Source organism: Rhodanobacter sp. FW101-FHT13A11 (assembly GCF_058790335.1).
The window spans coordinates 119,109-174,541 of record NZ_JBYTCN010000009.1; the positions used below are offsets into that span (position 1 = coordinate 119,109).

Consider the following 55,433-nt stretch of genomic DNA (forward strand, 5'->3'; position numbering starts at 1 on the left):
GCGCGGCGATTGCGAGGCGAGATGAAGCACCGGCGTCACAGCGTCAGGCTGTATTCGCAGAACTGGCGGTCACGCTGCCAACCCAGCGATTCGTACAGCGCCTGCGCCGGCGCGTTGTCCAGCGCGGTGGACAGCGACAGGCTGGCCGCGCCCAAGGCATGTGCATGCTCCGCCGCCGCCTTCAGCAGCGCAGACGCCACGCCCTGCCGTCGCGCCGTCGCGGCCACGAACAAATCGTTGAGCAGCCAGGTGCGCACGGTGCGCACCGAGGAGAACAGCGGGTACAGCTGGGTGAAGCCGAGCCCCGCGCCGTGCTCGTCCAGCGCCAGCAGGACCAGCGACTCGTGGTGGCGGAAGCGCTCCGCCAGGAAATCGCGCGCCCGCGCCGGGTCCGCCGGCTGGCCGTAGAACTGGCGGTAGCCGTCGAACAGCGGCGCCAGCGTGTCGAGGTCGAGGATCGTGGCTTGCCGGATATGGAAGGACATGGCGGGTGGGTTCCGTGGAATTCAGGCACGATGGTAAGGGTGGCCGGCCACGATCGTGGTGGCGCGATACAACTGCTCGGCCAGCACCAGCCGTACCAGCATGTGCGGCAGGGTCAGCGGGCCCAGCGACCAGCGCTGGTCGGCGCGCGCCAGCACCTCGGGCGCGTGGCCGTCCGGCCCGCCGATCAGGAAGGCCAGGTCGCGCCCGGCCATGCGCCACCTCGCCAGCTGTTCGGCCAGCTCTTCGCTGGACCAGGTTCTGCCGCGACCATCGAGCGCGACGACGTGGATGTCGTGCGGCAACGCCGCGAGGATCGCGGCGCCCTCGTCCTGGATCGCCCGCGCATCGTCGCGGCCCTTGCCGCGATTGCCGGGCTTCAGCTCGACCAGTTCCAGCGGCAATTCGTGCGACAGCCGCTTGCGGTATTCGGCAAAGCCTTCCGCCACCCAGCCGGGCATGCGTTCACCGACCGCGATCAGGCGCGCGCGCATGCCGGGGGTTCGGCTCAGCCGGCTTGCGCAGCGTCGATTTCGTGCCCGTGGTCACCCACCGTCCACAGCCGCTCCAGACCATAGAACTCGCGGATGCGCGGCAGCATCACGTGGACGATCACGTCGCCCAGGTCGACCAGCACCCATTCGCCTTCCGTCTCGCCTTCCACGCCCAGCGGCATCACGCCCGCCTTCTTGGCGAACTTGCCCACTTCGTCGGCGATGGATTTGACGTGGCGCGCCGAAGTGCCGGAGGCAATGACCAGCAGGTCGGCGATGGAGGTCTTGCCACGGACGTCGATCTCGCGCACGTCCTTGGCCTTCAGTTCTTCGAGCGCGTCGATGACCGACTTGCGCAGGGTGGCCGTGGTGACGGCCTTGTTGCTACGGGCTGTGCTCAAGAGGATGGGCCTCGATGCGGGATCGCAGCGCAATATGGCGCGGGCGCAGTATAACCGCCCCGCCGCAACGGCACGTCAAGGTGCCGGCCGGCCCGAGGCGCGGCCGCTCAGTGCGCCAGCGAGCGCCTGGCCACGCGGTATTCGTGCATCAGCCGCGCCACCAGTTCGGCGGCCGGCTGCGGGCGCACCAGGCCGGCGGCCTGGCCGCACCATTCGGACAGCAGGTCGCCCCGGCCGGCCTCGGCGGCAGCACGCCGCAGCGGCGCGGTGAGCGCGTTCAGCACCGGATACGGCAGGCCCGCGGCCGCCTGCGGCATCGCCTCGACGAAGCGGTTGCGCAGGCCGCGGGCGGCGCGCCCGGAGAAGCCGCGGATGGTGGTGACCTGGTGTTCCCCGGCCCGCGGCAAGTCCCGCTTCCACGCCTCGGCGGCCGAGCACTCCGGGCAGCCGAGGAAGGCGGTGCCGAGCTGGCTGGCCGCCGCGCCGAGCGCCTCCGCCGCCAGCATGCCGCGGCCGTCCATGATGCCGCCGGCGGCGATCACCGGCACCTCTCTTGCGTACCCGGCCATCGCCCGCACGGTCAGCGGGAGCAAGGCGAACAGGCCGATCATCGCGTCCTCGGCCTCGTGCAGGAAGGTGCCGCGATGGCCGCCGGCCTCGGCACCCTGCATGGACACCGCATCGGCGCCGGCGTCGGCCCAGGCGCGCGCCTCGGCCACCGTGGTGGCGGTGCCGATCACGTAGATGCCGCGCCGGTGCAGTTCGCGCAACTGCGCCGGCGCGATCACCCCGAACGCGAACATCGCCGCCGCCGGGCGCGCCTCGCACAGCGCGGCGAACTGCTCGGAGAAACGCGGCGCCCAGCGCGGCGGCAGGCTGGTGCGCACGTCGAGGCCTTCGCGCGCCATCAGCGCATCGAGCTGCTCGCGCGCCTTCGCCACTGCCGCCATGTCGGCCTCGAATTCGTCCGGCAGCACGAACAGGCCGATCGCGTACGGCCGGTCGCCGAGCGCACGGATCTGCGCCGCCTGCTCGAGGATCGCCGCCGGCTCCAGGTAGCCGGCGCCGAGCGAACCCAGGGCACCGGCGTTCGACACGGCGGCCACCAGCGCCGGCGACGTCGAACCGGACATCGGTGCCTGGATCAGCGGATGCTCGATGCCGAGCCGGCTGGCGAACGAGGTGTCCATGCGTGGCGACCTGCGGCGGAAATGGGCCAAGTATCCGCCACCGCCGAGCGCGGCAGAAGCCACCGGCAGCTCCGCCCGCCGGCGGCGGTCATTCAGCCGCCGGACTTCATCGCCTCGCCTTTCATGGCATCGCCCTTCACCGCGCCGTGTTTCATGGCGTCATGTTTCACGGCGTCCTTCTTCATCGCCTCATGCTTCATGGCATCGTGCTTCATGCCGTCGTGCTCCATGGGCGTTTGCCGCATGGCGTCGTGCGCCATCGCCGTGCTGGAGCTGGCAGCCATGGTGTCCTGCGCGAACGCGGATGCAGTGGCGAGGCCGCAAACCATGGCGGCGGCGAGCAGGGTGGCAAGTCGTGCGTTCATCGGAAGATCCTCGAGAGAAGGAAAGGGAAACGGCCACGCCGCCCCCTCGCTTCCTTCGCCGCCCGCCGGCCGGCGGTTACCCGGCGCGGCACGGAGCCTGTGAAAAATTCACGGTGCCTCAGCCGCCCTGCCCGGCCACGATGTTCACCGTGATCGCGATGATGAACACGTTGAAGAAGAACGAGATCACGCTGTGCAGCAGCACCACGCGGCGCAGGTACTTGCTGGTGATCTGCACGTCGGAGACCTGGAAGGTCATGCCGATCACGATCGAGAAGTAGGCGAAATCCCAGTAGTCGGGCCGGGGCGTATCGGGAAATTCCAGGCCGGCATGCTTGCCGCCGAGATCGCCGTAGTAGCCGTGCGCGTAGTGCAGCGCGAACATCATGTTGAGGAACAGCCAGCTCAAGACCACGCTGAGCACGCCGACCGCCAGCGCCAGCATGCCGCCGCCCTTGGCCGCGTGCAGCTCGTTGCCCAGTGAGGCCAACACCACTGCGGACAACAGCACGCCGCCCCACAGCACGCCCCAGCGCCCGATATCCAGCATCTGCGCCCGGCTGCGCATGTGGTCCGGCGTAGCCCGGTTGAACAGGCGTGCCAGGCTGCCCAGGTAGACCACCGTAGCCAGGTCGAAGCCGAGCAGCAACGCCGTGGTCGGGCGCATGCCGAAGCCCGACAACACCACGATGCTGGCGACAAGGATGGCCAGCGCCGCGATCATCCATGGCCGGCCCTTCACGAAACGCCACGGCCGCCAACCACGCGGCTTCGCGGTGCCCGGCGTCGCCCCAGCCGAGGATTTGTCCATGCGTATCTCCACGTCAGGGGCTCAGCCGAGCAGGTCGTGATATTCCGGGTGCCGCGGCATCCACGCCGCCACGTACGAACAGGCCGGCACCACCTTCCAGCCCTCGGCGCGGGCCGCCGTCAACGCCGCCTCCACCAGGGCCGAGGCGATGCCGCGGCCGCCCACTTCGGGCGGCACGCCGGTATGGACGATCGTCATCACGCCGGACGCCAGCGTGTAGTCGAGTACGCAGGGCACGCCATCCACCTCGGTGTGGAAACGGCGGGCGTTGCGGTCGTGCTGGATGGCAAAGGGCATGCGGGCTCCGGATCGAAAGGCAATGGACAAGCATACGGCCCGGACGGGCGATTGCGCGTGAAGCCGCGGTGCCGGTTCGTTCGCGCAGGCTGCATGGACCTCCCGGCATGCTGGGCGCCTGTCCACCACCGCGCAGGAGAATCCCATGAAGAAATCCGCATCCGCCCACTGGTCCGGCAGCATCACCGAAGGCCAGGGCACGATGTCGTCCCAGTCCGGCGTGCTGCGCGAGGCGCCTTACGGTTTCAAGTCGCGCTTCGCGGACGGCCCGGGCACCAATCCGGAAGAGCTGATCGGCGCGGCGCACGCCGGCTGCTACTCGATGGCGCTGTCGCTGGGGCTGGGCAGCGCCGGCTTCACTCCCGCCAGCATCGACACCGAGGCGGTGGTGACCCTGCTCAAGGACGGCGACGGCTTCAGCATCACCGCGGTGGAACTGACCTGCCGGGCCAGCGTGCCGCGCATCGATGCGGCCACGTTCGACCGCATCGCGCAGGCGACCAAGCTGGCCTGCCCGGTGTCCAAGGTGCTGAAGGCCACGATCACGCTGGACGCGCGGCTGGAAGGCTGACCCGCGCGGCAACTCAGGCGGCGACCTCCACGGTACGGGACAACGCCGCCGCGGCTTCGTCCCGGCGCCGCTGGCGCACCGCCTGCGCCAGATGCTGCAGCACCTGCACCGAGCTGTTCCAGTCGATGCAGCCGTCGGTAATGCTCTGGCCGTAGTGCAGCGGCTGGCCGGGCTGCAATTCCTGGCGGCCGCCGAGCAGGTGGCTTTCCACCATCACGCCGAGGATGCGCCGCTCGCCGGCGGCGATGCGCGCGGCGATGTCCTCGACCACCCGCGGCTGGTTCTCCGGGTTCTTGCCGCTGTTGGCGTGGCTGGCGTCGATCATCACCCGTGCGGCCAGGCCGGCCTTGCCGATCGCGGCGCAGGCCGCGTCGACACCGGCCGCGTCGTAGTTCGGCGCCTTGCCACCGCGCAGGATCACGTGGCAGTCGCCGTTGCCGCTGGTGGCGGCGATCGCGGCCTGGCCATCCTTGGTCACCGCCATGAAATGGTGCGGCTGCGACGCGGCCTGCACCGCATCCACCGCGATCTTCACATTGCCGTCGGTGCCGTTCTTGAAGCCTACCGGACAGGACAGTCCCGAAGCCAGCTCGCGATGCACCTGGCTCTCGGTGGTGCGCGCGCCGATCGCGCCCCACGCCACCAGGTCGGCGATGTACTGCGGCGTGATCATGTCGAGGAACTCGCAACCGGCCGGCACGCCCAGCGTGTTGATGTCGCGCAGCAGGCCGCGGGCGATGCGCAGGCCCTTGTCGATGCGGAAGCTGCCGTCCAGGTCGGGGTCGTTGATCAGCCCCTTCCAGCCCACCGTGGTGCGCGGCTTCTCGAAGTACACCCGCATCACGATCTCCAGCGCGTCGCCCAGCTCGCGGCGCAGCGGCAGCAGCCGGCCGGCGTATTCCAGCGCGGCGCGGGTGTCGTGGATCGAGCAGGGCCCGATCACCACCGCGAGACGGTCGTCGCTGCCGGCGAGGATGCCGTGCAGCGCCTGGCGCGAGGCGTCCACGGTGGCCATCGCGGCGTCGGTGGCGGCGCAATCGCGCATGACCTCGGCCGGCGTGCTGAGGCGGGTGATGGCGCGGATGCGCAGGTCGTCGGTGGTGTGCATGGCGGCTCTCCTGGAGATTTTTCAGGTGGCGGCCATAAAAAAACCGCCAGTGGTGGCGGTTCGGTGTGGTTGTGTCGATCAGATCAAAACGATCGCGCCCGCGCCGCCGCCGTTGGCTTCGGATAGCCGTAAAACCAGAAATACAGGCGGGCGGTGGCGGAGGACATGTCGCCATAGATAACACAATGGACGTCCAAATCAAACTCCCGGCCGAGCGGACGCTAGACTGGCGGCATGCTCTCGCCTTTCGACCTGCTGACCCGGCCCGCCCGCGAACCGATCCGCCGCTGGGTGCTCAAGGCCTTCCCGCGCCCCGACACCGGCAGCCTCGACTACGACCAGCCGCACGGCGATCCCGGCTTGTTCGGGCCGCACAGCGCGACCTGGCGCGTGCACGCGGATTTCCCCGGCATGCTGGCCGGCGGCCTCGCCGCGCTGACCCTGCAGACCCTGCACCCGCTGGCGCTGGCCGGGGTGTGGGACCACTCCGATTTTCGCGGCGACCTGCTCGGCCGGCTGCGCCGCACCACCGCGTTCGTGGGCGGCACCACCTATGCGCCGCGCGCGCAGGCCGAGGCGCTGATCGAGCGCGTGCGGCGGATCCACCTGCAGATCACCGGGCATGGCGAGGACGGGCGCCCCTACGCGGCGAATGATCCCGACCTGCTGACCTGGGTGCACGTCAGCGAGGCGTACTGCTTCCTGCAGGGCTACCGCCGCTACGGCCACGTGGCGCTGCCGGCCGGCGCCGCCGACCGCTACTACGACGAGGTGCGGCGGATCGCCGAGGCGCTGGGCGCGCGCGAGGTGCCTTCGTCCGAACGCGAGGTGGCCGGCTACTTTCGCCGCATCCGGCCCGAGCTGGCGTACACCGAGCGCTCGCGCGTGGTGCTCGGCCTGCTCGGACAGGTACGCCTGCCGGTGCCAGCGGCCGGACTGTCGCGCGACCTGTTCCTGTTCGCCGGCCACGCCCTGCTGCCGGACTGGGCGCTCGCGATGCTGCGCCACACGCCATGGCAGCGGCGCCAGGCGCAACTGGCGGCGCATGCGCTGTGGTCGATCGCACCGGTGTTCCATGCCGCCCTGAAGGACGGCATCGCCAGCCGCGCCTGCCGGCGCATGGACATGGCGCCGGAGCAGTTGCGGCGCTGGGCGCAGCTCCGCGCCGTCGATCGGCATTGACAGCATCACCCTATCGGCTAACGTCGTCTCGACACCTCAGCCAGGGGCGCCTGTGGCAACACTCATTCCGACCCGCAACAGCTGCCTGCCGCGGATGACCGGCGGCGAGAAACGCGTCTCCGAACGGCTGGAGCAGAAGCTCGAGGACGACTACCTGCTGTGGTACGACGTGCCGGTCGGGCTGAAGCAGCGCCATCCGGACTTCGTGGTGTTCCACCCGCGCCGCGGGCTGCTGGTGCTGGAGGTGAAGGACTGGAAGGCCGACACCATCCGCCATGCCGACAGCACCCAGTTCACCCTGGTCACCGAGCGCGGCCTGGTCAAGGAATACAACCCGCTGCTGCAGGCGCGCTCGTACGCGCTGGAAATCGGCGTGGTGCTGGAACGCGATCCGGCGCTGCGCCAGCCGCAAGGCTCCCGCCACGCCGGCAAGCTGATCATGCCGTGGGCCTGGGGCGTGGTGCTGGCCAACATCACCCGCCGGCAGTTCGTCGACGGCGGGCTCGACGCGGTGATCCCGGAACACCTGGTGATCTGCCGCGACGAGCTGTACGAGACGGTCGACGCCGAGGCGTTCCAAGAGCGGCTGTGGGCAATGTTCCCGCAGGTGTTCCCGGTGACGCTGACCCTGCCGCAGATCGACCGCGTGCGCTGGCACCTGTTTCCCGAGCTGCGCGTCGAGCCCGGCAGCGGCCAGTTCGGCCTGTTCGGCCCCACCGACGCGGCGGTGCGCCCGCTGGAGATTCCCGACCTGGTCAAGGTGATGGACTCGCAGCAGGAGCAGCTGGCGCGTTCGCTCGGCGACGAGCACCGGATCATCCACGGCGTCGCCGGCTCCGGCAAGACGATGATCCTCGGCTTCCGCGCGATGCAGCTCGCGCGTGAACTCGCCAAGCCCATCCTGGTGCTCTGCTACAACAAGACGCTGGCCGCGCGGCTCGAACAGCTGATCGGCGAGCGCGGCCTGAGCGAGAAGGTGCAGGTCTACAACTTCCACAAGTGGTGCCGCAAGATGCTGGTGGCCTACCACGTGCCGCTGCCGCCCGGCAGCGGCAAGGCGTTCGTCGATGCGTTGCCGCCGGCAGTGATCGCCGGCGTGGACCGGGGCCAGATCCCGCGCTTCCAGTACGGCGCCGTGCTGATCGACGAAGGCCACGACTTCGAGCCGGACTGGTACCGGCTGATCGTGCAGATGATCGACCCGGCCACCAACTCGCTGCTGGTGCTGTACGACGACGCGCAGAACATCTACGGCAACGCCGATCGCCGCAAGATCAGCTGGAAGAGCCTGGGCGTGCAGGCGCAGGGCCGCACCACCATCCTCAAGCTCAACTACCGCAACACGCTGGAGATCCTCTCGGTGGCGCGCGGCTTCGCCCACGAGCTGCTCGAATCGCGCGGCGACGATGACGACGGCGTGCCGCTGATCGCACCGCAAAGCGCCGGCCGCCGCGGCCCGGTGCCCGAACTCGTGCGCACCGATACCGCCGGCGCGCAGCTCGACGTGCTGATCGCGCGGCTGCGCGACGAACACGCCGGCGGCCGCGCGTATTCGGACATGGCCGTGCTGTTCCGCAACCAGTGGGAAGGCGAGAAGCTGCACGAGGCCTTGCAGCGCATCGGCATCCCCAGCCGGCTCGCCGACAACAGCGGCAAGCACACCCTGTTCGCGGTCGAGGACAGCGTGAAGCTGGTCACCATGCACTCGAGCAAGGGCCTGGAATTTCCGTTCGTGATCATCCCCGGCCTCGGTTCGCTGCCCAAGGAAGGCCAGCGCGAGGCCGACGAGGCACGCCTGCTCTATGTCGCGATGACCCGCGCCACCGAGCACCTGCTGCTGATCCACCATGACGACTCGGTGTTCAGCAAGCGCACCCGCGATTCGATCAACGAGGTGCAGGCGCAGCTGGCCGGCGCCTGACCCCGGTTTTATGCGGCCGGGGTACGGTACGGCGCCAGCTGCGCGGGATCGTCGAACAATCCCGCCGGCAGCAGGTAGCGCGGATCGCGCCCGGCGGCGAGCAGTTCGCGGATGCGCGTGGCGGAGATTTCCAGCGGCGTCACCGCCAGCTCGATGACCTTGCCCGCCGGCAGTGCACGCAACGCGGAAGCATCGGCGATGCGCCGGCCGGCCACTTCGCGCTCCAGCTCGTCCGGCAGCACCGCGGAAATCCCCGGCCGGCTCAGCACGCCGAGATGCGCCGCCCCGAACAGCTCGCGCCAGCGATGCCACGTGGCGAGGCCGGCAAACGCATCGGCGCCGAGCAGCAGCACCAGCGGGCGTTCGCCCTGCTCCGCGCGCAGCTCGTGCAAGGTATCGATGGTGAACGACGGGCCGTCGCGATCCAGCTCGCGCGTGTCGAGCGCGAGCCGCGACTGGCCGCGCAACGCGGCGCGCAGGATCGCCACCCGCTGCGCCGCCGTGGCGATCGGCGGCACGCGGTGCGGCGGCACGCTGGCCGGCAGCAGGCGCACTTCGGCGTCGAGCAGTTCGGCGGCTTCCCACGCCACGCTGAGGTGGCCCAGGTGCACCGGGTCGAAGGTGCCGCCGAAAAGGGCGAGCGGTCTGGTGGGTGTCTGCGGCAAGAGCCCTACCCCTTCCCGGCCCTCCCCCGCAGGCAGGGGAGGGAACATGTCACGAACCCTTCTCGCCAGACAGGGCGGTGGAATGTCATGCCAGCGCCCTGGCGGCGCGCGGTTCGGCGATCGCGGCGATCAGCCGTTCGGCCTCCTGCCACGGATCGCCCTGTTCGCGGCCCTTGACCATGCGGTCGATCCGCGAGGCGCGGGCCAGGCATTGCAGCCAATGCTCGCGCGGCGCGCGGCGCAGGGCCTGGCGGAACAGGGTTTCGCGGGCCTGCCACAGGTGTTCGGCGCGGAACTGCGCGGCGAGGTCCGCGGCATTGGCCAGGCGCAGCGCCAGTTGCAGCTGGTTGACCAGCCAGCCCATCAGCGCCAGCAGTTCGTCGCCTTCGGCGCGCAGCCCGGCCAGGATGCGCAAGGCGCGCGCACCGTCGCCGACGAAGGCGGCGTCGGTGAGCTTGAACACATCGTAGCGGGCGCTGTCGGCGACCAGGTCTTCCATCGCGGCGGCGTCGACGCGGCCCTGCCCGTGCAGCACGGCGAGCTTGTCGACTTCCTGCGCGGCGGCGAGCAGGTTGCCTTCGACGCGCTCGGCCAGCAGCGCCACCGCATCGGGCGTGGCGGACAGGCCGCGCGAGCCGAGCCGCGCGGTGAGCCACGCCCCCCACTGGTCCGGCCGCGGCGCGTTGAACACCACCATCGCGCCGCCGGCATCGAGCTTCCTGCTCCAGGCGCCGTCGTGCTTGTTGCTCCACTCCATCGCGGTGACCAGCAAGGTGACGTCCGGCGGCGGGTCGTCGCAGAACGCGCCGATCGCCTTGGCGCCGTCGATGCCGGGACGGCCGGTGGGCAGGCGCAGGTCGATCAGCCGGCGGCTGGCGAACAGCGACATGCCGGCGGCCGCGCGGGCCAGGTCGTTCCAGTCGAAATGCTGGCCCACTTCGAGCACCTCGCGCTCGCCGTAGCCCAGCTTGCGCGCCTGCGCGCGCAGGGCATCGGCCGCCTCCAGCACCAGCAGCTGCTCGCCGGCGAGCAGGTAGACCGGCTGCAGGCGGTCGGCCGCCAGCGCCTTCTGCCATTGGCCGGGGTTGAGCGGCATCAGTGCGCGCTGGCGGCGCTGGCCGGCGCCACCAACCCGTGCCTGGTGGCGGCCTGCAGGCGGAACAGGATCGCCTGCACCATGTCGTCGTTGAGGCTGCGCTGGATCTCCTGCACCTGCGCCGCGTTGCCGACGCTGTTGCTGGCGTCGTAGCTGTATTCGCGCGACATGTCGATGCGCTGGTGCGGCACCAGTACCTGCCCGTCGGGGCCGAGCACGTCGAACTGCACCTGGTAGCGCACCGCGTATTCGCTGATCCGCACGTAACCGCCGGCGCTCAGCGTCTCGGTGCTGAAGGCCGCCACCGGCACGCGCAGTTCGGCGATGCCGGTACCGCCGGCATCCTCGATGGTGCTGCCGGAGGTTTCCAGCGCGCGGGCCAGGTGGCGCTCGAACTCGCCGCCGCCGCTGACGCTGAGGTGCACGCGCTGCATCCCCGCGGGCAGCACCGCGTTCTCGCGCAGGTGGAAGCCGCACGCACCCAGCGCAAGCGCGGCGGCCAGCAGCAACGGGGCTTGGAACAGGCGGCGCGCTTTCATGAAGCTCATGGATTTCATCCTGCGACGATGTTGACGATCTTGCCCGGCACCACGATGACCTTGCGCACCGTCATGCCCTCCAGGAAATGCTTCACCTGCGGCTGCGCCAGGGCCAGCGCCTCGGCCTCCTCCTTCGAGGCGCCGGCGGCGGCCACGATGGTACCGCGCAACTTGCCGTTGACCTGAATGGCCAGGGTCAGCGTATCGCGCACCAGCGCGGCGGGGTCGGCCTGCGGCCACGGCTGGTCCTCCAGCACGGTCTCGGCGTGGCCGAGCGCCTGCCACAGGGCGTGGCTGATGTGCGGCACCACCGGGTTGAGCAGCAGCACCATCGCCTCCAGCGCCTCGTGGCGCACCGCGCGGCCCTGCTCGCTCTGGTCGCCGAACTTGCCCAGCGCGTTCAGCAGTTCCATCAGCGCGGCGATCGCGGTGTTGAACGCGTGGCGCCGGCCGAAGTCGTCGCCGACCTTCTGGATCGTCTCGTGCAGCTGGCGGCGCAGCGCCTTCTGGCCGGCGTCCAGCGCCGACGGATCGGTTACCGGATGGTCGGGCTTCGCCGCATGCGCGGCCACCTCGCGCCACAGCCGCTTGAGGAAGCGCGCCATGCCCTCGACGCCGGCCTCGTTCCACTCCAGCGACTGCTCCGGCGGTGCGGCGAACATCGAGAACAGGCGCACGGTGTCGGCGCCGTACTTGTCCACCATGGTCTGCGGGTCGACGCCGTTGTTCTTCGACTTCGACATCTTCTCGGTACCGCCGATCTGCACCGGCTGGCCGTCCGCCTTCAGCACCGCGCCGGTGATGTGGCCCCGGTCATTGCGCTGCACTTCCACGTCGGCGGGGTTGAACCAATCCCGGCTCCCGGTTCCCGATTCCCGGTAGAACGTCTCGGCGATCACCATGCCCTGGCACAGCAGGTTGGTGGCCGGCTCGTCCGAGTGCACCATGCCCGCGTCGCGCAGCAGCTTGTGGTAGAAGCGGAAGTACAGCAGGTGCATGATCGCGTGTTCGATGCCGCCGATGTACTGGTCGACCGGCAGCCAGTAGTTCGCGCGCCCGTCGATCTGCGTCGGCGCGCCGGGGCTGGTGTAGCGCGCGTAGTACCAGCTCGATTCCATGAAGGTGTCGAAGGTGTCGGTCTCGCGCTCGGCCGGGCCGCCGCACTGCGGGCAGGTGGTCTTGCGCCACTCGGGATCGGCCTTGATCGGCGACTGCACGCCGGAGAACGCCACGTCCTCGGGCAGTACCACCGGCAGCTGGTCTTCCGGCACCGGCACCGCGTCGCACTTGGCGCAGTAGATCACCGGGATCGGGCAGCCCCAGTAGCGCTGGCGGCTGACGCCCCAGTCGCGCAGGCGCCAGTTGACCTTGCGCCGGCCCTTGCCGGCGGCCTCGAGCACGCCGGCGATGTAGTCGAACGCGGCGCGGTAGTCCTTGCCGTCCATTGCGCCGGAGTTGACCACGCGCATGTCGGCGCGGGTCTTGTCCGAGTACCAGTCCTGCCAGGCGGCCGGGTCGTAGCGCTCGTCGCCGGCGGCGATCACCTGCCTGACCGGCAGGCCGTACTTGTGCGCGAACGCGAAGTCGCGCTCGTCGTGGCCCGGTACCGCCATCACCGCGCCGGTGCCGTAGCCCATCAGCACGAAGTTGGCCACCCACACCGGCACCTTGTCGCCGCTGACCGGGTGGATCGCGTACAGGCCAGTGGCCATGCCGCGCTTGTCCTGGGTCTCCAGTTCCGCCTCGGAGACGCCGCCATGCTTCAGCTCGTCGAGGAACGCGGCCAGTTGCGGGTTGCCCTTCGCCGCCTTCAGCGCCAGCGGATGTTCGCCGGCGATGGAGACGAAGGTCACCCCCATCAGCGTGTCGGGGCGCGTGGTGAACACGCTCAGCGGCGCGGCTTCGCCGTCCACAGCAAAGTGGATCTCCAGGCCCTCGCTGCGGCCCAGCCAGTTGCGCTGCATGGTCTTCACCGCGTCGGGCCAGCCCGGCAGCGTGTCCAGGCCGTCCAGCAGCTCCTGCGCGTAGTCGGTGATCTTCAGGAACCACTGCGGGATCTCGCGCTTCTCCACGATGGCGCCGGAGCGCCAGCCGCGGCCGTCGACGACCTGCTCGTTGGCCAGCACGGTGTGGTCGACCGGATCCCAGTTGACGACCGAGTTGCGCCGGTAGACCAGCCCCCGGCGCATCAGCCGCGTGAACATGCGCTGCTCGTGCACGTAGTAGTCGGGGCGGCAGGTGGCGAACTCGCGGCTCCAGTCGATCGCGTAGCCCAGCGACTTCAGCTGGCTGCGCATGTGCTCGATGTTGGCGTAGGTCCACTTGGCCGGCGCGGTGGCGTTCTTGATCGCGGCGTTCTCGGCCGGCAGGCCGAACGCGTCCCAGCCCATCGGCTGCAGCACGTTCCTGCCCTGCATGCGCTGGTAGCGGCTGATCACGTCGCCGATGGTGTAGTTGCGCACGTGGCCCATGTGCAACGCGCCGGACGGGTACGGCAGCATCGACAGGCAGTAGAACTTCGGCCGCGCCGGATCCTCCTTTACTTCGTACGCGCGCTGCGCGTTCCAGTACCGCTGCGCGGCGGCTTCCACGGCCTGCGGACGATAGGCGGCTTCATCCTGTTCGGGGGAGGTCGGGGCTTGAATGTCCTGCATGGTTTCGAGTGCCGTCTGTGCGATGGATGCGCGCCGGTGCATGCCGGCTGCAGTGAACTGGTCAGACTAGCCCAGCGCAGGCCGGGCGCCAAGCCTGGAGCTTTCAGCCGGGCGGGCAGGCGGCCGCCCGGCCGCCGCCCAGCGCCCGCGCCGCGTCGGCGATCTGCGCCGCCAGCTGGCCGATCGCGCGCTGGTGGCCCTGCACCAGGGCGGGGTAGCCCGGCCCCACCGCTTCGCTGACGCGGCTGGTGCAGGCCAGCATGGCGGGCTGGGCGCCGTGCAGCAGGCGCACGCTCCAGGCGGCCTCGACCAGCGCATAGCTGCCGGGCGCCGAGTCGAACCGGCGCAGGTCCAGCTTGATCCGCAGCAGCGGCCTGTCGTTGCCGGGCAGGCCGCTGACGTCCGCGCTGCGCAGCTCGCGCGCGAGATCGGCCGACAACGCGCTGCGTACCTCGTCGCCCAGCGGGGCGATCCAGCGTTCGCTGCCGAGCAGGGCCACGCTTTGCCCGCCTTCGCGCACCACCAGTTGCGGCTGGTCCACCTGCGCCGGCACGCCGACCGGCAGCAGCTCGAACGGCGGCGATGGCGACGATGGCGACGGCGACGCAGCCGCTGCGCCGGCCGGCGCGACCAGCGTGTAGTAGTGCGTGGGTGCCGAGGCACAGGCCGCCAGCAGCATGGCGGCTGCCGCCATGCCCAGATGCCTGGCGGCCGGCTTTCTTGCGGCATGGATCATGGCTTGTTTCCTTGCGGCGGCTGGGCGGCCGCCGGCGTGGTGGTGGTGGCGGGCTTCGCGTCCGCGCCGCGGCCGCGGATCAGCGCTTCCGGATGCGCGCCCAGGTAATCGGTCAGCACGCGCAGCGAGCGCGCCATGCGCTGCAGCTGCTCCAGCGTGGCGCCCAGGTTCTGCTGCAGCGGCGAACCGGCGGACAACGCGTCGTTCGCCGTGCCCATGGTCTGCTGCACGCCGTGCAGGGTGTCCTTGAGCGCCGGCAGGGTCTGCCCGTTGACCTGCCTGAGCGTGGCGTCGAGACCGGCCAGGCTGTGGTCCAGGTGCTGCCCGATGCTGTCGAACGGCACCTTGGCGAGCTTGTCCACGATCCCGGCCATCTGTTCCTGCAGCTTGTCGAAGCTGCCCGGCACGGTCGGGATGGTCAGCGGACGGGCCGTGGGGTCGAACGCCACCTTCGGCGTGCGCGGCACGAAATCCAGCGCCACGTACAACTGGCCGGTGAGCAGGTTGCCGGTGCGCGCCTGCGCGCGCAGGCCGTGTTCGACCAGGCGGCCGACCATCTGCGACAGGTCGGGGTTCTCGCCGTTCGCCTTGGCCAGGGCTTCCAGCTTGTCGTAGGCGGCGCCCAGGCGCTGCGGGTAGACCACCGCCCCCACCAGCACCGGGAAGCGCTGCTTCTGCTCGTCGTAATCCAGCCGTACCGACACCACCTTGCCGAGGTTGATGCCCAGGAACTCCACCGGTGCATCCACCGCCAGCCCGCGCACCGACTGCTCGAAGCGCATGCGGATGTAGTGCGGCTCGCCGTCCGGCGGCGCCATCGCGGTGGCCTGGTCGTCGAACAGCTTGTAGGCCGTGTCTTCCGCGGCCGGCGTGCTGTCGTGCGGCCCGGGCGGATCCTGGAACGCCACGCCGCCGGCCAGCACGGTGGCCAGCGACTGCGTGTTGAGCTTCAGCCCGTTCGCACCGATCGACACGTCCACGCCGCTGGCGTTCCAGAAGCGGGAGGAGCGGGTCACGAAGCGATCGTTCGGGCCGTCGATGAAGATGTGCAGCGACACGCCCTTGCCGTCCTTGTCCATCTCGTAGGACGCCACCCGGCCGACCTGGATGCGCCGGTAGTACACCGGCGAGCCGATGTCGAGCGAGCCGAGATCGTCGCTGTGCAGCATGAAGCTGCGCCCCGGCGCGCCGTGGTTCACCGCCGGCGGCAGCTCCAGCCCCTTGAACTCGTCCTCCGGTTCCTGCGAGTCGCCCACGTCGGCGCCGATGAACGCGCCCGACAGCAGGGTGTCGATGCCGGACACCCCGCCCAGCCCGATCCGCGGCCGCACCACCCAGAAGCGGGTGTCCTTGGTGGCGAAGCCCTCGGCGCTCTTCTCCAGCGCCACCCGCACCAGCACGTGGCTGCGGTCACCGCTGAGCTGGATCTTGTTGACCCGGCCGATCACCACGTTCTTGTACTTCACCGGCGTCTTGCCGGCATCCAGGCCCTCGGCGCTCTGGAAGCTGATGGAGATCTGCGGGCCGGCCTGCAGCCAGTTGTTGATTACCAGCGACAGGCCGACCACCGCCGCCAGCGCCGGAATCAGCCAGATCAGCGAGGCATTGAAGCGGCGCCGCTTCACCACCGGCCGCGGCAGATCGCCGCCGCCCGGAGGACCCTGTTCGATGGATGTGTCGTCAGTCATCGGTATCCTTGCCGTCCCAGATCAGGCGGGGGTCGAAACTCATCGAGGCCAGCATGGTCAGCACCACGGTGAGGCCGAAGAAGATCACGCCGGGCAGCGGTTCCACCAGGCTCAGTACGCTGAAGCGCACCAGTGCCGTCAGCAGCGCCACCACGAACACGTCCAGCATCGACCAGTAGCCGATCAACTCCACCAGCCGATAGAGTTTTGCACGTTGCACCCGCGCCCAGCCGCTGCCGAGCTGGCTGCTCACCAGCAAGGTGCCCAGCGCGAGGAACTTCAGCATCGGCACCACGATGCTGGCCGTGAACACGATGATCGCCAGGTTGGGCGCCCCCTTGACCCACAGCTCCACCACGCCGCTGATGATGGTGTTGTCGTCGATGTCGTTGAGGCTGGCGGTGCGCATGATCGGCAGCACGTTCGCCGGGATGTACATGATGAACGCCGCGATCAGCAGCGCCCAGGTGCGCATGTAGCTGTCGGCCTTGCGCCGGCGCAGCGTGCTGCCGCAGCGCGGGCACGCCATGGCGTCGTCCACGCCGTCGCCATCCAGCTGCGGGTCGCCGGGCACATTGCGGCAGACCAGTCCGCACACCGTGCAGGCGATCAGGCCGAGCTCGGTGGCGCGCGGCAGGGCACTCATGCGGAGTGCTCCGGCACGTCGTCCCACAGCTGGCGCAGGTCCACCCCGGCGAAGATGGTGATCAACAGGGTCAGTGCCGCGTACGCGTAGATGCCCGGATCCGGCATCACGTCGAAATAGGTGTGCGCCTTGACGATCGCCACCAGCGCACCCAGTACGAACACCTCGCTCATCGTCCATGGCCCGAGGCGGTGCAGGATCACCATCAGCGGCACGAAACCCGGCGCGCGACGGCCGGCGCGGGCGAACCACAGCAACCAGCCCAGCATCGTCATCTTCATCAGCGGGAAGAAGAACAGCGTGGCCGCCACCAGCACCGAGACCACCTTGGCCTGCTCCTGCCACATCGCGATGATCATGCCCCACAACGTGGTGCTGCTGAACTGGCCGCTCAGGCCCAGCGTCACGATCGGCCACATGTTCGCCTGCACGAACACGATCAGCGCGGTCAGGGCCAGCGCCAGCAGCGTGTTCGCGCCCAGCCTGTGGTGGCGCTCCAGCTCCGCCCCGCAGCGCGTGCAGCACGCCACGTCGCCGCGCGACAGCAACTGCCGGCGGTAGACCGTGTCGCAGTGCTCGCAGATCAGCAGCGCTTCGGGAGAGCCCATGCCCATGCACTCGGTGCCTTGCTCGGCGTGACAATGCCGGGATTCTCGCAAATCTGCCGCCGGCGCGCTGAACGGGGCGCGACCGCTTGATATGCTGGCCGGCGCCCCGATCTGAAACGGCACCCGCCGAACTGGAGCTCCCCGTGACCGATGCCGCCGCCGTTTCCCGCGTGTTCGACGTGGACCAGCAGACCTTCGAAGCCGACGTGCTGCGCGCCTCGCTGACCACGCCGGTACTGGTGGATTTCTGGGCCACCTGGTGCGAACCGTGCAAGACGCTCGGCCCGATGCTGGAAAAACTCGCCGCCGAGTACAACGGCGCGTTCCGGCTGGGCAAGGTCGACGTGGACGCGCAGCAGGAACTGGCCGGCATGTTCGGCATCCGCAGCGTGCCCACCGTGGTGCTGGTGAAGGACGGCCAGATCCTCGACGGTTTCACCGGCGCGCTGCCCGAGGGCCAGTTGCGCGAATTCCTGTCGCGCCACGTGCAACCGCTGGAAGCCCCGGAAGCGGCCCCCGCCGAGGCGCCGCTGGAAACCCCGCAACAGGCCATCAACCGCCTGCAGCAGGAGATCGCCGCCGCACCGGGCAAGGCCGAACTCAAACTCGACCTGGCGCTGGCGCTGCTGCACGCCGGCCAGACCGCGGCTGCCGAAGCCGAACTGGCCGCGCTGCCGGCCAACCTCGCCACCGATGCGCGCGCGGTGCGCCTGCGCAGCGAACTGGAGCTGGCCCGTGCCGTGCAGGATGCGCCCACCGTCGCCGAACTGCAGCAGCGGGTGCAGGCCGGTGCCGACGACTGGGCCGCACGCGACCAGCTCGGCGTGCGCCTGCTGCTGGAAGGCGACGCCGCGGCCGGGCTCGAACAATTCCTGGTGATCCTGCAGCAGGCCCGCGGCTGGAACGACGGCCAGGCGAAGAAGCGCCTGCTCGCCGCGTTCGCCACGCTGGACGACGCCGAACTGGTGGGCCGCTACCGGCGGCGGATGGCGTCCCTGCTGTTCTGAGCGCAACCCCACGCGCGCCCCGCAGGAGCGCGCCCTGTGCGCGAATGCTATCGGTCCGATCTGCCCTCAGAGCTATCGCGCACAAGGTGCGCTCCTACACTCAGGCCACCACTCCATACCGTTGCGCACGTTCGGGTAGGATTCCCCATTCCGACCGGACGAGCCTTCCCATGCGCGCCTCAACCTTCCGCCGGCTGCTCAACCTGTGGCCACCGTTCCTGGTCAACGCCATCCGCCTGCAGTCGCTCAGCGACGACTACAGCGAGGCGAAGGTGGTGCTGCGGCTGCGGCCGTGGAACCGCAACTACGTGCGCAGCCAGTTCGGCGGCAACCTGTTCGCGATGGTCGACCCGTTCTGGATGCTGCTGGCGATGCACCAGCTCGGCAACGACTACTACGTGTGGGACAAGGCCGGCACGATCGACTTCGTGGCACCCGGCCGCGAGGACGTCTACGCGCATTTCAAGCTGGAGCCAGCCGTGGTCGACGAACTGCGCACGGCCGCCGCCGGCGGCGGCAAGGTGCTGCGCTGGTTCGAGACCGAGGTGACCACCGCCTCCGGCAAAGTCATCGCGGTAGTGCGCAAGCAGATCTACGTGCGGCTGAAGCCGAAGGCGCGCTGAGCACGGGTTTTGCGCGCCCACCCCAAGCACAACCGGAGGCGGGAGTAGACGGGTGAACCGCCAAGGGGGAAACGAGTGATCCATCGCCACGTCTCCCTTGGCAAAACCAGGGGGAGACGGGCTATAGCGTTTCGCACGCGCCGGGGGAGCGCCCCTGTCGCCTACAATGCGGGATTCGCGACTTCCCGGACCACTCCATGCCCCGCCTGCGCGTCAAACGCTACCTGCTGACCGGCCTGCTTACCTTCATCCCGTTGTGGGTGACCTGGCTGGTGTTCAAGTTCGTGCTGGGATTGCTGGCCGGTATCGGCGCGCCGCTGGTGGCCGGGCTGCTGAACGGGCTGGCGCTGGTGGCGCCGCATGCGGCCGAATCGCTGAAGGCGGAGTGGCTGACCTTCATCGTGGCATTGCTGGTGACGCTGGCGGCGCTGTACCTGCTCGGCTTCGTGGCGAACCGGGTGATCGGCCAGCGCTTCCTCAACGCGTTCGATTCCCTCCTGGCGCGCATTCCGCTGGTGCAGACGATCTACGGCGGCACCAAGAAACTGATGGCGGTGCTGCAGAACAAGCCCAGCGGCATGCAGCGCGTGGTGCTGATCGACTTCCCGCGCCGCGGCCTGAAAGTGGTGGGTTTCGTCACCCGGGTGATGGTCGAGGAAGGCAGCGGCCGCGAAATGGCCGCGGTGTACATCCCGACCACGCCGAACCCCACCGGCGGCTACCTGGAACTGGTGCCGGTGGACGAACTCACGCCGACCGACTGGACGATGGACCAGGCGATGGCCTTCATCATCTCCGGCGGCGCGGTGGCGCCCGATACCTTGCCCGCTTCGCCTGCGCTGCCGCACCGCGACGAATCGTAGAGGCGTCTTGCGGGAAACGCGTAGGGGACATTGCCCGCCGTTGCGCAGAAATACTGGAAGCACCGGGGCCGGCGGGCCATGCCCGCCCTACGAGGCACAAGCCGAGAAGACTCGCTTGCGAGCGAGCGGCTGGAACAGCTGGCGCGCGCGATGCTGGCGAAAGATCCGGCACTCAAGGCCGCGTTCGCGAAGAAACTGCACGGCGACCCCGCCTTCGCCGCCGCCAGCCGCGCGCGGCTGGCCTTCTTCTTCGAACGTTCCCGTGGTAACGCCGTCCAGCACGTGGGCGCCTACCCCGTGCTGCGCCTGGGCGCGGCGCAACTGCAATCGCTACCGGCCCCCACCGCATCCACCCGCCGGCCGCCGCAACCCTGACCTTTGACACTGGGCCGCCCCATGACGTTTGGCCTAGCGTGAACGGCCATGCCCGCGTCAGGGGGACCCGACGGCGCGGCCAGACGACACCACCCATCACTCACAGAGGGATATCCATGACCAAGCAGTATCTGAAGCCCCTGGCGCTGGCACTGGCCGTAAGCGCGGCCCTGTCGCTGAGTGCCTGCGGCAAGCAGGAGCCGGCCGCCAAGGCGCCGGCACCGGCCAGCACCGCCCCAGCCGCCGCCGGCACCACGGCCGCCGCCAACCCCGGCAAGAGCATCTTCGACGTCAGCGAGCTGGATCCGTCCATCAACGCCTGCCAGGACTTCAACGGCTTCGTCAATGCCAAGTGGGTCGCCGCCAACCCGATCCCCGCCGACCGCACCCGCTGGGGCGCGTTCGACCAGTTGGCCGAGTCCAGCCTGAACACCCAGCACGCCATCGTCGAGAAAGCCGCCAAGGGCGCCGCCACGGCCCCGGCCGGCTCGATCGAGCAGAAGATCGGCCTGCTGTTCCAGTCCGGCATGGACGAGGCTGCCATCGAGAAGGCCGGCTTCGACCCGATCAAGCCGAAGCTCGACGCCATCGCCGGCCTGAAGAACGGCGGCGACGTGGCCGACTACATCACCAGGAGCTATGTCGAGGGCGACGGCCAGGTATTCCAGTTCGGCTCCGGTGCCGACTTCCAGCACGCCGACATGCAGATCGCCTACGCGCTCGAGGCCGGCCTGGGCCTGCCGACCAAGGACTACTACAGCGACGCCAAGTACAAGGACATCCGCGATGCCTACGTCGCCTACATCGCCAAGGCGCTGGAGCTGACCGGCGTGGCCGAGGCCGACGCCAGGAAGCAGGCCGACGACGTGCTGGCGTTCGAGACCCGGCTGGCCGCCGCCTCGCTGTCGCCGGTGGAGGCGCGCAAGCCGGAAAACCAGTACCACTTCGTCAGCGTCAAGGACGCCGACAAGGCCACCCCGCACTTCAGCTGGGACAAGTTCTTCGCCGCCCAGGGCGTGACCGTCGACAAGGGCTTCTCGCTGTCGCAGCCGAAGTTCTTCGCCGAGCTCGACCAGCAGCTGGCCAAGGCGCCGATCAGCCAATGGCAGGCCTACCTGCGCTTCCACACCATCGACGACGCCTCGCCGTACCTCAGCAAGAATTTCCAGGACAACAAGTTCGACTTCTACGGCAAGACCCTGGCCGGCCAGCCGGAACAGAAGGTGCGCTGGAAGCGCGTGCTCGGCACCGTCAACGGCTCGATGGGCCAGGCGCTGGGCCAGCTGTACGTGGCCGAGGTGTTCAAGCCCGAGGCCAAGGCGCGCGCGCAGGAACTGGTCGACAACGTGCGCAATGCGCTGAAGGCGCGCATCCAGAACCTCGACTGGATGAGCGACGAGACCAAGGCCAAGGCGATCGCCAAGTGGGATACCTTCCTGCCCAAGATCGGCTACCCGGACAAGTGGCGCGACTGGTCGGGCCTGAACGTCACCGGCGACAGCTACTACGCCAACGTGCAGGCGGCGAACAAGTTCAACTACGACTACGACATCGCCAAGATCGGCAAGCCGACCGACCGCAAGGAATGGGGCATGACCCCGCAGACGGTCAACGCCTACTACAACCCGACCGACAACACGATCAACTTCCCGGCCGCGATCCTGCAGCCGCCGTTCTTCGACGCCAGGGCCGACGATGCGATCAACTATGGCGGCATCGGCGCGGTGATCGGCCACGAAGCCAGCCATGGCTTCGACGACGAGGGCAGCCAGTTCGACGGCGCCGGCAACAACAAGAACTGGTGGACCAAGGACGACCGCGCCAAGTTCGACGCGCGCACCGACAAGCTGGTCGCCCAGTTCAACGAGTACGCGCCGATCAAGGACAAGCCGGACGCGCACGTCAACGGCAAGCTGACCCTGGGCGAGAACATCGCCGACCTGGGCGGCCTCAACGTGGCCTATGACGCGCTGCAGGCCGCGCTGAAGAAGAACCCGGAGGAAGCCGGCAGGCAGATCGACGGCTACACCCAGGACCAGCGCTTCTTCCTCAACTGGGCCCGCGTGTGGCGTGGCCACGTGCGCGAGAAGCAGGCGCTGCTGTCCCTCAACGTCGACCCGCACGCCCCGGCCGCGCTGCGCGCGATCGGCGCGCCGTCGAACATGCCGGCCTTCGCCAGCGCGTTCCAGTGCAAGCCGGGCGACACCATGGTGCGTGCGGACGACAAGCAGGTGAAGATCTGGTAAGACCGATGCCGTCGTGGCCCAGGCCACGACGGCAGGCCTGATCGACCCCGGACGCCGCGCAGATGCGCGGCGTTTTTTGTGTGCCGATGCCGCGGCAGCCATCACTCCCGCGCCACGTCTCCCATCCATCGCACTCGAAGTTATTGCTAATCATTGGCAGTTGCTTTATTGCCCGTCACCCAGCAAGGCCGCTGCACGGGGCTGGCAGCCTCGCGCTGCACGATTCCGCGTGCCCGCACAGCACGTGCCTGGGCCAGCCACCCCAGGCGATCCTGCAGGAGACCGGCGCGGTCTCGCTGCTCGACGCGCTGCTCGCGCTCACTGGCGCGTACCACAACCTGTTGCGCCAGTGGAACGAGGCTTGAGCGTGCCCGACCCGCCACGCTGATCCGGCCGGAAGCGCGCGATGGTTCCCAGCGCGGGCCGCGGGGCGGATAATCGTCGGTCCTTGGCGCAATACGGCTGAAACATGTTTGTCCCTGGTCAACGCTGGATCTCCTCCGCCGAACCCGAGCTGGGCCTCGGCACCGTGCTGCGCGTGGAAGGGCGCGGCGTGCAGGTGCTGTTCGCCAAGGCCGGGGTGCTGCGCCCCTACGCGATCGACTCCGCGCCGCTGGTGCGCGCCGAGTTCCGCGCCGGCCAGCGCATCGCCGGCAAGGGCATCGCGTTCCTGGTCGAGCGCGTCGAGATCAAGGACGAGCTGCTGATCTACCGCGGCGAGGGCCGCGAGCTGCACGAGGGCCAGCTCGACGACGAGCAGAGCGTGAGCCAGGCCGACGACCGCCTGGTCGGCGGCCGCACCGATGCCGTGGCGCAGTTCGAGCTGCGCCTGGAAGGCCTGAAACGGCGTGCCGAGGCACGCCGTTCGCCGATGTGGGGCCTGGGCGCGGCGCGCATCGGGCTGGTGCCGCACCAACTGCGCGTGGCCGGCATCGCCGCCGCCCGTCGCCCGCCACGGGTGCTGCTGGCCGACGAGGTGGGCCTCGGCAAGACCATCGAGGCCGGCATGATCGTGGCGCGCCAGCTCGCCACCGGGCGCGCCTCGCGCGTGCTGCTGCTGTTGCCCGACACCCTGGTCTACCAGTGGTTCGTGGAGATGCTGCGCCGCTTCAACCTGAGCTTCGCGATCTACGACGAGGAGCGCTGCGAGGCACTGGAACAATCCGGCGACGCCGACAACCCGTTCGAGGACGAGCAACTGGTGATCGCCGACTTCGGCTTCCTGGAAAACTCGCCGAAGCATGCGCAGCAGTTGCTGGACGCGCCGTGGGACCTGCTGGTGGTCGACGAGGCGCATCATCTGGCGTGGTCGCCGGAGGCCGCCAGCCTGCGCTACACGATGGTGGAAAAACTGGCCGCGGCGATCCCCGGCGTGATCCTGCTCACCGCCACCCCGGAACAGCTCGGCCGCAGCGGCCACTTCGCCCGCCTGCGCCTGCTCGACCCGCAACGCTACAGCAACCTGGAAAGCTACCTGGCCGAGGCCGACAGCTACCTGGCGCTGTCGAAGATCGCCGACCGCCTGCTCGATGGCCAGCCGCTCGACGATACCCAGCGCGCCACGCTGGCCGAGTCCTTCCACGGCGACAGCGCGCTCACCGCCCGCCTGGCCGACCCGGCCCGGCCCGACAACGCACGCGAGCTGCTGGCCGCGCTGATCGACCGCCACGGCACCGGCCGCGCGATGTTCCGCAACAACCGCGCCGGCGTCGGCGGCTTCCCGAAGCGCCGCCCCGAGTGGCACCTGCTGCCGATGGCTGCGGTCGACGACAGCACGCGCCAGGCGCTGCTGGCCGAATTCCACGCCGACATCCAGCAACCGCCGGCGCTGATCGAGGTCGACTACGCCGCCGACCCGCGCATCGACGCCCTGGTCGCCCTGCTCGACGCGCACCCGCAGGACAAGTTCCTGCTGATCTGCCGCAGCCACGCCAAGGTGCTGGCGCTGGAGGAAGCGCTGCGCACGAGGAGCGGCGTGGGCGTGGCGCGTTTCCACGAAGGCCTCAGCATCGTGCAGCGCGACCGCAACGCCGCGTACTTCGCCCAGCCCGACGGCGCGCGCCTGCTGCTGTGCTCGGAGATCGGCTCGGAGGGGCGCAACTTCCAGTTCGCGCACCGGCTGGTGCTGTGGGACCTGCCGCTGGATCCGGACCTGCTGGAGCAGCGCATCGGCCGGCTCGACCGGATCGGCCAGAAGCACGATATCGACATCCACATCCTCGCCGTGGCCGACAGCGCCCAGCACGTGCTGGCGCGCTGGTACGACGAGGGCGTCGACGCGTTCCGCATGAGTCCGGCGGACGGCCGCGAGCTGCTGCGCCGCTACGGCGAGCCGCTGACCCGGCTGGCCGACGAGCACGCCCGTGGCGACGACAACCGCGATCAGGAACTGGACGCCCTGCTGGCCGAGACCCGCGCCAGCCACGAGCAGATGGCCGAGCTGATCCGCGGCGGCCGCGACCACCTGCTGGAGCTGGCCGCCAGCCGCGACCTGCACGCCGACGAGCTGCAGCAGGCGTTCGCCCGCGAGGACCACGACCCCGACCGCGACGCCTTCGTGCAGCGCCTGCTCGAGGCGTTCGGCATCCATGCCGAGGAACTCGGCGGCCAGGTGCTGCTGCTCGACCCGCAATACCTGTCCACCGACGCCCTGCCCGGCTTCGCCGAAGGCCCGCAGTCGGTGACGTTCGCCCGCGAGGTGGCGCTGGCGCGCGAGGAACTGCCGCTGCTGCGGCTGGATCATCCGCTGGTCGCCGGCGCGCTCGACCTGGCGCTGTCCGGCGAACAGGGCAACGCCGCCTTCATGGTCGACGACGTGCTGCCGCCGCGCACCGCGCTGCTGCAGGCGGTGTTCGTGCTCGAATGCGTGGCCGACCGGAAACTCGACGCCGAACGCTTCCTGCCGGTCCTGCCGATCGCGGTCACCGTCGACACCCGGCTCGCCGAACGCGCCGACTTCGCGCCCAGCGAGATCGCCCTGCGCAAGGCCGGCGACCGCAACATCGAGGTGCCGCGCTACCGCAAGTTCCTCGCCAAGCTGGTGCCGCCGATGCTGGAACGCGCCGAGGCGCTGGCCGGCGCACGCGGGCAGGCGCGCATCGACGAGGCCGTGACCCTGGCCACGCAGACGCTGGATGCGGAACTGTCGCGCCTGCTGGCGCTGCGTGCGGTGAACCCGTCGGTCAGCGAAGCGGAAATCGCCGCCATCGCCGCCGAACGCAGCACCCTGCTGGCCGCCCTGCCGCAGTCGCGCCTGCGCCTGGACGCGGTGCGTTTCGTGGTCAGCGCCGACTTCCTCGCGCTGCGCTGACCTCCACTGCATCGCGCGGGGGACGAACTGCGAACCGCCTTCTCAGGCCGCTTCCGCCGGCACCTTGCGCATGCGCCGCTCCACGCCGAACGCGTAATACGCCGCGGTCAGCAGCGCGATCCACGCCACGCCCACGTACAGCGCCACGCGAGTGTCGGGGCTGTAACCCAGCATCACCCATACGAAGGCGAGGAAGGCCAGGCACAGCACGCTGGACAGCGGCCACGCGCGCAGGCGGAACCCCAGCGGCTGCGCCTGCCGACGGCGGAAGCGCCAGTGCGCCACCAGCACCATGCCCCAGGTCCACACCGTGTTGAACGCGAGAATGGACATCATCATGCCGAAGATGCGCCCCGGCACCAGGTAGTTCATCAGCACGCCGAACAGCAGGAACACCATGGTCACCAGCACGCCGCGCACCGGCACGCCCTGCGCGCTCACCCGGCCCATCGCCGCCGGCGCCTGGCCCTTGCCGGCCAGGCTGTGCAGCATGCGGCTGCCGCTGAAAGTGGTGGAATTGAAGCTGGACAGCGCCGCGGTGATCACCACGAAGTTGATCAGCCCCGCCGCGCTGGGGATGCCCAGCCGCGCGAAGGTAGTGACGAACGGGCTGCTGTGCGCGTCCAGCGCGTTCCACGGATAGATCGCCATGATCACGAACAGCGAGCCGATGTAGAAGATCAGGATGCGCCAGATCACCGAGTTCACCGCGCGCGGGATGGTGCGCTCCGGCTGCGCCGCTTCCGCCGCCGCCATGCCGATCGTCTCGATGCCGCCGAAGGAGAACACCAGCACCGGCAGGGCCAGCACCATGCCGGTAACGCCGTTGGGGAACCAGCCGCCGTGCGACCACAGGTTGGAAAGGCCCACCGGCTGGCCGCCGTTGCCCCAGCCCAGCCAGATCATCGCGCAGCCGCCGGCGATCATGAGCACCACGGTGAGCACCTTGACCAGCGCGAACCAGAACTCCAGCTCGCCGTAGACCTTCACCGCCAGCAGGTTCAGTCCGCCGATCATCGCCACGCTGGCGAAGGCCCAGATCCACTGCGGCGAGTCGGGGAACCACGTCTTCATGTAGATGCCCACCGCGGTGCTCTCGGCGATGCCCACGCCCATCATCAGGATCCAGTAGTTCCAGCTGGTGAGGTAGCCGGCGAACGGACTGATGTACTTGTGCGCGTAGGCGCCGAAGGAGCCGGCCACCGGCTCGTGCGCGGCCATCTCGCCCAGCGCGCGCATGATGATGAAGATCATCGCGCCGCCGAACAGGTAGGCGAACAGCACCGAAGGCCCGGCCAGCCGGATGGTGCTGGCCGAGCCCAGGAACAGTCCGGCGCCGATGCACATGCCCAGTGCCATGAAGGTGATGTGGCGCGGGGTAAGCTGGCGCTGCAGGGACTGGGTCATGGATGCTTTCGCGGCGTGGAAACGTTCAGCGTAGCAGACGCCGCCGCGGCTTCCACGGCAACCGCCCGCGCCAGTACTGGATCAGCACCAGGCCGCCGAGCATGCCGCCAAGATGGGCGAAGTGGGCCACGCCCGGCTCGATCCCGGTCACGCCCATGGTCAGTTCGGCGGCCGCATACAGGCTCACGAACAGCCACGCCGGCATCGGGATCGGCAGGAAGATCAGCATCACCTTCTCGTGCGGATACAGCATGCCGAACGCCAGCAACAGGCCGAAGATCGCGCCGGAAGCGCCCAGCGTGGGGCCGTACTGGGCTGGCGGGAAGAACCACAGCACCGCCAGCTGCAGCAGCGAGGCGACGATCGCGCAGACGAAGTAGTAGACGGTGAACTCGCGCGCGCCGAAGGTGCGTTCGATGGTGCCGCCGAACATGTACAGCGCCAGCATGTTGAACATGATGTGGGTGATGCTGCCATGCATGAACGCGCTGGTGACGATCTGCCACACCCCGAACAGGCCGCTGCCCAGCGGCCACAGTGCGAAATACTGCAGCAGGAACGTGCCCGTCACCTGCTGCAGCAGGAACACGGCGATGTTGGCGATCAGCAGGTTGCGCGTGACCGGCGGCAGATCGAAAGGCATCGGGCGGTTTCCATAGGTGGCAGGCTCAAGCGTAAGGGCGGCAAGGCAATGCCGCCAGCGACGCCCCGTTCCGACCGCAGCCGCCGGCGATCGTTCACTCGTGGCGGCCCATGAAAAAGCCGCCTTGCGGCGGCCCCCGGAAAACCGGCGACGCCGGCCTCAGCCCTTGTCGGCCGCTGCCTGCGCCATCGCCTCCGGGCGTTTGGCGCCGGCGAAGCGCTTGGCCCAGTAAGCCTCGCTGAGGCTGGAGATCTCCACCGACTTGCCGGCGGACGGCGAGTGGATGAAGCGGCCGTTCGAGATGTAGATGCCCACGTGCGAGATGTTTCGCCTGCCATGGGTGCGGAAGAACACCAGGTCGCCCGGCTGCATCTCGTCGCGCCTGACCTTGAGGCCGGCGAGGAACTGCGAGGCGGAGTTGCGCGGCAGCTGCACGCCGACCGCATGGGCGAACACGTAGCGCACGAAACCGCTGCAGTCGAAGCCCTTGGACGGATCGCGGCCGCCACGCACATAACGGGTGTCGCGCAACTTCATCGCCACCTCGAGCAGCGCCTTGCGCAGCTCGGTGATGTCGTCGCTGCTGGCCGCGACGGCCGCCGCGTCACCCGGGTTGGCGGCCAGCGAGGCGGCGTCGGGAAGCACGGACTGCGCCAGCGCCGACGCCGGGCTGAACACCGGCAACTGCCCCAGCAGGGGCGAACCGGCACGGGCCATGAACGCCGTGTCGACGGCTGGATCGGTCTGGGTGGGAAGGTTCCGGGCCTGGAGCGGGCCGGACAACAACACGGAGGCGAGCGCGGCGAAAACGGTCAGGTGCTTGATGGGCATGCCGGGAAAAATCCCTTGTTGTTCGCAGGATTGGCCGCCCAGCAGAAGCCGACGACGTGACAATGCAGTGAACTTAACAAGAAGAAGGCGTGCAGATGTTCGATTGAGGTTAACTGAACCCTGCCGTTTCAAAAAACGGCACACGCAGAAATTTCACGCAAGGTGCTGAATTTCCAAGATTTCACGCCTCGGATGGCGTTTCCGGCCAGTAATGCGAATCCGGATAGGGCCGGGCACCGAAGATGGCGGTGCCGATCCGCACCTCGGTCGCGCCCTCGGCGATGGCGAGCGGGAAATCGCCGCTCATGCCCATGGACAGCCTCGACACGGCATGCCCCCGTGTCACCTCGCGGTCACGCAATTCGCGCAAGCGGCGGAAGCAGCCGCGCACTTCGGCCGGGTCGGTGGAATGGATCGCCAGGGTCATCAGGCCGCGCACGCGTAGGGTGTCGTAGCCGCGCAGGGTATCCAGGAAGCCGGCCAGGTGCTCGGGCGGCAACCCGTACTTGCTGGGCTCGGACGAGGTCTTCACCTGCACCAGCACGTCGATCGCGCGGCCCTCGTGCTGCAGCCGCCGATCCAGCGCCTGGGCCAGTTCCAGCCGGTCCAGCGACTGCACCTCGCTGGCCAGCCGCGCCACCTCCTTCGCCTTGTTGGTCTGCAGGTGGCCGATCATCACCCAGGCTATGTCGCAATCCGCCAGCGGTGCGGACTTGTCGCGGATCTCCTGCACCTTGTTCTCGCCGAAGCGGCGCATGCCCAACGCCACGGCGGCGCGGATCAGCTCCGGGCCGAAGGTCTTGCTGACCGGCAGGATGCCCACCCCGGCCGGGTCGCGCCCGGCCGCGCGACAAGCCTCGTCCACCCGGCGGCGGACGTCGGTCCAGTTGGCGGCGAGACGGACATGATCGGGCATCTCGGCATTCATCGCAGCGGCGGCCGGCGATGGGCCCTCAGGCCTTGCCTGCCTGCTCGAAATGGCGCGCCACCACCTCGGCCACCACCATGCTGACCTTCTTGCCGGTGGGGATGTGCAGGAACTCATTCGGGCCGTGCGCGTTGGAATGCGGGCCCAGCACACCGGTGATCAGGAACTGCGCCTTGGGGAATTTCTCGCCCAGCATGCCCATGAACGGGATGCTGCCGCCCTCGCCCATGTAGGCGGCCGGCGCGCCGAAGTAGTTCTGCGAGGCGTCGGCCACCGCCTGCTCCAGCCAGGGCGACAGCGCCGGCGCGTTCCAGCCGCTGCCATCCTTCTCCAGGGTGAAGCTGACCTTCGCGCCGTACGGCGGATCCTTTTCCAGCAGCTGCTTGACGAACTCGCCGGCCTTCGCGCCGTTAAGCGTGGGCGGCACGCGCAGGCTGAGCTTCACCGCGGTGAACGGGCGCAGCACGTTGCCGGCGCTCTCCAGCGGAGGGATGCCGCCGATGCCGGTCACCGCCAGTTGCGGGCGCCAGGTGCGGTTGAGCACCAGTTCGGCCAGGTCGTGGGTAACCGGCTGCATGCCCTCGACCCATGGGAACTTGCCGTAGACGTCGTCGCCGAGGACCTCGGCCGAGCGCCGGGCCTGCTCGACGCGCTGCGGCGGGATCTCGACGTACAGCTCCTCCGGCTTGATCGTGCCGGTTTCCGGATCCTCCAGCCGCGACAGCAGCTCGCGCAGGATGCGGAAGCTGGAGGGCACCACGCCGGAGGCGTCGCCCGAGTGCACGCCCTCCTCCAGCACCTGCACGCTGAGGTTGCCGCCGGTCATGCCGCGCAGCGAGGTGGTCAGCCACAGCTGGTCGTAGTTGCCGCAGCCGGAATCCAGGCACACCACCAGCGAGGGGTTGCCGATGCGCGCGGCCAGGTGGTCGACGTAGTACGGCAGGTCGTAGCTGCCGGATTCCTCGCAGGCCTCGATCATGATCACGCAACGGGCATGCGGCACGCCCTGTTCGCGCAGCGCCAGCAGCGCGGCCAGCGAACCGAAGATCGCGTAGCCGTCGTCGGCGCCGCCGCGGCCGTACAGCTTGTCGCCCTTGAGCACCGGCGTCCACGGACCCAGCCCGTCGGCCCAGCCGGTCATCTCCGGCTGCTTGTCGAGGTGGCCATACAGCACCACGGTGTCGTCGCCCTGGCCCGGCACCTCGATATAGATGAGCGGGGTGCGCCCTTCCAGCCGCACCACCTCCAGCGTGGCGCCCGGCAACTGGCCCAGCTTGGAGCGCGCCCAGCTTTCCATCAGCTTCACCGCGGCGTCCATGTAGCCGTGCTCGGCCCACTTCGCGTCGAACATCGGCGACTTGTTGGGAATACGAATGTATTCAACCAGCTGCGGCACGATCTCGTCGTCCCACAAGCCGCCGACGAAACGCGAAAGGCGGGCGGTATCCATGGTGAAGCTCCATCAGGCAGACAAGACCGGCATTGTAACAGCGCGCCTCCACCGCACCGACACGCGATCGGAAGCCGCCCACAGGCGAAAGCGCCCACCACGCACGCCGGTCCTGCGGCGCCTCCCACTGTGCGGCCCTTCGCCACGCGCCATAGTGCGCCGGCGGCACCCGGATGCCGCCACCACCGCCCAAGGAGAAAGGCCATGTTCAACAAACTCGCCGCTGTCGCCCTTGCACTCGCCCTTGCCCTGCCGGGGCTGCTGCTGGCCGCCACGCCGGTCAACATCAACCAGGCCGATGCGGCCGCCATCGCCAAGTCGCTGGACGGCATCGGCCCGTCGAAAGCGGCGGCCATCGTGGCCTGGCGCGAGGCCCACGGCCCGTTCAAGAAGGCCGACGACCTCAAGCACGTCAAGGGCATCGGCAAGGCCACGATCGAGCGCAACCGGGCCGCCATCCTGCTCGCCGACGACGCTGCCACGGCCGCCACCGGAGCGGATGCGCCCGCCAAGACGGAGCGCAAGAGCAAACAGCGCGCCGTCGCGGAGGCGGCGGCCGGGGAATAACCGGCAGGGAACCGGGCGGCGCGGCCTGTGGCAGGCCGCGCCGCCTGCGCTACACTCGCGCGCCCCAACCCGACGCCGCCCTGCCATGATCCTGCCGCATTACCACATCGCCGCCTCCGCCATCCGCGGCGCCGGCAAGGGCCTGTTCCTCGACGAAACCGTGGCGGCGGGGCGCATCATCACCGCGCCGGACGACATCGGGCGGACCTACCGGCACGCCGACATCATGGCCTCGCCCGAGCTGCGCGCGCAGTTCCACGCCAGCGCGCGCTGGTTCGAGGACCGCTACACGCTGTCGCCCGACTGGCCGGACGAGTGCTACATCAACCACAGCTTCACGCCGAACGGGCTGTGGCACCTGGGTTTCGTATTCGCGCTGACCGAGCTGCCGCCCGGCAGCGAGATCACCGTGGACTACCGGCACCTGCTGCCGCCCGGCCAGGCCGAGGATTTTGTCGATTCGGTCACAGGTGAGACAATCACCGGCTTGTCCTGGCAAGAGAGCCTTGCCAGCAGTACCCGTGCCCTGGCCGAGCTGCTGGCTGTCGCCCATCGTTGAATGTGATGCCTGTTGAAATCCCCACCATCGAAACGGCGCGCCTGCGCCTGACTGCACTCACCGAGCGGCACTTCGACGACTACGCCGCGATGCTGGCCGACCGGGACAGCACGCGCTGGATCGGCGACGGCCAGCCGCTGGACCGCACCAACGCCTGGCGCTCGCTGGCGATGCTGCTGGGCCACTGGCAGCTGCGCGGCTGCGGCATGTGGGCGCTGGAGCTGAAGGGCAGCGGCGAGTTCATCGGCCGCGCCGGCCTGATGTACCCCGACGGCTGGCCCGACCTGGAAATGGGCTGGATGCTGAAGCCCGAGCACCGCCACCACGGCTACGCCACCGAGGCGGGCGAAGCCGTGCTGGAGTTCGCCTGGAACCACCTGCGCGCCCAGCGCGTGATCAGCCTGGTGCGGGTCGGCAACGAGGCCTCCGACCGGGTGGCCGAGCGGCTCGGCGGCGAACACATCGAGGACATGGACTTCTACGGCAGCCACAGCCACGTGTTCGCCTACTACCCGCCGCACCGCGGGCACCGCCGCGCCTACGGCTGAGTCGCGGGCAGCCGGGGCCGGCCGCGGGGCCGCTCACAACGGCTGCGGCATCCTGCCGGCGCGTCGGCCGGACGACAGCGAGCGCGCCACCTCGGCCAGCGCATACACCCGCGCCACGCGCACCCAGCCCAGCACCAGCACCACCAGCTGCGCCAGCAGCACGGCCAGCACGGTGCCGCTCACGCCGAGCGCCGGTGTGTGCACCCGGACGATGCCGAGCGCCAGGGCGACCGCATAGCCGACCAGGCTGATCAGCAGGTAGCTCAGCAGCGTGCTGAACGGCCGCCGCAGCAACTGCATGAAGCCGCGGCCAAGGGCCCGTGTGGCCGAGCGCAGGCCGCTGTTGGCGATGAACACGGCCCGGGCGGACTCCACGATCGCCTGCGCCAGCACGAACAGCAGCACGGCCAGTCCGGCCGCCGCGTGCACGGCGCGATCGGCCTGCGATTCCAGCACGGCACGGGCGCCGATCCGGTCCGCCGCGCCGAACACCACGCCGATCAGCGCCGCCATCGCCGCGTACGGCACGACCGACCACAGCATCAGGCGGAACATGCGGCCGTATTCGACGATGCCGCACTGGAGCAGGTGGCCGAAGCCCAGCACGCGCCCGGCACGCCCGCTGCCGACCAGCATGCCGTTGAGGAACGGCGACAGCAGCAGGGTCAGCAGCAGGCCCAGCAGGACCGCGCCCTTGAGCCAGCCGGTGCCGTCGCCCAGCGCCGACAGGCTGTCGCCGAACATCAGCGGGCTGAAGTGCCCGGCCCACGCCTGCGCGTGCACCGAATGGTCGAGCAGGCCGGCGAGCGAACGCCATAACGGCACGCCGACCACGGCGGTCGGCAACAGCAGCAGCAAGGTCCACAGCAGCAGCAGGCGCCACTGCATGGCGGCCAGCGGCGCGCGCGCGACCGCGGCGAAATCGACCCGGCGGGAAGCAAGTTTGCCCATCATCATCACAGCGACCCCACCAAGGCATAGAAGGCCTGCAGCAAGGCGGCGGCATCGGCGCTCCAGCGGCGCGAGGCGGCGCCGTCGGCCCTGCTGGTCAGGCTGTCGTCGAGCTTGTTCGCGTCGAGCAGGATCTTCTGCGCCGGATCGAGCTCGGCCGAGACCACCTTGGCCGGCCGGACGAACTCGAAACGGGCCCAGCGCCGGGCATCGCTCCAGCGCACGTCCTCATGGCTGCCGTCGGCGAACGTCACCCTCAGCAGCTGCGGCACCGGCGCGCCGTCGCGGCGCACGGTAACGGTGCTGCGCCACGGGAACGGGCCGCTGCCCGGCTTCGCCCCCGGATGCGCCTGCGCCCAGTCCTTGCGCTGCCTGTCGATCTGCCTGTCGAGGGCGTCGGCGTCGAGCTCGCTGCGCTTGCCGTCCTTCATCGCGCTGCCGGGCTGCGGCAACACCTCGACCGCGTCGATGCTGGCGACCCGGTCGTCGATTTGCGCGGTGCCGTAGACGTACTGGTCGAAGATCGCATCGACCGCCTGCGGGTTGCCGGAGACCTCGGCCAGGGTGGCGCGCAGATCGGCTACCGAAGGATGGCGGAAGCGCCAGCGCCGGTAGTACTCGTGCATCGCGCGCTCCAGCGCGGGCTTGCCCAGGCGTTCCTCCAGGTCGTGCATGGCGGTGGCGGTGCGTGAATACACCTTGCCGTAGCTGCTGCTGGACAGGCGATCCCAGGCGTTCGCGCCCAGCGGGTCGGGCGGCTGGCGCAGGCCGGCGGTCAGGCGCTCGGCGACGAAGGGCGGGATCGCGGGCGCGATGCCGAGGCGTTTCATCCAGCCGCTTGCCGCCACGATGTCCTGGCCGCGCCCGCGCAGCATGCGCTGGTCCCAGTACTCGTTCATGCCCTCGTCGAGGATCGGCTCCTCGAACTCGTTCGAGGCCAGAATGCCGTAGAAGTAGCCGTGGCCGAACTCATGGATGGTGACGAAGTCGAGCATGTACTGGGTGAGCGTGCCCGGCTCGACCCTGGCATAGCCCTCGGTGGTGAAGAACGTGGGGTACTCCATGCCGCCAGCTTCCGCGGCGTTGTACGGCGGCACCACTGCCGTCACCGTCTTGTACGGATAGGCGCCCAGCGTCTTCGAGAAGAACGCCAGCGAGTCGATCGCGGCCTGGAGCACCGGCCTGGCGCTGGCGGCGTACTCCTCCGGGTAGAGCACCCGCACGTCGACCCTCGGGCTGCCCGGCCCCTGCCAGCTGCCGTCCAGCGTCTTGTAGCCCTTCGCGGCCACCCAGGCGAAATCGTGCACGTCGCCCTGCACGAAGTGGTACGTGCTCTTGCCGTTCGCCGTCTCCGGCGGTCCCTGCAGCTTGCCCACCGCGCCCACGGTGTAGTCGCCAGGCACGGTGAGGCGCACGTCGTACAGGCCGAAGTCGGCGTAGAACTCGCTGTTGAAGTGGAACTCGTGCACGTTCCAGCGCGGCGCGGTGGCGCCGCGTTCACCGGCCAGCTCCAGCACGCCGATCTTGGGGAACCACTGCGCCACCAGGTTGAAGTCGCCCCACCAGCCGGTGCGCTCGACCACCCGCGGCAGCTGGCTGAGGAAGTCGATGTCCAGCGTCAGCGTGCCACCGGCCGGCACCGGCTCGGCCAGGTCGATCTGCGCCACGGTCTGGTCGGTGGCCGGGCCGTGGTCGGGCTGCACGAAGCGCCATTTCAGCGCGGCGTCGCCCTGCTTCACCTGCTGCAGCTCGATCCAGCCCCATTCGCCCTTCTTCAGCACCGCCGCACCGCGCGAACGGCCGTGCGCGGTGAGCACCTCGCGCTCGGTGAACCAGGTGCTGCCCTCGTTCTGGAACGCGTTGAGGTACAGGTGCACGTAGATGCGGTCGACCGGGCGATCGCTGCGGTTGCGCCAGGTCATGCGCTCCCTGCCGGTCACCGCGTGCTTCGCCGCGTCCAGCTCGGCGTCGATGCGGTAGCTCGCCACGCGATCGGACAGGGTCGGCTCGCTGCCGCTGCGCCCGCCGCCCCAGGCATTCGCGCTGCTGGGCACGGCGACGGCGGCGGCATCGGCGGCCGCGAACGGAATCCCGGACGACGCCGCGCCAGCCGGCGCCGGCGTCGATGCCGCCGGCGATGGCGCTGCGGGCGGCGGCGCGGTCGATGCTGCCTGCTGCGCTGCCGCCAGCCAGGGCCAGGCCATGGCCAGCACACACAAACATCCCCACTTGCGCACGACCTGCCGCATGACGGTCACCCCCTGGACAGCCCCATCAGACTGCTCCCAAGTCGCGCCATCGGCATAGGCCATTGGTCATGCCGGCGACGGCGCCGCACGGCTCAGTAGACGTCGCGCCGGTACCGCCCCTGCTCGCGCAGCTGCCCGACCCGCGCGTCGCCCAGCACGTCACGCAACACCGCCTCGACGCCCGGCGCCAAGCCGGCGAGGCTGCCGCAGACATAAATCGCCGCGCCGGCGTCGACCCAGCGCAGCAGCTCGCCGGCTGCCTCGCGCAGCCGCTGCTGCACGTGGACGCGCTCGGCCTGGTCGCGCGACCAGGCAAAGTCGGCGCGCTCGATCCAGCCGTCCGCGGCCCAGCGCTCGATCTCCTCGCGATAGAGAAAGTCATGGGCCGCATGCCGCTCGCCGAACAGCAGCCAGTTGCGCCGACGGCCTGCCGCCATGCGCGCCTTCAGCAGCGCGCGCAAGGCCGCCAGCCCGGTGCCGTTGCCGATCAGGAGCAGCGGCCGCGCATCCTTCGGCACATGGAAATTGACGTTGCGGCGCACGCGCAGGGCGATCTCGGCACCGACCGGCGCATGCACGGTGAGCCAACCGGAACCGAGGCCGAGGTAACCGCCGCGGCCGCGCATCTGGCGCACCAGCAGGTGGACCGCGCCATCGGCCGGCAGCGAGGCAATCGAATACTCACGATGCGGCAGCAATTGCAGCATCGCCGCCACGGCCGCCTCGTCCAGGCCATCGACCTCGCCCGCCTCGGGCAGGCGGCAGCGCGCCAGCAGCTCGGCCAACGGCAGCCGCTCGCGGCCGAACGTCGCCGTCGCGCCGCCGTCCAGTCCCTGCAGCGACAGCCAGTCCGCCACCTTGCCGGGCGCATGGCGGGGACCGACCTCGACCAGATCGCCGGCCCGCCAATCCGCGCTGCCATGCAGCGGCTGCAGCGCCAGGTGGAAACAGGGTTCGCCCACGCTGCCGGGATTGAGCAGGCGCCGCTCGGTCAGTCGCCAGCGCTGATACCTCGGCGCTTGCCAATCCGGCAGGTCGGCGGCACCAGACAGCATCGCCAGGCGATGCTGCCAGTGGCGCAAGGCGGCTTCGTCCTCGCTGTCGACCTCCACCGGGTCGAACAGCGGCTGCGCACCACTGGCCTGCAGCCAGCACTGCAGCTGGCGGCCGAAGCCGCAGAAATCCTCGTAATCGCTGTCGCCCAGTGCAAGCAGGCCATAGTGCAAACCGGCCAGCTGCGCCGGCCGCCTCATCGCCAGACGGCCGAAGGCCTGCGCCATATCCGGCGGCTCGCCGTCGCCGGTGGTGCTGACCACGAACAGCACGCGCCCCGTGCGGCGCAGTTCGTCGACGGTCAGCACGTCGATGCCGTCCAGCCGTACCGGCATGCCGGCCAGTTGCAGGCTCTGCAGGGTCTGTCGCGCCAGTGGCTCGGCAAAGCCGGTCTGGCTGGCATAGACCACGCGCACGTCCGTTCCGGCCGCCACGGTGGTGCGGCATCGGCAACGGCGACCGTGGCGGTGGCGGTGGCGGCGTGGCCGACCGCGGCATCCTGCACGCGCATCGGCTTGCGCGGTGACGGCAGCCGCCGCTGACGCACCCAGTCGACCAGGCTCGGCACCGAACTGATCCAGTGCCATGGATGCAGTTGTCGCATCCGGAATGGGGAGTACGACAACCACGCGGCTGCCGGCGATGTCGATTGCGGCTCCATCGGTTTCCGTGTTTCGCCCCCCGCAGCGCCGCAACCATGGCGGCCGGCGAGGGTTTGGCGGCGGTCATGCGCGACACCGGCAGGCCGGCCGCGCGAACCGCTTCATTTAATCGCAAACGAGAATTAATCTCAACAATTAACCACCCCCGCCGCCATCCCGGGGGCACCGGCCATGCCTGGCGGGTTCCGCTGCATCCGGCGGGCTTCAGCGGTCGTCGCGGGTCCAGATCGCGCCGTCTTGCTCATGCACCGGGAAGCTGGCGATCGGCTCGTACGCCGGCGGTTTCGTCACCGCGCCGGTGCGCAGGTCGAAGCGCGCGCCGTGGCGCGGGCATTCCACCTCGAAGCCGACCACCTCGCCGCCGGCCAGGTCGCCGCCGTCGTGGGTGCAGATGTCCTCGACCGCGTACAGCGCGCCGTCGATGTTGTACACGGCGATCGGGGTGTCGCCGTCCCACACCACCTTGTACTCGCCCGGCAGGAAGTCGCTGCGGGTGCCGACCCGGACCCAGCCGTTCATGCGGCGGCCCCGTCGAAATCCTTGCGCAGCACCTCGAAGCGCAGGTCGTCGCGGCGCGGGATGCCGAAACGCTCGTCGCCGTAGGGGAACGGCTGGTATTCGCCGGTGCGCCGGTAGCCGCGGCGGCCGTACCAGGCGATCAGTTCCTCGCGCTGCACGATCACCGTCATGCGCATCCCGCGGCAATGCCACTCCTCGCGCGCGATCCGCTCCGCCTCGGCCAGCACCTGCTTGCCGAGGCCGCCGCCCTGCCCGGCCGGGTCGACCGCGAACATGCCGAAGTAGCCGTTGTCGCCCTGGCGTTCGATGTGACAGCTGGCGACCAGCCGGCCGTCGCGTTCGGCCAAGAGGATGCGGCTGCCGGGCCGCTCGATCAGCGCGCGCACATCGGCCGCATCGGTACGCTGGCCGTCCAGCAGGTGCGACTCGGTGGTCCAGCCGCGCAGGCCGGATTCGCCGCGGTACGCGGATTCGACCAGGACCACGATGGCATCGACGTCGGCAGGGGTCGCCGCGCGGAAAACGGGAAGGGTCTGTGCGCTCATCGTCGCGATGATAGTGCGCCGCCCGGCGAGCCCACCATGACCTGGAACAGGCAGCCGGGCGTGACCTTCGACACTGGGCAGTTCCCCGCCCTGCTGCCTAGCCTGCGAGCTTCGCAATATGTTGCGACACCCGCCACGACCGGACGCCCGCGTCCCCCGACCCGAAGGAAACCACCCATGAAGCACCGTTGCATCAAGCCGCTGGCATTCGCCCTGGCGATGACGCTGGGCGGCAGCGCGCTGGCCGCCTCCACCGCCTCCACCACCGCATTCGACGTGGGCGAGCTGGACGGCTCGATCAAGGCCTGCACCGACTTCAACGGCTTCGTCAACGCGAAGTGGGTGGCCGCCAACCCGATCCCCGCCGACCGCACGCGCTGGGGTTCGTTCGATGCGCTGCGCGAGGACAGCCTCAACGTGCAGCACACGATCGTCGAGAAGGCCGCGCACGATGCGGCTGCCGCCAGGCCGGGCTCGATCGAGCAGAAGATCGGCTACCTGTACGCCTCCGGCATGGACCAGGCGGCCATCGACCAGGCCGGCTTCGACCCGATCAAGCCGCAACTGGCGCGCATCGCCGGGCTGAACAGCAGCGCCGACGTGGTCGGCTACATCCGCGACAGCTACGCCCGCGGTGAGCCGGTGCTGTTCCGCTTCTTCGGCAACGCCGACTTCAAGGACTCCAACCGGCAGATCGCCTACGCCGGCCAGGGCGGCCTCGGCCTGCCCACTGTCGACTACTACAGCAAGCCCGACTACGCGAAGATCCGCACCGCCTACGCCGCGCACATCGCGAAGCTGCTCGAGCTGGCCGGCGTCGGCGCCGCCGATGCGCAGCAGCAGGCCAAGTCGGTGCTGGCGTTCGAAACCCGCCTCGCCGCCGTGTCGCTGCCCCCGGTGGAAATGCGCAACCCGAAGAACCGCTACCACTACGTCAGCATCGCCGAGGCCGACAAGGTGACGCCGGGCTTCGACTGGGCCGCGTTCTTCAAGGCGCAGGGCGCCGACGTGAAGGACGGCTTCTCGCTGTCGCAGCCGAAGTTCTTCGCCGAGGTGCAGAAGATGCTGGGCGACGTGCCGATGGCGCAATGGCAGGCCTACCTGCGCTACCACGCGATCGCCAACGCGGCGCCGCACCTGTCCACGCCGTTCCAGCAGGAAGACTTCGCGTTCAACGCGCAGACCCTGAACGGCCAGAAGGAAATGAAGCCGCGCTGGAAGCGCGTGCTCGACGCCACCAACGACGGCATGGGCATGGCGCTGGGCCAGCTGTACGTGGCCGACAACTTCTCGCCGACCTCGAAGCAGCGCGCCGAGGAACTGGTCGCCAACCTCAGCGCGGCTTTCCGCACGCGCATCGAGCAGCTCGAATGGATGAGCGACGAGACCAAGCAGAAGGCGCTGCAGAAATGGGCCACCTTCGTGCCGAAGATCGGCTACCCCGACAAGTGGCGCGACTGGTCCGGCCTTGTGCTGACCCCGGGCAACTACTTCGGCAGCGTGCAGGCGGCGAACAAGTTCAACTACGACTACGCCATCGCCAAGATCGGCAAGCCGGTCGACCGCGCCGAGTGGGGCATGACCCCGCAGACGGTGAACGCCTACTACAGCGCGCAGAAGAACGAGATCGTGTTCCCGGCCGCGATCCTGCAGCCGCCGTTCTTCGACGCCAGGGCCGACGATGCGATCAACTACGGCGGCATCGGCGCGGTGATCGGCCACGAGATGGGCCACGGCTACGACGACCAGGGCAGCAAGTTCGACGCCCAGGGCAACAACGTCAACTGGTGGACCGAGGCCGACCGCACGGCGTTCGAGACACGCACCGCGAAGCTCGGCGCGCAGTTCGACGGCTACGAGGCGCTGCCGGGCAAGCACGTCAACGGCCAGCTCACCATGGGCGAAAACATCGGCGACCTGGGCGGCCTCAACGCGGCGTACACCGCGCTGCAGATGGCGCTGTCGAAGAACCCGGCCGAGGCGAAGCGCAAGATCGACGGCTACACCCAGGACCAGCGCTTCTTCCTCAACTGGGCCCGCGTGTGGCGCGGCAACATCCGCCCGGAGGCGCAGCTGACCCTGCTCAACACCGACCCGCACGCGCCGGCGCGGTTCCGCGCGATCGGCGCGCCGTCGAACATGCCCGAGTTCGCCCGGGCGTTCCGCTGCAAGGCGGGCGACGCGATGGTGCGCGATGGCGCGAAGCAGGTGAAGATCTGGTAGGTGACGCGGCCGGCCACCCTTCGGCCCGCCACTGCGCGGTTACGGCGGACGGGGCGGATTGCCTGTAGGAGCCCGCTCGCGGGCGATGCTTTTGGAGCCGAGATGACCAGACATTCGTCTGTTGAAAGCCGGGATTCGCAAAAGCAAAAACATCGCCCGCGAGCGGGCTCCTACAAGGCGGCGATCAGACCCTGCCCGCTTCGTAGACTTTCAGGTGGGCATACACGGTCGCCAGCAGCGAACGCCCGTCGAGCGGCTGCCCGGCACGCGCCAGCATGTCGCCGATCACGTGGTCAGCCTCGATCGGGTAGCCGTGCCGCAGGTCGCGCAGCATCGAGGCGGTCAGCGTGGAGCCGGCCTCGGTCAGCACGCTGCGGGCACGCTGCAGGGTCTGCTCGCTCGGCGCATGGCCGGAGCGCTCCGCCACCGCACGGCAATCCTCCAGCAGGTCCAGTGCTGCCGCGGTGCCACCCGGCGCAGCCACGATCTCGCCGATCGAGCCGCGCATCAGGCAGGTGATCCCGGCCAGCGAGGCGAGGAAGATCCACTTGTCCCACATGTCCTGCAGGACCGTGCCGCTCGGGCGCGCGTCGAAACCCGCGCCGGAAAGGGCCTCGGTGATCCGCCGCATGCGTGCCGACGCGCTGCCGTCGCGCTCGCCGAAAGTGAGGCTGTGCGACTGGTTGAGATGCCGCACGGCGCCCTGCCCGTCCAGCGTGGCGGCGATCACGCACTGCCCGCCCAGCACGTGCGATGCGCCGAAGCGCGCGTCCAGCAGGTCGAGCTGGCGCATGCCGTTGAGCAGCGGCAGGATCGTGGTATCAGGCCCCACCGCCGGCGCGATGTCGGCCATCGCCTGCTCCAGGCTGTACGCCTTGCAGCTCAGCAGGATCAGCTCGTACGGCGCGCGCAGCCCGCTCGCCAGCACGGTGGGCGGCGAAGGCAGGTCGGCGTCACCGGTGGCGCTGCGGATCAGCAAGCCATGCTGTGCCAGTTGCGCCGCGCGCTTTTCGCGCACCAGGAATGTCACGTCGCGCCCGTGCTGCAACAGGCGGCCGCCGAAATAGCCGCCGGTGGCGCCGGCGCCAACGATCAGAATGCGCATATCAATTTCCCGTCGGTGCGGCATCCGCCGCCATCAGCAGGCTCGCGACCTGGGCGTCCTTCTCGCGCCACAGCGTGTTCACCCACGACTTGACGCGTCCGCGAAACGCCGCGTCCTCGTCGTAATTGCCCAGCAATCCGGCCTCGATCGCCCGCTCGCGCACGTGCACGCGGATATCGTGCACGCGGCCGGCGATGAGATCCGCCATCGTGCAGCGGCCTTCGGGATAGACGATGGTGACGTCGAGGATCGCGTGCAGCGCGTCGCCCATCGCGTCGAGCACGAAGGCCAGGCCGCCGGCCTTCGGCCGCAGCAGGTGGCGGTAAGGCGAAGATTGCGCGGCATGCTTGGCCGGCGTGAAGCGGGTGCCTTCGACGAAATTCATCACCGACACCGGCATGTGGCGGAATTTCTCGCAGGCGCGGCGGGTGGCTTCCTTGTCCTTGCCCTGCAGCTCCGGGTGCTTCAGCAGGGTTTCCCGCGAGTAGCGCTTCATGAAGGGGAAATCCAGCGCCCACCAGGCCGGCCCCAGCAACGGCACCCAGATCAGTTGCTGCTTGAGGAAGAAGCGCAGGAACGGGATGCGCCGGTTGAACACCCTCTGCAGCACCGGAATGTCGACCCAGCTCTGGTGGTTGCACAGCACCAGGTAGTTGCCGTCGCGACGCAGGCCCGCCAGCCCCTCGACCCGCCAGCGGATGCGGGTGAACAGGTCGAACAGGAAGCCGTTGACCCCGATCCAGCTCTCCGCGATGCGCACCAGCACGCGCGAGCAGGCCTGCCGGATCGTCGGCACCGGCACGACCAGCTTGACCAGGGTGAAGGCGAACAGCGGCAACACGTGCAGCACGATGTTGCCGGCGAGCAGCAGCAACGCCAGCGGAATGCGGATCAGGCCGGGAAGCTTGGCGAGCATGGGGTCGGTCGTGACGGAGGGAACGGGAAGCATAATGCCGGCGGCGGCGGCAAGGCCATGCGACCTTCCGCCGCCTCACAGCAGCAGCTTGCGCACCTTGAGCAGGGCCACGATGAGCGCATCGATCTCCTCGCGGGTGTTGTAGAACGCCAGCGAGACGCGCAGCGTGGCGGGCACGCCGTAGAACTGCATCAGCGGATGCGCGCAATGGTGGCCGGAGCGCACGGCGACGCCCTGCAGGTCGAGCAGCGTGGCCAGGTCGGTGGCCTGGGCGCCTTCCAGCAGGAACGAGATCACCGGCTCCTTCTGTGCCGCTTCGCCGATGATGCGCAGGCCGGGAATCCCGTGCAGGCGCTCGGTGGCGTAGTGCAGCAGTTGCTGCTCCCACGCATGGATCGCCTCGAAGCCGACCGACTCGTAGTAGTCGACCGCCGCCGACAGCCCGACGAAGCCGGCGATGTTCGGCGTGCCGGCCTCGAACTTGTGCGGCGGGGCGGCAAAGGTGGTGCCGCTGAAGCGCACCTCACGGATCATCTCGCCGCCGCCGAAGAACGGCGGCATCGCCTCCAGGTGCTCGCGCTTCGCCCACAGCACGCCGGTGCCGGTGGGGCCGAGCATCTTGTGCCCGGTGACCGCGTAGAAATCGCAGCCCAGCACCTGCACGTCGACCGGCCGGTGCGGCGCCGCCTGCGAGCCGTCCACCAGCAGCGCGATGCCGCGCTTCCTGCACTCGCGCGCGATCTCGCGCACCGGGTTGACCGTGCCCAGCACGTTGGAGACGTGGGTGACGCAGGCCAGCTTCACCTCCGGCGTCAGCATCTCGAGATACTTCTCCACGATCAGCTCGCCGCGCTCGTCGATCGGCGCCGCCTTCACCGTGGCGCCGCTGCGCGCGGCGACCAGCTGCCACGGCACGATGTTGGCGTGGTGCTCCATCACCGTGGTGAGGATGCTGTCGCCGGGTTTCAGCTGCGGCAGCGCGTAGCTGTAGGCGACCAGGTTGATCGACTGGGTGGTGCCGGTGGTGAGGATCACCTCGTTGCGCGACGGTGCGTTGATGAAGCGCGCCAGCTTGTCGCGCGCGCCCTCGTAGGCGGCGGTGGCCTCCTCGCCCAGCTGGTGCACCGCCCGCGCCACGTTCGCGTTGTGTTCGCGATAGTGGTTGTCCACCGCGGCGATCACCGATTCGGGCTTCTGGCTGGTGTTGGCGTTGTCGAGATACACCAGCGGCTTGCCGTGCACGGAGCGCGCCAGCAACGGGAAGTCCGCGCGGATGCGCCGGACGTCGAAGACGGTGGGCGTGCTGGCTTGTGCGTTCATCTTCGATGTTTCCGTAGGTGGCTCCCTCCCCTGCTCGCAGGGGAGAGTTGGGGAGGGGTTCGCTCTTGATCTGAAGGTCAAAAGCCTTACCCCCTCCCAACCTCCCCCTGCAGGCAGGGGGAGGAGATAAAAGCATCACGCGGGCAGCTGCGCGATCAGCAAGCCCGACAGATGTTCGCGCAACGCCTTGTTCGGCAGGTCGTCCAGCATCGCGCGGCAGAACGCGGCGGTCAGCAGCGCGCGCGCCTCGCCCAGCGGGATGCCGCGCGAACGCAGGTAGAACAGCGAACGTTCGTCGAGCTGGCCCACGGTGGCGCCGTGCGCGGCCTTCACCTCGTCGGCGTAGATCTCCAGTTCCGGCTTGGTGTCGATCTCCGCGCCCGGCGACAGCAGCAGGTTCTTGTTGCTCAGGTTGGCATCGCTGCCGTCGGCACCGGGCGCCACCACGATCGCGCCGCGGAACACGCCGCGCGCACGGTCGCCGGCCACGCCGCGCCAGTGCGAGCTGGAGGTGGTGTCCAGCGCCTGGTGGCGGATCGCCAGTTGGGTGTCGATGTGCTGGCGGCCGTGCGGCATGAATACCCCGCGGGTATGGAACTGCGCGCCGTCGCCGACCAGCTCCGCCCGCAGGTCGTGGCGCACCAGCGCGCCGCCGAGTTCCAGCACGTGCAGCGTCGCTTGCGCCCGCGCGTGCAGGCGCAGGCCGCTGCGGCGGATCAGGTTGGCGCCGGCGGCGGCATCCTGCAGCACCACGTGCCGCAGGCAGGCGTTGTCGCGCAGTTCGATGTCGCTGACCAGGGTGGCCAGCTGGGCCTGTTCGCCAAGGCCCGCATGCTGCTCGATCAGGTCCAGTTCGGCACCCTCGCCCAGCTCGATCACGTTGCGCACGTGCCAGGCCGTCTCGGCGTCGGCGGCCGTGCCCACGAAGACGAGCTGTACCGGTGCAGCGCTCCTCGTGTGGGCGGCGACCCGCAGCACCACGCCGTCGACGGCGCGGGCGGCGTTGATCTGCGCGAACGCGTCGCCGGCTTCGCGGCCGTTTCCGACCAGGGCCGGCCGCGACAGCGCGAAACGCAGCGGCTCCGCGTCCCCGCGCAGCGCCTGCGACAGCGGCTGCAGCGAAACCCCCGCGGGCAGCGCGTCGAGCGCCGACAGGTCGGCGCGGAACGCGCCGTTGACGAAGACCAGCCGCGGCCCGTCCACGCCGGGCAAGGCGAATGCCGCGGCATCGACCTCGCGGGTGGCCGCCGCCGCATCGCCGTCGGCGAAGCGGCGCTGGGCAAGCCCGCGCAATGCGGTGTACTTCCACGCCTCGATCCGCGTGTCGGGCAGCCCGCTGGCGGCGAACGCGGCGCGATGCTCGCGCCGTGCCGCATCCAGCCAGGCGGGACCGCCGGCCGGCAGCGGCGCGTCCAGCAGCGATTCGGCCAACGGCAGCGGTGCCGACTGGTTCATGCCACGGCTCCCGCCGGGTGGCTCTGGCCGATCCCGGCGTAGCCATGCTGCTCCAGCTTCAGCGCCAGCGACTTGTCGCCGCTCTCGACGATGCGGCCGCCGGCCAGCACGTGCACGAAATCCGGCACCACGTAGTCGAGCAGGCGCTGGTAGTGGGTGATCATCAGGAACGCGCGGTCCGGCGAGCGCAGCGTGTTGACGCCCTGCGCCACCTGCTTCAGCGCGTCGATGTCCAAGCCCGAGTCGGTCTCGTCGAGGATCGCCAGCCGCGGCTCCAGCACCGCCATCTGGAAGATCTCGTTGCGCTTCTTCTCGCCGCCGGAGAAGCCCTCGTTGACCGCGCGGTGCAGCAGCTCGTCGGAGATCTGCATCACCTTCAGCTTCTCGCGCACCAGCTTGAGGAACTGCATGGAGTCCAGCTCCTTCTCGCCGCGCTGCTTGCGCTGCGCGTTCAGTGCCGCGCGCAGGAAGTAGGTGTTGTTGACGCCCGGAATCTCCACCGGGTACTGGAACGCCAGGAACACGCCGGCCGCGGCGCGCGCCTCCGGCGAAAGCTGCAGCAGGTCGATGCCGCCGTAGGTCACCGTGCCGGCGGTCACCTCGTAGCCCTCGCGGCCGGACAGCACGTTGCCCAGGGTGGACTTGCCGGCGCCGTTCGGCCCCATGATCGCGTGCACTTCGCCCGCGTTCACGGTGAGGCTGAGCCCCTTGAGGATTTCCTTGCCCTCGACGCGGGCGTGCAGGTTTTCGATTTTCAGCATGATTTCAACTCGACACATTCCGTAGGAGCGCACCTTGTGCGCGATGGGGTTGCCGGCGAGGTCGATCGCGCACAGGGCGCGCTCCTACACATCAGCCGACGGCGCCTTCCAGCGACACCTCAAGCAGCTTCTTCGCCTCCACCGCGAACTCCATCGGCAGCTCGCGGAACACCTGCTTGCAGAAGCCGTCGACGATCATCGACACGGCGTCCTCCTCGCCGATGCCGCGGCTGCGGCAATAGAACATCTGCTCGTCGGAGATCTTCGAGGTGGTGGCCTCGTGCTCGACGATCGCGGTGGGGTTCTTCACTTCCATGTACGGGAAGGTGTGCGCACCGCACTTCTTGCCGATCAGCAACGAATCGCACTGGGTGTAGTTGCGCGCGCCCTCGGCGCCCTTCTCCATCTTCACCAGGCCGCGGTAGCTGTTCGAGCTGCGCCCGGCGCTGATGCCCTTGGAGACGATCTTCGACTTGGTGTGCTTGCCGAGGTGGATCATCTTGGTGCCGGTATCGGCCTGCTGGAAGTGATGGGTCAGCGCCACCGAGTAGAACTCACCCACCGAACGGTCGCCACGCAGCACCACGCTGGGGTACTTCCAGGTGATCGCCGAGCCGGTTTCCACCTGGGTCCAGCTGATCTTGGAATCGTCGCCGCGGCAGTCGCCGCGCTTGGTGACGAAGTTGTAGATGCCGCCCACGCCGTTCTCGTCGCCGGGGTACCAGTTCTGCACCGTGGAGTACTTGATCTGCGCGCCCTCGAGCGCCACCAGCTCGACCACCGCCGCATGCAGCTGGTTCTCGTCGCGCTTCGGCGCGGTGCAGCCCTCGAGGTAGGAGACGTGGGCACCTTCCTCGGCCACGATCAGGGTGCGCTCGAACTGGCCGGTGTTCTGCGCGTTGATGCGGAAGTAGGTGGACAGTTCCATCGGGCAGCGCACGCCTTTCGGGATGAACACGAAGCTGCCGTCGGAGAACACCGCCGAGTTCAGCGCGGCGAAGAAGTTGTCGCCGGTGGGCACCACGCTGCCCAGGTATTTCTGCACCAGCTCGGGATACTCGCGGATCGCCTCGCTCATCGAGCAGAACAGCACGCCGGCGTCGGCCAGCTGCTTGCGGAAGGTGGTGCCCACCGAGACCGAGTCGAACACCGCATCCACCGCCACGCCGGCCAGCGCGGCGCGCTCGTGCAGCGGCACGCCCAGCTTCTCGTAGGTCTCCAGCAGGGCCGGATCGACCTCGTCCAGCGACTTCGGCTTCGCCTTCGGCGCGGCGTAGTAGCTGATCGCCTGGTAGTCGATCGGGTCGATGTTGAGCTTGGCCCAGTCGGGCTTGGGCATGGTCAGCCAGTGGCGATAGGCGCCGAGCCGCCACTCGGTCATCCATTCCGGCTCGTGCTTGATCGCGGACAGCGCGCGGATGGTGTCCTCGTCCAGGCCCGGCGGCAGGCCGGTCATCTCGATCTCGGTGATGAAGCCGGCGCTGTAGCTGCGGCCCAGCGCTTCGGCCACGCCGGCGTTGTCGCGCAACGCGGTGGCGGTGCTGCCTTCGTTGATCATGGTGTCGTTCATTCGGTGGTGATCCGTGCGGCCTTCGCCGGCATCGCGATCTGGCTCACAGGCACGGCGGCAATCCGTCGCGACGGCCGCGGTTGCGGCTTGAGCATGTCGGCCAGGCTGACCGCGCGCAGCGCGTTGTCCAGCACGTTGTTGATCAGCTGCCAGCTGCCGCGCACGCCGCACTGCGATTCGCGGTCGCACTGGCCCTCGGCCACGCCGCACTCGGTCATGCCGATCGGGCCTTCCAGTGCCTCGACGATCTCGGCCAGCGAAATCTCGCCGGCCGGCCGGGCCAGCCGGTAGCCGCCGTTGACGCCGCGGAACGATTCGACCAGGCCGGCGTGGCCCAGTGCCTTCAGCAGCTTGCTTACGGTGGGCAGCTCCAGCCGCGACTCGTCGGCGATCTGTACCGCGCTGAGCACCTCGCTGGGGTGCGCAGCGATGCAGGTCATCACCACGGTGGCGTAATCGGTCAGTCGGCTGACGCGGAGCATGGGGGAGGCTCGGGCTGGCGTATTTGAATCGGTACCAAAATGGTACTGATTTGCCGCCGCGCGGTCAATGCCGCCATGCGCCATCGCCTCGCCAGCGCGCCGGCGGCTCGCTAAGCTGGCGCGGTTCCGCCATCGATGGTTGCCATGATTTCCACGCCCGACCGCGCTACCGCCCGCCTCGCCTGGACCCGCCGCGCGCTTGACGACGCCGCGTTGACGCTGGAGCCCGCCTCGGCCGACGCCAGCTTCCGCAGCTACTGGCGCACCCGCCACCAGGGCCACGGCTGGATCGTGATGGATTCGCCGCCGGCGCAGGAGGATCCGCGGCCGTGGCTGGAAATCGGCGCCCGCCTGTCCGCCGCCGGGCTGCACGTGCCGGCGGTGCGCGCGCAAGACCTCGAGCAGGGCTTCCTGCTGATCGAGGACCTCGGCTCACGGCTGTACCTGCCTGCGCTGAACGACCGCACGGTGGACACGCTGTACGGCGATGCGATGGACGCGCTGCTGCGCATGCAGCGCGACGTCGACGTGACCGGCATGCAGCCCTACGACCACGCCTTCCTGCAGCGCGAGCTGGAGATCATGCCGGAGTGGTTCCTCGGGCGGCACCTGGGCTGCACGCCCGCGTGCGGGGAGTGGGACGTGCTGGAGTCGGCATTCACCGTGCTGCTGAAGAACGCGCTGGAGCAGCCGCGCCGCTTCGTGCACCGCGACTACCACAGCCGCAACCTGCTGATCACCGCAGCCAACAGCCCCGGCATCATCGATTTCCAGGGCGCCCTGGTCGGCCCGGTCACCTACGACCTCGCCTCGCTGCTGCGCGACTGCTACATCGCCTGGGATCGCACGCGGGTCGACGCCTGGGCGGAAGCCTACCGCCTGCGCCTGCGCGAGGCGGGGCTCGTCGATGCCGCGGTCGACCGCGAACGCTTCCTGCGCTGGTTCGACCTGACCGGCCTGCAGCGGCACATCAAGGTGCTCGGCATCTTCTGCCGGCTGTACTACCGCGACGGCAAATCCGGCTATCTCGACGACCTGCCGCGCGTGTACGGGTACGTGCTCGACGTGGCGGGGCGCTATCCCGAGCTGGCCGATTTCGCGGCGTTGCTCCGGCGCCGTGCCGGCGGGCGCGACCTGCGCTTGCCGGTGGCCGCATGAGACACGCGCTGATCTTCGCCGCCGGCCTGGGCGAACGCATGCGCCCGCTGACCGACCGCACGCCGAAGCCGCTGCTGCCGGTGGGGGGCAAGCCGCTGATCGCGTGGCACCTGGAAAAGCTGGCCGCGGCCGGCGTGCACTACGTGGTGATCAACACCTCGCACCTCGCCGAACAGTTTCCCGACGCGCTGGGCGACGGCTCGCGCTGGGGCCTGCGCATCCGCTACGCCTACGAGGGGCCGCTGCCGCTGGAAACCGGCGGCGGCATGCTCAACGCGCTGCCGCTGCTGGGAGCGGAGCCGTTCCTGGTGGTCAGCGGCGACGTGTGGAGCGACGCCGACTATGCCGCCCTGCCCGCCGAGCCGGCCGGCCTGGCGCACCTGCTGATGGTGGACAACCCCGCACACCATCCCGGCGGCGATTTCCAGTTGGATGCTCAGGGATCGCTGCACGCCGACGGTGCGGCGCGACTCACCTACAGCGGCATCGGCGTGTTCCGCCGTGAGCTGCTGGACGGCTGGCGCGAAACCGTGGGCGACGCGGCGGGCGTCGATGCGAAACCGCCACGTTTCAAGCTGCGACCACTGCTGGAAGCGGCGATGGCACGCTGCGCGCTGGCCGGCTCGCTGCATCGCGGCCACTGGACCGACGTGGGCACGCCTGCGCGGCTGGCGCAGCTGGATACCGAGCTTTCCGGCTGAGCCACGGCACCCGCCGCCCGCCCTTCGGCATGTGTCAAGGGAATCTGGCTGGCTTCCAGCCGATGCAGGTCGAATTCGCGCACCGGCATGTAACGTTCATCGAAAGCCACGTCGCCCGGTCGCCAGCCCTCGCGCCAGCGGAACGCGCCCCAGAAGCGGCGCAGCACGTACAACTGCTGGCCCACGAGGCCGTGGCGGTTGTCCGCATCCACCATCGGGTCGCCCACGCCGGTGGGGCGCAACGGCTCGACGAACAGCGCGGTGCCGAACAGGATGTCCCAGACCGGGAAGATGAAAGCGAAGTTGCAGTGATGCAGGCCGGGGCGGTCCGGGTCCACCCGCATGTGGTGCAGCCGGTGGTAGTGCGGGTCGACCAGCAACTTGTCCAGCACCGGCCCGAAGCGCAGCCGCAGGTTGGCGTGGTCGAGGTTCTGCAGCAGCTCGCTGCTGAGCACCAGCAGCACGTAGTCGGTGGGCGACACGCCGACCAGCAGCGCGACGGCGGCCACGATCAGCGCCTCCAGCAAGTCATCGAGGTAGTGGTCGCGGTCGTTCGACCAGCAGCCCAGCTGGCGCTGGCTGTGATGCAGGCTGTGCAGCGCCCACCACCACGGGATCGTGTGCTGCAGGCGGTGGATGGCGTAGTACACCAGGTCGTAGAGCGCGTAATAGACCAGGAACAGCAGCACCGGGTGCCACCCCAACCATGGCAGCAGACCCTGCAGGCTGAGCACGCCGCCCGTGTTGTCGCCCGCGCCGCCGATCGGCCGCGCCAGCGGCGGCAGCACCAGATAGGTGAACAGCGGAAGCACGCCGAACAGCTTGAGCAGGGTGTAGGCGCGATCGACCGCGGTGGCGCGGCGGTCGGCCCAGCGCTCCGCCGGCCACAAGCCTTCCAGCGGCCTGAACACGCCGGCGATGATCGTCACCTGTATCGCGGTGAGCAGGAAGTACTGCGCGATCTCGTGCGGCGGGTCGGCGACCAGTCGGGAAAGATGCAGGGCGGCGAGAACCGGCTCGACCACGCGCAACGCCAGCCAGTTCACCACCGCCGACCAGAGGGCGAGAATGGCGTGCATGGTCGTGGAAGGAGACTGCCGGACCGATTACAGGACTCCGGCTGCGGCGTGGCCGTCGCAAGCTTTCGCGATGACGGCATGGCGCCCCCTGAAAAACGAACGGCCCGGTGGAGACCGGGCCGTTTCGTTTCGTGGGCTACCCCTCTGCCCTGTGGGCATCTCCCCTGCGAGCAGGGGAGAGAACATCGGAATCACCCGCTTTGCGGGCGATGCTACTCATGGGCGCCGCGCCAGCTCCGGGTTGTCGCGGGTGACCGGCATCAGGTCCTTCTTCGACACGCCCAGCCACAGCAGGATCGGGCTGGCCACGAAGATCGAGGACAACGTGCCGACCACGATGCCGATCAGCATGGTGATGGCGAAGCCGTGCACCGCGGTGCCGCCGAAGAAGTACAGCGCGCCCATGGTGATGCCGGTGAACAGCGAGGTGATGATGGTCCGCGACAGGGTGTTGTTGATCGAGCGGTTGAGGATCTCCTCCGGCTCGGCCTTGCGCGCCAGCCGGAACAGCTCGCGGATGCGGTCGAACACCACCACCTTGTCGTTGATCGAGTAACCGATCACCGCCAGCACCGAAGCCAGCACCGTCATGTCGAACTCGCGCTGCACCAGCGCGAGGATGCCCAGCGTCACCAAAGTGTCGTGCACCTCGGTGATCACCGCGGCGATCGCGAAGCGGCGCTCGAAGCGAACCCACAGGTAGGCCATGATGCCGAGGATCACGAACACCGCGGCCACCGTGCCGTCGCTGCGCAATTCCTGGCCCACCTGGGCGCTGACGTAGTCGCGGCTCTTCAGCCGCGCATCCGGGCGGGACACGTGCAGCACCTTGATCACGTCGGTGGCGATGCGATCGAGGTTGAACTTGCCGGCGGCGTCGACGGCACCCGGGTCGTCCTTCGGCTGCAGGCGGATCGACACCTCGCGGGTACCGCCCAGGCTCTGCACCATCGCGTTGTGGATGCCGCCCTTGTCGAGCGCATCACGTACCCCGGAGATCTCCACCGACTGGTCGTAGTCGACCACCATCGACACGCCGCCGGTGAAATCCAGCCCGTAGTTGAGGCCCTTGAACGCGATCAGCCCGACCGAGGCGACCATCAGGAAAATGGCGATGGCAATGGTGTACTTGCGCATCCCCAGGAAGTGGATGTTGCTGTCGTGATTGAAGATTTCCATGGTGGATTCTCTCTATGGAAGTCCATTTCCGGGCAAAAGCGGCCATCCATGGCCGCACTATTCAATAAACCCTAGACCGACAGCGTCTTGAGCTTGCGGTGGCCGTGGATCGCCGCGGTGAACGCGTGGGTCAGCGTCACCGAGGTGAACAGCGAGGTCAGGATGCCGATCATCAGCGTCACGCCGAAGCCCTTGATCGCGCCGGTACCCATCGTGGTCAGCGCCAGGGCGGCGATCAGGTGGGTGACGTTGGCGTCGAGGATGGTGGACCAGGCCTTTTCGTAGCCGGCGCGGATCGCCGCGTGCGGGCTCGAGCCGTTGCGCAGCTCCTCGCGCACGCGCTCGCAGATCAGCACGTTCGCGTCGATCGCCATGCCCAGGGTCAGCACGATGCCGGCCACGCCCGGCATGGTCAGGGTGACGCCGATCAGCGACATCACCGCCACCAGGATCACCAGGTTGAAGAACAGCGCGATGTCCGCGACCAGGCCGAACAGCTTGTAGTAGACCGCCGCCGCCAGCAGCACCAGGGCCAGGCCCAGCAGCACCGCCTTGAAGCCCTTGTCGATGTTGTCCTGGCCCAGGCTGGCGCCGATCACGCCTTCCTCGACGATGTCCATCGGCGCGGCCAGCGCGCCGCCCTTGAGCAGCAGGGCGAGGTCGGAGGCTTCCTTCGGGCTGCCCAGGCCGGTGGTCTGGAACTGCCTGCTGAAGGGGCTCTGGATGGTGGCGTCGTTGATCACCGTCTCGGTGACCTTGGGCACGCGCACTTCCTTGCCGTCGATCACCTTCGTCTCGTAGACCTGCTCCACGTACAGCACCGCCATCGGCTTGCCGACGTTGGCGTTGGTGAAGTCGCCCATCTTCTTGGCGCCGGCCGCGTTCAGGGTGACGTCGACCTTCGGCGTGCCGCTCTGCTGGTCGATGCCCGAAGAGGCATCCACCAGCTGGTTGCCGGTCACGATGATCTGCTTGCTCACCAGCACCGGCCGGTTGTCGCCGCGCATGTAGTACAGGTTCGCGTCTGGCGGGATGTTGCCGGTGCGCGCCGCTTCCGCCGCGCGGGGGTCGCCGGGCTGGCCGATGCCGGGCCGGTACTGCAAGGTGGCGACCGCGCCGATCAGCTTCTTCGCCTCGGTCGGGTCCTGCACGCCGGCCAGCTCGACCACGATGCGGCTGTCGCCCTGCTGCTGGATCAGCGGCTCGGACACGCCCAGCGCGTTGATGCGGTTGCGCAGCGTGCCCAGGTTCTGGGTGATCGCGCTGCGCGACAGCTCGCGCAGCTTCTCGGGCTTGACCGTCACGTTCAGCACGTAGCGGTCGCCGGTGCTGGCGCCGGAGGACACCAGCAGGTCGGTGTATTCGTTGGCGATCGCGTCGGACGCGGTGGAGCGGTCGTCGGCCGAGCGCAGGATCACCGCGATGCCCTGGCCGCCCGCGGCATTGCGGGTGACCGATTCGTAACGGATGTTCTTGTCGCGCAGCAGCGCGCGGATGTCGTCGGCGTAGCTGTTTTCCTGCTTCTCGATCGCGTCCTTCTGGTCGACCTGCATCAGGAAGTGCACGCCGCCCTGAAGATCCAGGCCCAGCGGCATCGAGCGGGCGCCGATCGCGCCCAGCCAGCCCGGCACGTTGGACTGCAGCTTGAACGCCACCGTGTAGCCGTCGCCCAGCGCCGCCTTGATCGCGTCGGCGCCGCTCTTCTGCACGTCGGAGTTGACGAACGTGGCCAGCAGGTGGTCGCCCTCCTCGAACACCCGGGTAACCGGGACGTTCTTGGCGGCCAGCGCCGCGGTCACCTTCTGCTGCACCGCCTGGTCGATCGGCGGCGCGTCGCGGTTGGCCGTGACCTGCACCGCCGGCACCGGGGGAAATGCATTCGGCAAGGCGTAGATGACGCCAAACAGCATCACCAACGCGACCAGCGCGTACTTCCAGCGGGGAAAATCACTCATGATCCGGTCCTTTGCGATCGTCCGTGATCGCGAACGTCAAGAAGCGGCCATCTATGGCCGAAGTTTATTTTTACGATCGTCCGTGATCGCGAACATCAAGAAGCGGCCATCCATGGCCGCACTATTCGAAAAAGCCCTGCCCCTGGACATCCCGGGTTTCAGGCGGACTTCAACGAGCCCTTGGGCAGCACCTGCTGGACCGCGGCTTTCTGCACCTTGACCTTCACGTTGGGCGCGATCTCGACCGTGATGAAGGTCTCGCCCACCTCGTCCACGCGCCCGGCGATGCCGCCGTTGGTGACCACCTCGTCGCCCTTGGCCAGGCCGGCGATCAGCGCGCGATGCTCCTTCTGCCGCTTCATCTGCGGGCGGATCATCATGAAGTACATCAGGCCGAACAGCACCACCATCATGATGATCATGGACATGCCGCCGCCCTGCGGCTGCGGAGTAGCCTGGGCGATCACGGGAGAGATCGGAAAACTCATGGTTTGTCTCGCAAGTTATGGCGCCGCCGGGGATTTCAGCTGAACGCCCGATAAAAGATTCTCGATTATGCCATGCACCCCCGGGCCATGCACGATGCCGCTGGCTGATCCCTGATGAGGGCAGCCGGCACCCGATGCAAGGCCATTTCGGCGGGTTCGCGCCCCCTACGAAACCGCAGCGCCCCGGCGACGGGCGTAGAACTCCGCCACGAACGCCTCCAGCGTGCGGTCGGCGATCGCCCCGCGCAGG

54 protein-coding genes and 1 pseudogene (2 of these 55 cut by a window edge) are annotated in these 55,433 nt (G+C 69.1%); 16 read left to right on the plus strand and 39 right to left on the minus strand.

Annotation, left to right across the window (positions count from 1 at the left end; translation table 11 throughout):
* From AC3WRN_RS11710 to AC3WRN_RS11745, 8 genes are all read right to left on the minus strand, one after another.
* Window positions 1–30, minus strand: the 5' portion of a protein-coding gene (locus AC3WRN_RS11710; RefSeq protein WP_492623090.1) for a Maf family protein. Its footprint begins 546 nt before the window's first position; the window shows 30 of its 576 coding nt (coding positions 1–30); its start codon is at window positions 28–30; the stop codon falls past the left edge of the window.
* 5 nt (window positions 31–35) lie between these two features.
* Window positions 36–485, minus strand: a complete 450-nt coding sequence (locus AC3WRN_RS11715) for a GNAT family N-acetyltransferase (RefSeq protein WP_068090701.1) — start codon at window positions 483–485, stop codon at window positions 36–38.
* Window positions 486–506: 21 nt separating this feature from the next.
* Window positions 507–977: a 23S rRNA (pseudouridine(1915)-N(3))-methyltransferase RlmH gene (gene rlmH / locus AC3WRN_RS11720; RefSeq protein ID WP_068090702.1), complete on the minus strand. Its 471-nt coding sequence runs from the start codon at window positions 975–977 to the stop codon at window positions 507–509.
* A 14-nt stretch (window positions 978–991) separates the two neighbouring features.
* Window positions 992–1,378 (minus strand): ribosome silencing factor, encoded by a 387-nt coding sequence (gene rsfS, locus AC3WRN_RS11725; RefSeq protein WP_082823587.1) that lies wholly within the window; start codon window positions 1,376–1,378, stop codon window positions 992–994.
* Between the two features lie 107 nt (window positions 1,379–1,485).
* Window positions 1,486–2,568, minus strand: coding sequence for an NAD(P)H-dependent flavin oxidoreductase (locus AC3WRN_RS11730; protein ID WP_492623091.1), 1,083 nt, complete (start codon window positions 2,566–2,568; stop codon window positions 1,486–1,488).
* Window positions 2,569–2,660: 92 nt separating this feature from the next.
* Window positions 2,661–2,933: a pentapeptide MXKDX repeat protein gene (locus AC3WRN_RS11735; RefSeq protein WP_068090708.1), complete on the minus strand. Its 273-nt coding sequence runs from the start codon at window positions 2,931–2,933 to the stop codon at window positions 2,661–2,663.
* Between the two features lie 118 nt (window positions 2,934–3,051).
* The gene (locus tag AC3WRN_RS11740) at window positions 3,052–3,744 is read right to left on the minus strand and encodes a DUF1345 domain-containing protein (protein WP_492623092.1); all 693 of its coding nucleotides are present in this window, start codon (window positions 3,742–3,744) and stop codon (window positions 3,052–3,054) included.
* A 21-nt stretch (window positions 3,745–3,765) separates the two neighbouring features.
* Entirely contained in the window at window positions 3,766–4,041 is a 276-nt protein-coding gene (locus AC3WRN_RS11745; protein WP_068090715.1) for a GNAT family N-acetyltransferase, read from the minus strand.
* Between the two features lie 145 nt (window positions 4,042–4,186).
* On the opposite strand from AC3WRN_RS11745, the gene AC3WRN_RS11750 reads away from it, so the two are divergent.
* The gene (locus AC3WRN_RS11750; RefSeq protein WP_492623093.1) at window positions 4,187–4,612 is read left to right on the plus strand and encodes an OsmC family protein; all 426 of its coding nucleotides are present in this window, start codon (window positions 4,187–4,189) and stop codon (window positions 4,610–4,612) included.
* Between the two features lie 13 nt (window positions 4,613–4,625).
* Here AC3WRN_RS11750 and AC3WRN_RS11755 read toward each other — a convergent pair whose 3' ends face one another.
* A complete protein-coding gene (locus tag AC3WRN_RS11755) occupies window positions 4,626–5,720 on the minus strand; it encodes a 3-deoxy-7-phosphoheptulonate synthase (protein ID WP_492623094.1) in 1,095 nt (364 codons plus the stop codon).
* 234 nt (window positions 5,721–5,954) lie between these two features.
* Here AC3WRN_RS11755 and AC3WRN_RS11760 point away from each other — a divergent pair, with 234 nt between their 5' ends.
* Together AC3WRN_RS11760 and AC3WRN_RS11765 are read left to right on the plus strand one after the other, a co-directional pair.
* Window positions 5,955–6,902, plus strand: coding sequence for an oxygenase MpaB family protein (locus AC3WRN_RS11760; RefSeq protein WP_068090724.1), 948 nt, complete (start codon window positions 5,955–5,957; stop codon window positions 6,900–6,902).
* 52 nt (window positions 6,903–6,954) lie between these two features.
* A complete protein-coding gene (locus tag AC3WRN_RS11765; RefSeq protein ID WP_492623095.1) occupies window positions 6,955–8,823 on the plus strand; it encodes a 3'-5' exonuclease in 1,869 nt (622 codons plus the stop codon).
* 8 nt (window positions 8,824–8,831) lie between these two features.
* Here the strand turns inward: AC3WRN_RS11765 and nadD are convergent, their stop codons facing one another.
* The 8 genes from nadD to AC3WRN_RS11805 all read right to left on the minus strand — a co-directional run bounded on the left by nadD (window position 8,832) and on the right by AC3WRN_RS11805 (window position 17,461).
* Window positions 8,832–9,488 (minus strand): nicotinate-nucleotide adenylyltransferase, encoded by a 657-nt coding sequence (gene nadD / locus AC3WRN_RS11770; RefSeq protein WP_492623096.1) that lies wholly within the window; start codon window positions 9,486–9,488, stop codon window positions 8,832–8,834.
* An 85-nt stretch (window positions 9,489–9,573) separates the two neighbouring features.
* Window positions 9,574–10,584 (minus strand): DNA polymerase III subunit delta, encoded by a 1,011-nt coding sequence (gene holA / locus AC3WRN_RS11775; RefSeq protein ID WP_492623097.1) that lies wholly within the window; start codon window positions 10,582–10,584, stop codon window positions 9,574–9,576.
* The gene (locus AC3WRN_RS11780; RefSeq protein ID WP_492623098.1) at window positions 10,584–11,132 is read right to left on the minus strand and encodes an LPS-assembly lipoprotein LptE; all 549 of its coding nucleotides are present in this window, start codon (window positions 11,130–11,132) and stop codon (window positions 10,584–10,586) included. Before AC3WRN_RS11780 ends, holA begins: the two co-directional genes overlap by 1 nt.
* Window positions 11,133–11,137: 5 nt before the next feature.
* Entirely contained in the window at window positions 11,138–13,777 is a 2,640-nt protein-coding gene (gene leuS, locus AC3WRN_RS11785) for a leucine--tRNA ligase (RefSeq protein ID WP_492623099.1), read from the minus strand.
* A gap of 103 nt (window positions 13,778–13,880) precedes the next feature.
* Window positions 13,881–14,513 (minus strand): PqiC family protein, encoded by a 633-nt coding sequence (locus AC3WRN_RS11790; protein WP_492623100.1) that lies wholly within the window; start codon window positions 14,511–14,513, stop codon window positions 13,881–13,883.
* Complete coding sequence (locus AC3WRN_RS11795; RefSeq protein ID WP_492623101.1) at window positions 14,510–16,201, minus strand: PqiB family protein; 1,692 nt, start codon at window positions 16,199–16,201, stop codon at window positions 14,510–14,512. Before AC3WRN_RS11795 ends, AC3WRN_RS11790 begins: the two co-directional genes overlap by 4 nt.
* Window positions 16,194–16,847 (minus strand): paraquat-inducible protein A, encoded by a 654-nt coding sequence (locus AC3WRN_RS11800; protein WP_068090740.1) that lies wholly within the window; start codon window positions 16,845–16,847, stop codon window positions 16,194–16,196. The genes AC3WRN_RS11795 and AC3WRN_RS11800 overlap by 8 nt, the downstream gene beginning before the upstream one ends.
* Window positions 16,844–17,461, minus strand: coding sequence for a paraquat-inducible protein A (locus AC3WRN_RS11805; RefSeq protein WP_492623102.1), 618 nt, complete (start codon window positions 17,459–17,461; stop codon window positions 16,844–16,846). The genes AC3WRN_RS11800 and AC3WRN_RS11805 overlap by 4 nt, the downstream gene beginning before the upstream one ends.
* A gap of 137 nt (window positions 17,462–17,598) precedes the next feature.
* On the opposite strand from AC3WRN_RS11805, the gene trxA reads away from it, so the two are divergent.
* From trxA to rapA, 7 genes are all read left to right on the plus strand, one after another.
* Window positions 17,599–18,462, plus strand: coding sequence for a thioredoxin (gene trxA, locus AC3WRN_RS11810; RefSeq protein ID WP_068090748.1), 864 nt, complete (start codon window positions 17,599–17,601; stop codon window positions 18,460–18,462).
* Window positions 18,463–18,632: 170 nt separating this feature from the next.
* On the plus strand, window positions 18,633–19,085 hold the full coding sequence (locus AC3WRN_RS11815) for a DUF4442 domain-containing protein (RefSeq protein WP_492623103.1): 453 nt from the start codon (window positions 18,633–18,635) through the stop codon (window positions 19,083–19,085).
* Between the two features lie 197 nt (window positions 19,086–19,282).
* Window positions 19,283–19,948 carry a DUF502 domain-containing protein gene (locus AC3WRN_RS11820; RefSeq protein ID WP_068090751.1) on the plus strand — a complete coding sequence of 222 codons (666 nt, stop codon included), beginning with the start codon at window positions 19,283–19,285 and terminating at the stop codon, window positions 19,946–19,948.
* A gap of 78 nt (window positions 19,949–20,026) precedes the next feature.
* Window positions 20,027–20,323 carry a hypothetical protein gene (locus tag AC3WRN_RS11825; RefSeq protein WP_492623104.1) on the plus strand — a complete coding sequence of 99 codons (297 nt, stop codon included), beginning with the start codon at window positions 20,027–20,029 and terminating at the stop codon, window positions 20,321–20,323.
* Window positions 20,324–20,439: 116 nt separating this feature from the next.
* Window positions 20,440–22,569, plus strand: coding sequence for a M13 family metallopeptidase (locus tag AC3WRN_RS11830; protein WP_492623105.1), 2,130 nt, complete (start codon window positions 20,440–20,442; stop codon window positions 22,567–22,569).
* A 62-nt stretch (window positions 22,570–22,631) separates the two neighbouring features.
* Entirely contained in the window at window positions 22,632–22,934 is a 303-nt protein-coding gene (locus AC3WRN_RS11835; protein ID WP_492623106.1) for a hypothetical protein, read from the plus strand.
* Between the two features lie 104 nt (window positions 22,935–23,038).
* Window positions 23,039–25,879 (plus strand): RNA polymerase-associated protein RapA, encoded by a 2,841-nt coding sequence (gene rapA, locus AC3WRN_RS11840; RefSeq protein WP_492623107.1) that lies wholly within the window; start codon window positions 23,039–23,041, stop codon window positions 25,877–25,879.
* Window positions 25,880–25,921: 42 nt separating this feature from the next.
* Here the strand turns inward: rapA and AC3WRN_RS11845 are convergent, their stop codons facing one another.
* From AC3WRN_RS11845 to AC3WRN_RS11865, 5 genes are all read right to left on the minus strand, one after another.
* Window positions 25,922–27,286, minus strand: a complete 1,365-nt coding sequence (locus tag AC3WRN_RS11845; RefSeq protein WP_492623108.1) for an amino acid permease — start codon at window positions 27,284–27,286, stop codon at window positions 25,922–25,924.
* Window positions 27,287–27,311: 25 nt separating this feature from the next.
* Window positions 27,312–27,929, minus strand: a complete 618-nt coding sequence (locus AC3WRN_RS11850) for a rhomboid family intramembrane serine protease (protein ID WP_492623109.1) — start codon at window positions 27,927–27,929, stop codon at window positions 27,312–27,314.
* Window positions 27,930–28,088: 159 nt separating this feature from the next.
* Window positions 28,089–28,760, minus strand: coding sequence for a C40 family peptidase (locus tag AC3WRN_RS11855; RefSeq protein WP_492623110.1), 672 nt, complete (start codon window positions 28,758–28,760; stop codon window positions 28,089–28,091).
* A gap of 181 nt (window positions 28,761–28,941) precedes the next feature.
* Entirely contained in the window at window positions 28,942–29,676 is a 735-nt protein-coding gene (locus AC3WRN_RS11860; protein WP_492623111.1) for a YggS family pyridoxal phosphate-dependent enzyme, read from the minus strand.
* 37 nt (window positions 29,677–29,713) lie between these two features.
* Complete coding sequence (locus AC3WRN_RS11865; protein WP_492623112.1) at window positions 29,714–31,138, minus strand: M20 family metallopeptidase; 1,425 nt, start codon at window positions 31,136–31,138, stop codon at window positions 29,714–29,716.
* A gap of 204 nt (window positions 31,139–31,342) precedes the next feature.
* Between AC3WRN_RS11865 and AC3WRN_RS11870 the strand changes: the two genes are divergently transcribed.
* The 3 genes from AC3WRN_RS11870 (at window position 31,343) to AC3WRN_RS11880 (ending at window position 32,812) form a co-directional block, all read left to right on the plus strand.
* Window positions 31,343–31,705 carry a ComEA family DNA-binding protein gene (locus tag AC3WRN_RS11870; protein WP_492623113.1) on the plus strand — a complete coding sequence of 121 codons (363 nt, stop codon included), beginning with the start codon at window positions 31,343–31,345 and terminating at the stop codon, window positions 31,703–31,705.
* Window positions 31,706–31,790: 85 nt separating this feature from the next.
* Complete coding sequence (locus tag AC3WRN_RS11875; protein WP_068090774.1) at window positions 31,791–32,264, plus strand: SET domain-containing protein-lysine N-methyltransferase; 474 nt, start codon at window positions 31,791–31,793, stop codon at window positions 32,262–32,264.
* A 5-nt stretch (window positions 32,265–32,269) separates the two neighbouring features.
* Window positions 32,270–32,812 carry a GNAT family N-acetyltransferase gene (locus AC3WRN_RS11880; RefSeq protein WP_068090775.1) on the plus strand — a complete coding sequence of 181 codons (543 nt, stop codon included), beginning with the start codon at window positions 32,270–32,272 and terminating at the stop codon, window positions 32,810–32,812.
* Between the two features lie 33 nt (window positions 32,813–32,845).
* Here the strand turns inward: AC3WRN_RS11880 and AC3WRN_RS11885 are convergent, their stop codons facing one another.
* The 5 genes from AC3WRN_RS11885 to AC3WRN_RS11905 all read right to left on the minus strand — a co-directional run bounded on the left by AC3WRN_RS11885 (window position 32,846) and on the right by AC3WRN_RS11905 (window position 38,791).
* A complete protein-coding gene (locus tag AC3WRN_RS11885; RefSeq protein WP_343123774.1) occupies window positions 32,846–33,769 on the minus strand; it encodes a hypothetical protein in 924 nt (307 codons plus the stop codon).
* Entirely contained in the window at window positions 33,769–35,967 is a 2,199-nt protein-coding gene (locus tag AC3WRN_RS11890; protein WP_492623114.1) for a M1 family metallopeptidase, read from the minus strand. Before AC3WRN_RS11890 ends, AC3WRN_RS11885 begins: the two co-directional genes overlap by 1 nt.
* Window positions 35,968–36,104: 137 nt before the next feature.
* Entirely contained in the window at window positions 36,105–37,481 is a 1,377-nt protein-coding gene (locus AC3WRN_RS11895) for a sulfite reductase subunit alpha (protein WP_492623115.1), read from the minus strand.
* Between the two features lie 450 nt (window positions 37,482–37,931).
* Window positions 37,932–38,246 (minus strand): non-heme iron oxygenase ferredoxin subunit, encoded by a 315-nt coding sequence (locus AC3WRN_RS11900; protein WP_492623116.1) that lies wholly within the window; start codon window positions 38,244–38,246, stop codon window positions 37,932–37,934.
* The gene (locus tag AC3WRN_RS11905; protein WP_068090779.1) at window positions 38,243–38,791 is read right to left on the minus strand and encodes a GNAT family N-acetyltransferase; all 549 of its coding nucleotides are present in this window, start codon (window positions 38,789–38,791) and stop codon (window positions 38,243–38,245) included. Before AC3WRN_RS11905 ends, AC3WRN_RS11900 begins: the two co-directional genes overlap by 4 nt.
* Window positions 38,792–38,968: 177 nt before the next feature.
* Here AC3WRN_RS11905 and AC3WRN_RS11910 point away from each other — a divergent pair, with 177 nt between their 5' ends.
* Window positions 38,969–41,014 (plus strand): M13 family metallopeptidase, encoded by a 2,046-nt coding sequence (locus AC3WRN_RS11910; RefSeq protein WP_492623117.1) that lies wholly within the window; start codon window positions 38,969–38,971, stop codon window positions 41,012–41,014.
* A 184-nt stretch (window positions 41,015–41,198) separates the two neighbouring features.
* Here the strand turns inward: AC3WRN_RS11910 and panE are convergent, their stop codons facing one another.
* From panE to AC3WRN_RS11945, 7 genes are all read right to left on the minus strand, one after another.
* Complete coding sequence (panE, locus tag AC3WRN_RS11915; RefSeq protein ID WP_492623118.1) at window positions 41,199–42,119, minus strand: 2-dehydropantoate 2-reductase; 921 nt, start codon at window positions 42,117–42,119, stop codon at window positions 41,199–41,201.
* 1 nt (window position 42,120) lies between these two features.
* Window positions 42,121–43,035: a 1-acylglycerol-3-phosphate O-acyltransferase, YihG family gene (gene yihG, locus AC3WRN_RS11920; protein ID WP_492623119.1), complete on the minus strand. Its 915-nt coding sequence runs from the start codon at window positions 43,033–43,035 to the stop codon at window positions 42,121–42,123.
* Window positions 43,036–43,110: 75 nt separating this feature from the next.
* The gene (locus AC3WRN_RS11925; RefSeq protein WP_492623120.1) at window positions 43,111–44,355 is read right to left on the minus strand and encodes a cysteine desulfurase; all 1,245 of its coding nucleotides are present in this window, start codon (window positions 44,353–44,355) and stop codon (window positions 43,111–43,113) included.
* Between the two features lie 135 nt (window positions 44,356–44,490).
* Window positions 44,491–45,810, minus strand: a complete 1,320-nt coding sequence (sufD, locus tag AC3WRN_RS11930; RefSeq protein WP_492623121.1) for a Fe-S cluster assembly protein SufD — start codon at window positions 45,808–45,810, stop codon at window positions 44,491–44,493.
* Window positions 45,807–46,571: a Fe-S cluster assembly ATPase SufC gene (gene sufC / locus AC3WRN_RS11935; RefSeq protein WP_068090787.1), complete on the minus strand. Its 765-nt coding sequence runs from the start codon at window positions 46,569–46,571 to the stop codon at window positions 45,807–45,809. The genes sufD and sufC overlap by 4 nt, the downstream gene beginning before the upstream one ends.
* Window positions 46,572–46,662: 91 nt before the next feature.
* Window positions 46,663–48,129: a Fe-S cluster assembly protein SufB gene (gene sufB, locus AC3WRN_RS11940; protein ID WP_162840149.1), complete on the minus strand. Its 1,467-nt coding sequence runs from the start codon at window positions 48,127–48,129 to the stop codon at window positions 46,663–46,665.
* A gap of 8 nt (window positions 48,130–48,137) precedes the next feature.
* A complete protein-coding gene (locus tag AC3WRN_RS11945) occupies window positions 48,138–48,623 on the minus strand; it encodes an SUF system Fe-S cluster assembly regulator (protein ID WP_068090791.1) in 486 nt (161 codons plus the stop codon).
* 144 nt (window positions 48,624–48,767) lie between these two features.
* Here AC3WRN_RS11945 and AC3WRN_RS11950 point away from each other — a divergent pair, with 144 nt between their 5' ends.
* Window positions 48,768–49,781, plus strand: a complete 1,014-nt coding sequence (locus AC3WRN_RS11950) for an aminoglycoside phosphotransferase family protein (protein WP_492623122.1) — start codon at window positions 48,768–48,770, stop codon at window positions 49,779–49,781.
* On the plus strand, window positions 49,778–50,482 hold the full coding sequence (murU, locus tag AC3WRN_RS11955) for an N-acetylmuramate alpha-1-phosphate uridylyltransferase MurU (protein ID WP_068090795.1): 705 nt from the start codon (window positions 49,778–49,780) through the stop codon (window positions 50,480–50,482). The genes AC3WRN_RS11950 and murU overlap by 4 nt, the downstream gene beginning before the upstream one ends.
* Window positions 50,483–50,754: 272 nt before the next feature.
* Here the strand turns inward: murU and AC3WRN_RS11960 are convergent.
* The 5 genes and pseudogenes from AC3WRN_RS11960 to tgt all read right to left on the minus strand — a co-directional run.
* Window positions 50,755–51,561 (minus strand): annotated as a pseudogene (locus AC3WRN_RS11960) (sterol desaturase family protein); the annotation flags it as partial.
* Between the two features lie 216 nt (window positions 51,562–51,777).
* Window positions 51,778–52,740, minus strand: coding sequence for a protein translocase subunit SecF (gene secF, locus AC3WRN_RS11965; RefSeq protein WP_068090797.1), 963 nt, complete (start codon window positions 52,738–52,740; stop codon window positions 51,778–51,780).
* 71 nt (window positions 52,741–52,811) lie between these two features.
* Window positions 52,812–54,695: a protein translocase subunit SecD gene (gene secD / locus AC3WRN_RS11970; protein ID WP_492623123.1), complete on the minus strand. Its 1,884-nt coding sequence runs from the start codon at window positions 54,693–54,695 to the stop codon at window positions 52,812–52,814.
* Between the two features lie 158 nt (window positions 54,696–54,853).
* Window positions 54,854–55,183, minus strand: a complete 330-nt coding sequence (yajC, locus tag AC3WRN_RS11975; RefSeq protein WP_492623124.1) for a preprotein translocase subunit YajC — start codon at window positions 55,181–55,183, stop codon at window positions 54,854–54,856.
* Between the two features lie 165 nt (window positions 55,184–55,348).
* Window positions 55,349–55,433: the end of a tRNA guanosine(34) transglycosylase Tgt gene (gene tgt / locus AC3WRN_RS11980; protein WP_492623125.1), read on the minus strand. The gene runs 1,058 nt beyond the window's last position; 85 of the gene's 1,143 nt are visible here — the last part of the coding sequence; the start codon falls outside the window, past its right edge — the gene reads right to left on this strand; it ends in the stop codon at window positions 55,349–55,351.

What these genes read in the sequence shown, in the direction of transcription:
- AC3WRN_RS11715 (WP_068090701.1), bottom strand. Translation starts at nt 485, where the DNA reads ATGTCCTTCCATATCCGGCAAGCCACGATCCTCGACCTCGACACGCTG.
- rlmH (WP_068090702.1), bottom strand. Translation starts at nt 977, where the DNA reads ATGCGCGCGCGCCTGATCGCGGTCGGTGAACGCATGCCCGGCTGGGTG.
- AC3WRN_RS11730 (WP_492623091.1), bottom strand. Translation starts at nt 2,568, where the DNA reads ATGGACACCTCGTTCGCCAGCCGGCTCGGCATCGAGCATCCGCTGATC.
- AC3WRN_RS11735 (WP_068090708.1), bottom strand. Translation starts at nt 2,933, where the DNA reads ATGAACGCACGACTTGCCACCCTGCTCGCCGCCGCCATGGTTTGCGGC.
- AC3WRN_RS11740 (WP_492623092.1), bottom strand. Translation starts at nt 3,744, where the DNA reads ATGGACAAATCCTCGGCTGGGGCGACGCCGGGCACCGCGAAGCCGCGT.
- AC3WRN_RS11745 (WP_068090715.1), bottom strand. Translation starts at nt 4,041, where the DNA reads ATGCCCTTTGCCATCCAGCACGACCGCAACGCCCGCCGTTTCCACACC.
- AC3WRN_RS11750 (WP_492623093.1), top strand. Translation starts at nt 4,187, where the DNA reads ATGAAGAAATCCGCATCCGCCCACTGGTCCGGCAGCATCACCGAAGGC.
- AC3WRN_RS11755 (WP_492623094.1), bottom strand. Translation starts at nt 5,720, where the DNA reads ATGCACACCACCGACGACCTGCGCATCCGCGCCATCACCCGCCTCAGC.
- AC3WRN_RS11760 (WP_068090724.1), top strand. Translation starts at nt 5,955, where the DNA reads ATGCTCTCGCCTTTCGACCTGCTGACCCGGCCCGCCCGCGAACCGATC.
- holA (WP_492623097.1), bottom strand. Translation starts at nt 10,584, where the DNA reads ATGCCGCTCAACCCCGGCCAATGGCAGAAGGCGCTGGCGGCCGACCGC.
- AC3WRN_RS11780 (WP_492623098.1), bottom strand. Translation starts at nt 11,132, where the DNA reads ATGAGCTTCATGAAAGCGCGCCGCCTGTTCCAAGCCCCGTTGCTGCTG.
- leuS (WP_492623099.1), bottom strand. Translation starts at nt 13,777, where the DNA reads ATGCAGGACATTCAAGCCCCGACCTCCCCCGAACAGGATGAAGCCGCC.
- AC3WRN_RS11790 (WP_492623100.1), bottom strand. Translation starts at nt 14,513, where the DNA reads ATGATCCATGCCGCAAGAAAGCCGGCCGCCAGGCATCTGGGCATGGCG.
- AC3WRN_RS11795 (WP_492623101.1), bottom strand. Translation starts at nt 16,201, where the DNA reads ATGACTGACGACACATCCATCGAACAGGGTCCTCCGGGCGGCGGCGAT.
- AC3WRN_RS11800 (WP_068090740.1), bottom strand. Translation starts at nt 16,847, where the DNA reads ATGAGTGCCCTGCCGCGCGCCACCGAGCTCGGCCTGATCGCCTGCACG.
- AC3WRN_RS11805 (WP_492623102.1), bottom strand. Translation starts at nt 17,461, where the DNA reads ATGGGCATGGGCTCTCCCGAAGCGCTGCTGATCTGCGAGCACTGCGAC.
- AC3WRN_RS11815 (WP_492623103.1), top strand. Translation starts at nt 18,633, where the DNA reads ATGCGCGCCTCAACCTTCCGCCGGCTGCTCAACCTGTGGCCACCGTTC.
- AC3WRN_RS11820 (WP_068090751.1), top strand. Translation starts at nt 19,283, where the DNA reads ATGCCCCGCCTGCGCGTCAAACGCTACCTGCTGACCGGCCTGCTTACC.
- AC3WRN_RS11825 (WP_492623104.1), top strand. Translation starts at nt 20,027, where the DNA reads ATGCCCGCCCTACGAGGCACAAGCCGAGAAGACTCGCTTGCGAGCGAG.
- AC3WRN_RS11830 (WP_492623105.1), top strand. Translation starts at nt 20,440, where the DNA reads ATGACCAAGCAGTATCTGAAGCCCCTGGCGCTGGCACTGGCCGTAAGC.
- AC3WRN_RS11835 (WP_492623106.1), top strand. Translation starts at nt 22,632, where the DNA reads ATGCGCGGCGTTTTTTGTGTGCCGATGCCGCGGCAGCCATCACTCCCG.
- rapA (WP_492623107.1), top strand. Translation starts at nt 23,039, where the DNA reads ATGTTTGTCCCTGGTCAACGCTGGATCTCCTCCGCCGAACCCGAGCTG.
- AC3WRN_RS11845 (WP_492623108.1), bottom strand. Translation starts at nt 27,286, where the DNA reads ATGACCCAGTCCCTGCAGCGCCAGCTTACCCCGCGCCACATCACCTTC.
- AC3WRN_RS11850 (WP_492623109.1), bottom strand. Translation starts at nt 27,929, where the DNA reads ATGCCTTTCGATCTGCCGCCGGTCACGCGCAACCTGCTGATCGCCAAC.
- AC3WRN_RS11855 (WP_492623110.1), bottom strand. Translation starts at nt 28,760, where the DNA reads ATGCCCATCAAGCACCTGACCGTTTTCGCCGCGCTCGCCTCCGTGTTG.
- AC3WRN_RS11860 (WP_492623111.1), bottom strand. Translation starts at nt 29,676, where the DNA reads ATGCCCGATCATGTCCGTCTCGCCGCCAACTGGACCGACGTCCGCCGC.
- AC3WRN_RS11865 (WP_492623112.1), bottom strand. Translation starts at nt 31,138, where the DNA reads ATGGATACCGCCCGCCTTTCGCGTTTCGTCGGCGGCTTGTGGGACGAC.
- AC3WRN_RS11870 (WP_492623113.1), top strand. Translation starts at nt 31,343, where the DNA reads ATGTTCAACAAACTCGCCGCTGTCGCCCTTGCACTCGCCCTTGCCCTG.
- AC3WRN_RS11875 (WP_068090774.1), top strand. Translation starts at nt 31,791, where the DNA reads ATGATCCTGCCGCATTACCACATCGCCGCCTCCGCCATCCGCGGCGCC.
- AC3WRN_RS11880 (WP_068090775.1), top strand. Translation starts at nt 32,270, where the DNA reads ATGCCTGTTGAAATCCCCACCATCGAAACGGCGCGCCTGCGCCTGACT.
- AC3WRN_RS11885 (WP_343123774.1), bottom strand. Translation starts at nt 33,769, where the DNA reads ATGATGATGGGCAAACTTGCTTCCCGCCGGGTCGATTTCGCCGCGGTC.
- AC3WRN_RS11890 (WP_492623114.1), bottom strand. Translation starts at nt 35,967, where the DNA reads ATGGCCTGGCCCTGGCTGGCGGCAGCGCAGCAGGCAGCATCGACCGCG.
- AC3WRN_RS11900 (WP_492623116.1), bottom strand. Translation starts at nt 38,246, where the DNA reads ATGAACGGCTGGGTCCGGGTCGGCACCCGCAGCGACTTCCTGCCGGGC.
- AC3WRN_RS11905 (WP_068090779.1), bottom strand. Translation starts at nt 38,791, where the DNA reads ATGAGCGCACAGACCCTTCCCGTTTTCCGCGCGGCGACCCCTGCCGAC.
- AC3WRN_RS11910 (WP_492623117.1), top strand. Translation starts at nt 38,969, where the DNA reads ATGAAGCACCGTTGCATCAAGCCGCTGGCATTCGCCCTGGCGATGACG.
- panE (WP_492623118.1), bottom strand. Translation starts at nt 42,119, where the DNA reads ATGCGCATTCTGATCGTTGGCGCCGGCGCCACCGGCGGCTATTTCGGC.
- yihG (WP_492623119.1), bottom strand. Translation starts at nt 43,035, where the DNA reads ATGCTCGCCAAGCTTCCCGGCCTGATCCGCATTCCGCTGGCGTTGCTG.
- AC3WRN_RS11925 (WP_492623120.1), bottom strand. Translation starts at nt 44,355, where the DNA reads ATGAACGCACAAGCCAGCACGCCCACCGTCTTCGACGTCCGGCGCATC.
- sufD (WP_492623121.1), bottom strand. Translation starts at nt 45,810, where the DNA reads ATGAACCAGTCGGCACCGCTGCCGTTGGCCGAATCGCTGCTGGACGCG.
- sufC (WP_068090787.1), bottom strand. Translation starts at nt 46,571, where the DNA reads ATGCTGAAAATCGAAAACCTGCACGCCCGCGTCGAGGGCAAGGAAATC.
- sufB (WP_162840149.1), bottom strand. Translation starts at nt 48,129, where the DNA reads ATGATCAACGAAGGCAGCACCGCCACCGCGTTGCGCGACAACGCCGGC.
- AC3WRN_RS11945 (WP_068090791.1), bottom strand. Translation starts at nt 48,623, where the DNA reads ATGCTCCGCGTCAGCCGACTGACCGATTACGCCACCGTGGTGATGACC.
- AC3WRN_RS11950 (WP_492623122.1), top strand. Translation starts at nt 48,768, where the DNA reads ATGATTTCCACGCCCGACCGCGCTACCGCCCGCCTCGCCTGGACCCGC.
- murU (WP_068090795.1), top strand. Translation starts at nt 49,778, where the DNA reads ATGAGACACGCGCTGATCTTCGCCGCCGGCCTGGGCGAACGCATGCGC.
- secF (WP_068090797.1), bottom strand. Translation starts at nt 52,740, where the DNA reads ATGGAAATCTTCAATCACGACAGCAACATCCACTTCCTGGGGATGCGC.
- secD (WP_492623123.1), bottom strand. Translation starts at nt 54,695, where the DNA reads ATGAGTGATTTTCCCCGCTGGAAGTACGCGCTGGTCGCGTTGGTGATG.
- yajC (WP_492623124.1), bottom strand. Translation starts at nt 55,183, where the DNA reads ATGAGTTTTCCGATCTCTCCCGTGATCGCCCAGGCTACTCCGCAGCCG.